The sequence below is a fragment of the Streptomyces sp. Y309 genome (genome assembly GCF_056712025.1).
The window spans coordinates 6,372,710-6,430,380 of record NZ_CM160048.1; the positions used below are offsets into that span (position 1 = coordinate 6,372,710).

General features: G+C 73.0%; 44 protein-coding genes (1 of these 44 cut by a window edge). 22 read left to right on the top strand and 22 right to left on the bottom strand.

All coding sequences use genetic code 11. The annotated features are described in order from the left end of the window. Positions 1–103: 103 nt before the first annotated feature. The 3 genes from AC0KTA_RS26255 to AC0KTA_RS26265 all read left to right on the top strand — a co-directional run bounded on the left by AC0KTA_RS26255 (position 104) and on the right by AC0KTA_RS26265 (position 1,429). Positions 104–514 (top strand): VOC family protein, encoded by a 411-nt coding sequence (locus tag AC0KTA_RS26255; protein ID WP_481050676.1) that lies wholly within the window; start codon positions 104–106, stop codon positions 512–514. Between the two features lie 277 nt (positions 515–791). Continuing rightward, positions 792–1,025 (top strand): type II toxin-antitoxin system VapB family antitoxin, encoded by a 234-nt coding sequence (locus tag AC0KTA_RS26260; RefSeq protein ID WP_189729597.1) that lies wholly within the window; start codon positions 792–794, stop codon positions 1,023–1,025. Further along, the gene (locus tag AC0KTA_RS26265; protein ID WP_481050677.1) at positions 1,022–1,429 is read left to right on the top strand and encodes a PIN domain-containing protein; all 408 of its coding nucleotides are present in this window, start codon (positions 1,022–1,024) and stop codon (positions 1,427–1,429) included. Before AC0KTA_RS26260 ends, AC0KTA_RS26265 begins: the two co-directional genes overlap by 4 nt. Here the strand turns inward: AC0KTA_RS26265 and AC0KTA_RS26270 are convergent. The 5 genes from AC0KTA_RS26270 to AC0KTA_RS26290 all read right to left on the bottom strand — a co-directional run bounded on the left by AC0KTA_RS26270 (position 1,339) and on the right by AC0KTA_RS26290 (position 7,961). Beyond that, positions 1,339–1,698, bottom strand: a complete 360-nt coding sequence (locus AC0KTA_RS26270) for a type I-E CRISPR-associated protein Cas7/Cse4/CasC (RefSeq protein ID WP_481050678.1) — start codon at positions 1,696–1,698, stop codon at positions 1,339–1,341. The genes AC0KTA_RS26265 and AC0KTA_RS26270 overlap by 91 nt on opposite strands. 1,530 nt (positions 1,699–3,228) lie before the next feature. Continuing rightward, positions 3,229–3,894, bottom strand: a complete 666-nt coding sequence (locus AC0KTA_RS26275; RefSeq protein WP_481050679.1) for an alpha/beta hydrolase — start codon at positions 3,892–3,894, stop codon at positions 3,229–3,231. A gap of 114 nt (positions 3,895–4,008) precedes the next feature. Continuing rightward, entirely contained in the window at positions 4,009–6,228 is a 2,220-nt protein-coding gene (locus AC0KTA_RS26280; RefSeq protein WP_481050680.1) for an FUSC family protein, read from the bottom strand. Between the two features lie 84 nt (positions 6,229–6,312). Next, the gene (locus tag AC0KTA_RS26285) at positions 6,313–6,942 is read right to left on the bottom strand and encodes a cysteine hydrolase family protein (RefSeq protein WP_481050681.1); all 630 of its coding nucleotides are present in this window, start codon (positions 6,940–6,942) and stop codon (positions 6,313–6,315) included. Between the two features lie 161 nt (positions 6,943–7,103). Then, on the bottom strand, positions 7,104–7,961 hold the full coding sequence (locus AC0KTA_RS26290; RefSeq protein ID WP_481050682.1) for a helix-turn-helix transcriptional regulator: 858 nt from the start codon (positions 7,959–7,961) through the stop codon (positions 7,104–7,106). A 277-nt stretch (positions 7,962–8,238) separates the two neighbouring features. On the opposite strand from AC0KTA_RS26290, the gene AC0KTA_RS26295 reads away from it, so the two are divergent. The 4 genes from AC0KTA_RS26295 (at position 8,239) to AC0KTA_RS26310 (ending at position 13,784) form a co-directional block, all read left to right on the top strand. Then, on the top strand, positions 8,239–9,564 hold the full coding sequence (locus AC0KTA_RS26295) for a phthiocerol/phthiodiolone dimycocerosyl transferase family protein (protein WP_481050683.1): 1,326 nt from the start codon (positions 8,239–8,241) through the stop codon (positions 9,562–9,564). Next, a complete protein-coding gene (locus AC0KTA_RS26300; protein WP_481050684.1) occupies positions 9,561–10,820 on the top strand; it encodes an MFS transporter in 1,260 nt (419 codons plus the stop codon). Before AC0KTA_RS26295 ends, AC0KTA_RS26300 begins: the two co-directional genes overlap by 4 nt. 95 nt (positions 10,821–10,915) lie before the next feature. Next, positions 10,916–12,154 (top strand): ATP-grasp domain-containing protein, encoded by a 1,239-nt coding sequence (locus tag AC0KTA_RS26305; RefSeq protein WP_481050685.1) that lies wholly within the window; start codon positions 10,916–10,918, stop codon positions 12,152–12,154. 55 nt (positions 12,155–12,209) lie between these two features. Then, positions 12,210–13,784, top strand: coding sequence for an AMP-binding protein (locus AC0KTA_RS26310; protein ID WP_481050686.1), 1,575 nt, complete (start codon positions 12,210–12,212; stop codon positions 13,782–13,784). Positions 13,785–13,844: 60 nt separating this feature from the next. On the opposite strand, the gene AC0KTA_RS26315 is transcribed toward AC0KTA_RS26310, so the two are convergent. Then, on the bottom strand, positions 13,845–14,540 hold the full coding sequence (locus AC0KTA_RS26315) for a TetR/AcrR family transcriptional regulator (RefSeq protein ID WP_481050687.1): 696 nt from the start codon (positions 14,538–14,540) through the stop codon (positions 13,845–13,847). 238 nt (positions 14,541–14,778) lie between these two features. On the opposite strand from AC0KTA_RS26315, the gene AC0KTA_RS26320 reads away from it, so the two are divergent. The 6 genes from AC0KTA_RS26320 to AC0KTA_RS26345 all read left to right on the top strand — a co-directional run bounded on the left by AC0KTA_RS26320 (position 14,779) and on the right by AC0KTA_RS26345 (position 22,922). Next, on the top strand, positions 14,779–15,618 hold the full coding sequence (locus AC0KTA_RS26320; RefSeq protein ID WP_481050688.1) for an alpha/beta fold hydrolase: 840 nt from the start codon (positions 14,779–14,781) through the stop codon (positions 15,616–15,618). A gap of 179 nt (positions 15,619–15,797) precedes the next feature. Continuing rightward, positions 15,798–17,255 carry a benzaldehyde dehydrogenase gene (locus AC0KTA_RS26325; RefSeq protein WP_481050689.1) on the top strand — a complete coding sequence of 486 codons (1,458 nt, stop codon included), beginning with the start codon at positions 15,798–15,800 and terminating at the stop codon, positions 17,253–17,255. 155 nt (positions 17,256–17,410) lie between these two features. Beyond that, positions 17,411–17,986 carry an NADPH-dependent FMN reductase gene (locus AC0KTA_RS26330; protein WP_481050690.1) on the top strand — a complete coding sequence of 192 codons (576 nt, stop codon included), beginning with the start codon at positions 17,411–17,413 and terminating at the stop codon, positions 17,984–17,986. A 371-nt stretch (positions 17,987–18,357) separates the two neighbouring features. Then, the gene (locus AC0KTA_RS26335; protein ID WP_481050691.1) at positions 18,358–19,185 is read left to right on the top strand and encodes a hypothetical protein; all 828 of its coding nucleotides are present in this window, start codon (positions 18,358–18,360) and stop codon (positions 19,183–19,185) included. 88 nt (positions 19,186–19,273) lie between these two features. Beyond that, entirely contained in the window at positions 19,274–21,934 is a 2,661-nt protein-coding gene (locus AC0KTA_RS26340) for a serine/threonine-protein kinase (protein WP_481050692.1), read from the top strand. Positions 21,935–22,070: 136 nt separating this feature from the next. Beyond that, entirely contained in the window at positions 22,071–22,922 is an 852-nt protein-coding gene (locus tag AC0KTA_RS26345; RefSeq protein ID WP_481050693.1) for an FHA domain-containing protein, read from the top strand. Here AC0KTA_RS26345 and AC0KTA_RS26350 read toward each other — a convergent pair. The 8 genes from AC0KTA_RS26350 to AC0KTA_RS26385 form a co-directional block, all read right to left on the bottom strand. Next, a complete protein-coding gene (locus AC0KTA_RS26350) occupies positions 22,919–23,824 on the bottom strand; it encodes an NsdA family TPR-like regulatory protein (RefSeq protein ID WP_481050694.1) in 906 nt (301 codons plus the stop codon). The two genes, AC0KTA_RS26345 and AC0KTA_RS26350, sit on opposite strands and share 4 nt — an antisense overlap. Before the next feature lie 248 nt (positions 23,825–24,072). Then, the gene (locus AC0KTA_RS26355; RefSeq protein ID WP_481050695.1) at positions 24,073–25,155 is read right to left on the bottom strand and encodes a pyridoxal-phosphate dependent enzyme; all 1,083 of its coding nucleotides are present in this window, start codon (positions 25,153–25,155) and stop codon (positions 24,073–24,075) included. Continuing rightward, entirely contained in the window at positions 25,076–26,140 is a 1,065-nt protein-coding gene (locus tag AC0KTA_RS26360) for a GHMP family kinase ATP-binding protein (protein WP_481050696.1), read from the bottom strand. The genes AC0KTA_RS26355 and AC0KTA_RS26360 overlap by 80 nt, the downstream gene beginning before the upstream one ends. Beyond that, positions 26,137–26,958 carry a Rossmann-like domain-containing protein gene (locus AC0KTA_RS26365; protein ID WP_481050697.1) on the bottom strand — a complete coding sequence of 274 codons (822 nt, stop codon included), beginning with the start codon at positions 26,956–26,958 and terminating at the stop codon, positions 26,137–26,139. The genes AC0KTA_RS26360 and AC0KTA_RS26365 overlap by 4 nt, the downstream gene beginning before the upstream one ends. Then, positions 26,955–27,698, bottom strand: a complete 744-nt coding sequence (locus AC0KTA_RS26370; protein ID WP_481050698.1) for a class I SAM-dependent methyltransferase — start codon at positions 27,696–27,698, stop codon at positions 26,955–26,957. The genes AC0KTA_RS26365 and AC0KTA_RS26370 overlap by 4 nt, the downstream gene beginning before the upstream one ends. Next, a complete protein-coding gene (locus AC0KTA_RS26375; protein WP_481050699.1) occupies positions 27,698–28,531 on the bottom strand; it encodes an ABC transporter ATP-binding protein in 834 nt (277 codons plus the stop codon). The genes AC0KTA_RS26370 and AC0KTA_RS26375 overlap by 1 nt, the downstream gene beginning before the upstream one ends. Beyond that, positions 28,528–29,622, bottom strand: a complete 1,095-nt coding sequence (locus tag AC0KTA_RS26380; RefSeq protein WP_481056564.1) for a FecCD family ABC transporter permease — start codon at positions 29,620–29,622, stop codon at positions 28,528–28,530. The genes AC0KTA_RS26375 and AC0KTA_RS26380 overlap by 4 nt, the downstream gene beginning before the upstream one ends. Positions 29,623–29,677: 55 nt before the next feature. Next, positions 29,678–30,715, bottom strand: a complete 1,038-nt coding sequence (locus AC0KTA_RS26385) for an ABC transporter substrate-binding protein (RefSeq protein ID WP_481050700.1) — start codon at positions 30,713–30,715, stop codon at positions 29,678–29,680. A gap of 451 nt (positions 30,716–31,166) precedes the next feature. Here AC0KTA_RS26385 and AC0KTA_RS26390 point away from each other — a divergent pair, with 451 nt between their 5' ends. The 5 genes from AC0KTA_RS26390 to AC0KTA_RS26410 all read left to right on the top strand — a co-directional run bounded on the left by AC0KTA_RS26390 (position 31,167) and on the right by AC0KTA_RS26410 (position 36,897). Beyond that, a complete protein-coding gene (locus AC0KTA_RS26390) occupies positions 31,167–32,456 on the top strand; it encodes an MFS transporter (protein ID WP_481050701.1) in 1,290 nt (429 codons plus the stop codon). 37 nt (positions 32,457–32,493) lie between these two features. After that, the gene (locus AC0KTA_RS26395; RefSeq protein WP_481050702.1) at positions 32,494–33,318 is read left to right on the top strand and encodes a TauD/TfdA family dioxygenase; all 825 of its coding nucleotides are present in this window, start codon (positions 32,494–32,496) and stop codon (positions 33,316–33,318) included. Between the two features lie 182 nt (positions 33,319–33,500). Beyond that, positions 33,501–33,905, top strand: coding sequence for a TOBE domain-containing protein (locus AC0KTA_RS26400; protein WP_481050703.1), 405 nt, complete (start codon positions 33,501–33,503; stop codon positions 33,903–33,905). Positions 33,906–33,941: 36 nt separating this feature from the next. Beyond that, complete coding sequence (modA, locus tag AC0KTA_RS26405) at positions 33,942–34,754, top strand: molybdate ABC transporter substrate-binding protein (RefSeq protein WP_481050704.1); 813 nt, start codon at positions 33,942–33,944, stop codon at positions 34,752–34,754. A 151-nt stretch (positions 34,755–34,905) separates the two neighbouring features. Then, positions 34,906–36,897, top strand: coding sequence for an ABC transporter permease (locus AC0KTA_RS26410; RefSeq protein WP_481050705.1), 1,992 nt, complete (start codon positions 34,906–34,908; stop codon positions 36,895–36,897). A 335-nt stretch (positions 36,898–37,232) separates the two neighbouring features. Here the strand turns inward: AC0KTA_RS26410 and AC0KTA_RS26415 are convergent, their stop codons facing one another. Both AC0KTA_RS26415 and mreB read right to left on the bottom strand, forming a co-directional pair. Continuing rightward, positions 37,233–38,804: a GAF domain-containing sensor histidine kinase gene (locus AC0KTA_RS26415; protein WP_481050706.1), complete on the bottom strand. Its 1,572-nt coding sequence runs from the start codon at positions 38,802–38,804 to the stop codon at positions 37,233–37,235. Between the two features lie 101 nt (positions 38,805–38,905). Next, a complete protein-coding gene (mreB, locus tag AC0KTA_RS26420) occupies positions 38,906–39,943 on the bottom strand; it encodes a rod shape-determining protein MreB (protein ID WP_481050707.1) in 1,038 nt (345 codons plus the stop codon). Positions 39,944–40,173: 230 nt separating this feature from the next. Between mreB and AC0KTA_RS26425 the strand changes: the two genes are divergently transcribed. Next, the gene (locus tag AC0KTA_RS26425; RefSeq protein ID WP_481050708.1) at positions 40,174–41,574 is read left to right on the top strand and encodes an MFS transporter; all 1,401 of its coding nucleotides are present in this window, start codon (positions 40,174–40,176) and stop codon (positions 41,572–41,574) included. Between the two features lie 7 nt (positions 41,575–41,581). Here the strand turns inward: AC0KTA_RS26425 and AC0KTA_RS26430 are convergent, their stop codons facing one another. Genes AC0KTA_RS26430 through AC0KTA_RS26445 form a run of 4 tightly spaced genes read right to left on the bottom strand, consistent with a single transcriptional unit; the run spans position 41,582 to position 49,035 of the window. Continuing rightward, positions 41,582–45,583 carry an SAV_2336 N-terminal domain-related protein gene (locus AC0KTA_RS26430; RefSeq protein ID WP_481050709.1) on the bottom strand — a complete coding sequence of 1,334 codons (4,002 nt, stop codon included), beginning with the start codon at positions 45,581–45,583 and terminating at the stop codon, positions 41,582–41,584. Further along, complete coding sequence (locus AC0KTA_RS26435; protein ID WP_481050710.1) at positions 45,570–46,604, bottom strand: AAA family ATPase; 1,035 nt, start codon at positions 46,602–46,604, stop codon at positions 45,570–45,572. The genes AC0KTA_RS26430 and AC0KTA_RS26435 overlap by 14 nt, the downstream gene beginning before the upstream one ends. Before the next feature lie 26 nt (positions 46,605–46,630). Beyond that, positions 46,631–48,541 (bottom strand): VMAP-C domain-containing protein, encoded by a 1,911-nt coding sequence (locus AC0KTA_RS26440; RefSeq protein WP_481050711.1) that lies wholly within the window; start codon positions 48,539–48,541, stop codon positions 46,631–46,633. Then, positions 48,538–49,035 carry a CU044_2847 family protein gene (locus AC0KTA_RS26445; RefSeq protein ID WP_481050712.1) on the bottom strand — a complete coding sequence of 166 codons (498 nt, stop codon included), beginning with the start codon at positions 49,033–49,035 and terminating at the stop codon, positions 48,538–48,540. The genes AC0KTA_RS26440 and AC0KTA_RS26445 overlap by 4 nt, the downstream gene beginning before the upstream one ends. A gap of 210 nt (positions 49,036–49,245) precedes the next feature. Between AC0KTA_RS26445 and AC0KTA_RS26450 the strand changes: the two genes are divergently transcribed. Next, the gene (locus AC0KTA_RS26450; protein ID WP_481056565.1) at positions 49,246–53,049 is read left to right on the top strand and encodes a S8 family serine peptidase; all 3,804 of its coding nucleotides are present in this window, start codon (positions 49,246–49,248) and stop codon (positions 53,047–53,049) included. A gap of 205 nt (positions 53,050–53,254) precedes the next feature. On the opposite strand, the gene AC0KTA_RS26455 is transcribed toward AC0KTA_RS26450, so the two are convergent. Continuing rightward, positions 53,255–54,766 carry an acyl-CoA synthetase gene (locus tag AC0KTA_RS26455; RefSeq protein ID WP_481050713.1) on the bottom strand — a complete coding sequence of 504 codons (1,512 nt, stop codon included), beginning with the start codon at positions 54,764–54,766 and terminating at the stop codon, positions 53,255–53,257. Positions 54,767–55,106: 340 nt separating this feature from the next. After that, the gene (locus AC0KTA_RS26460; protein WP_481050714.1) at positions 55,107–55,271 is read right to left on the bottom strand and encodes a hypothetical protein; all 165 of its coding nucleotides are present in this window, start codon (positions 55,269–55,271) and stop codon (positions 55,107–55,109) included. Between the two features lie 81 nt (positions 55,272–55,352). Here AC0KTA_RS26460 and AC0KTA_RS26465 point away from each other — a divergent pair, with 81 nt between their 5' ends. Together AC0KTA_RS26465 and AC0KTA_RS26470 are read left to right on the top strand one after the other, a co-directional pair. Beyond that, positions 55,353–57,485, top strand: coding sequence for a glycosyltransferase (locus tag AC0KTA_RS26465; protein WP_481056566.1), 2,133 nt, complete (start codon positions 55,353–55,355; stop codon positions 57,483–57,485). Continuing rightward, positions 57,482–57,671, top strand: partial view of an acyltransferase family protein gene (locus AC0KTA_RS26470; protein ID WP_481050715.1) — the 5' portion only. It continues 1,127 nt past the right edge of the window; only the first 190 of its 1,317 coding nucleotides appear in the window; the start codon lies at positions 57,482–57,484; its stop codon lies beyond the right edge, outside the window. The genes AC0KTA_RS26465 and AC0KTA_RS26470 overlap by 4 nt, the downstream gene beginning before the upstream one ends.

The window sequence follows — 57,671 nt, forward strand, 5'->3', positions numbered from 1 at the left end:
AAGACGGCGGCCGGGCCGCCGGGGCCCGTGGCTCCGCACCGACGAAGAATTCACGTCCGCACCGCGCGTGCGGCCGGACGTGCCTCACACAGCGGGAGAAATCATGATCACCGGAGTGAACACGGCCGTCGTCTGGGTCCTTGACCAGGACGCGGCCAAGAACTTCTTCACCGAGAAGCTCGGCCTTCAGGCACGCATGGACGTGCCGTTCGGCGAGGGCCTGCGCTGGGTCACCGTGGGCCCCGAGAACCAGCCGGAGCTGCAGCTCTCCCTGATGGTTCCGGGAGCACCGGTGCAGGACGCGGAGTCCGCCGGGCAGCTCACGTCGCTGCTGGCCAAGGGCGCCCTCGTCGGCTGCACGTTCACCGTCGACGACTGCCGGACGGCCGTCAAGGAACTGTCGGCGCGGGGAGTGGCCTTCCTCCAGGAGCCGCAGCCGAAGCCGTGGGGCATCTCCGCGACCTTCCGCGACGACTCCGGCACCGTGCACGAACTGCTGCAGCCGAACCACTAGCGCGACGCGCAGAGCAGGCCCCAGTGGCACGCAGCTCACCTCGGTGGCGACCGGGAGGGCCGGCAACGTCCTCACGGTCACCCGACCCGGCGGCGGTCGGCGTTGGCTTGCTCGTCAGGGACGGGGCCACAGGGAGCAGGTCTGGGGAACTGCCCGAGCACCCATGGGTAAGTGGGCCCCAACAGCGTCGGTCTCGTGCGCGATGGGCTGCCGTGAGGAATGTTGGTGATGTAGCTTGGTTATGTACATCACGGACTCGCGGTGAGGGGTGGCTGGTATGTCTGTTACCCAGATCGATCTCGATGATGAGGCGCTGGCCGAGGCGATGCGGCTGATGGGTGTCACGACGAAGAAGGAGACCGTCAACGCGGCTCTGCGGGACTATGTGGCGCGTATCAAGCGGCTGGAGGCTGCCGAGAAGCTGGCCGCGCGGGGTGAGCGGGGCGAGTTCGAGGCTGCGGCTGCTGCTCATGGCGCCGCTAAGCGTGCCCGGCGGGCAGCCTTCGAGTGATCACGTACCTTCTCGACACGTCAGCTCTGTGGCATCTGTTCCGTACGCCGGGGGCGTTGCGGCCCTGGGAAGGGCACATCGCCGCCGGCGTGTTCCATATCTGTGAGCCCACGAGGGTGGAGTTCCTCTACTCGGCGACCAGTCCGGCCCACCGCGATGAGCTGGCCGAAGAGCTGGATGCTCTCTGTCAGTTCTCGCCGGTGCCCAAGAACGCGTGGCGCTGGGTCGATACCGCGCAATACAAGCTCACCCAGCAAGGGCAGCACCGCGCCGCCGGAGCCATCGATCTCCTGGTGTGTGCGACAGCGGTCCATCACGGCCACACGGTGCTCCACGTGGACAACGACTTCGCCACGGTGGCGGCGGTCCTCAAGGAAGTGCAGCAACGAGACGCACGCGCCTGACCGGTGTAAAAACGGATCCCTGCCTGCTGCTCCATCGTCCAGCCGAACAGCGCGATGTCCACGGAGTGCTGCGCGTCCGCGGCTTGCTTGGCCTGTGCCTTGTTGTCCTTGTCCTTGAGATGGTCGGTGAGGGACTTCACGTCACCGCCGGGTGAGCTGCCTGCCACTGCCAGCTCAGCGAGTGCGTCCAGCTGTCGGCTGCTCAGGAACATCAGGTACGAGGACTCGGAGGAGCTGGACGAATCCTCGCCTTCCTTCGACCTGCGCACCGTGGAACCGATCTTGGAGCCTGTGGCCGTCTGGGGGCCCCTGCCCGCTCGCGAGCATCGAGTTGTGGCCAGGGGGCTCGGCCTTGTGTGGGTGCCAAGTCCCCTTATTCATCGGGCGAATTGGAGCGTACTCTTATGGTGCTCGTCGTGTCCTGGTTTCCCTTAGATGATCTATTTAGTAAAGCGCGCTTCCCAGTTCCGAGATTGGGAAGCTCTGCTGCGGACGTTGATTAGCTCCCAGCCGCTCCGTCGGTCCGTGCGACCTCATGAGCGTCCGCGAGACGCGGTAGGCGCCGCAGTGACTTCTCAGACATCTGGGCGAACCGCAGACCGCTTGCCGTGGGACGCGGCGGAGTACTCTGGCCTCGCCGGCAGAGTTGGGGTTGAACGCGGAAAGCGGAGTACGCCTGACGCGAGCCCGGCAGTTGCCTTTGGTGAAGGGCTCTTCGTAGCCCCGCATCCGCGGGGACCACGCATCGTTCGGGGGCGAACGGCCCCCCGGCGAGGGACCACCCCCGCAGGCGCAGGGACCACGGCATCAAGGGTGCGGGCGGTGCGGTCATGTAAACACCACCCCCCCGCAGGCGCGGGGACACGTGTACGGCTGCCGAGCGAGCTGCACGAGTTCGGGACCACCCCCGCAGGCGCGGGGACCACAGGCCGCGACCTGCGGCTTCAGACGGCTGTCAGCAGGTTCCTCCATACTTCGCTAGATACCGACATTCCGCCTCAATATTCATGAATGCCATTAAGTGCCCTGGCGGCACTCCGTAGTTGTACCCGCCGGACCCCAAGCCGTCGGCGTAACTCTATGTCTGCTGCCGATGCGGTCTCATGGCGAAGCCGTACCGGAGGCGCAGCTAATGAGGGCGCGTAAGTGCCTGCCCCTATTCGGGAGTCTTGGCCGTGCCAAGTCGGAGCCCTGCGTCTCGAACGGGCCTCGGTAGCCGGTGAGGCAATTGCCTCACCGCGCCGGATCGAGCGGGACTGACGAGGATCCGGCGTGATCGAATCGGGTAGAGATGTCCGGTTCCCCAGTAAAACTGCAGGTGAGATGGGTCACCCGTTTAGGTTCGAGTCCCACCCGCCCCACCACCCGGCGCAGGTGCAGAAACGATCTGACCTGGCCTTCTCCGACCCCGGACCGACCTTGTCGGCCGGGGTCGCGCACTGCCGGGACCGGCCGTCAGTCCGGCGTGCCGCCGGGACCGCCTCCTTGGTGTGAAAGTGCGGGGCGCACGTCCCGCGCCCCTGGCTCCGGGGCCCGCTCCGCCCCGAAGTCGTCTGCCCGTGTGCGATCTGGAGGGCCAGACCCGCGAGCAGCGGCAGCCCGACGATGACCGGGTGCGTGAGGGCGGCCTTCCAGAACCGGGGCGGGCGCGCCCTCCGGCTCACGTGACCGCCCCGGGGAGGTCCCCCGGCTCGCAGTCCGCGGCGTGCGCGCACGGCTGCCCTCTGCCCACCGCGCTGCCCCTCCAGGCCGGCGGTCGGCGACGTCACGGTTCGAAGGGTTCTTGCCTCGTACGGTGGTCACCCCTGGAGGTACCCCTCCAGCAAGTCCGCCAGCTCCTTCGGTCTGCTGAGCGCGACGCAGTGGCCGCCGCCGATCTCGTCGGGCACGATGCCCAGGCGCGCTCGTGCCAGGCCGCGGAAGAACTCGGGCGGGAAGAAGCGGTCGTCCTTGCACACGATGAACTTCGTGGGCGTGTCCGGCCAGGCTGTCAGCGGCCAGGGCTCGCTGCCGGCCCGGGAGGACTCCTCCCGCTCCCTGCGCATGGACTCCTCGGCCAGATTGCGCGGGACATCGTGGTAGAAGCTCTCGAAGGGGTCCTCGATGGCGGACAGGCCCGCGGCGTCCCTGGCCTGGTTGCAGCCGGTCGTCTCCCACCAGTCGTCCGGCCGCTCGCCCGCGGCGGGGATCATTCCGGCCAGCAGAACCAGTACGCCGACCGGGAGTCGGTCGGCCACCAGCGGCGCGGTGAAAGCACCGTAGGAGTGGCCGACGACCACGAGATTCCGCCGCTCGCCGACGGCCTCGACGACAGCATCGGCGTAATCGCTGAGCCCCGCGGAAGGCCGGTCCGACGGCAGGTCCGGGGCAACGGTCTCATGCCCTCGCGAGCGCAGCTCGGCTTCGAGGAGATGCCAGGCCCAGCTGCTGTCGCCGCCGCCGTGGATGAGCGCGAAGGTCGTCATTCCCCATGTATACCTTGGGAGTTGACCACCCCACCCGACGTTCGTGCGGCCGCCGGTGCCCCAACCACCTCGCGCAGTCCCGGACGCCGTGGTCGGCAACTGCCGGTGCCCGCGTCACGAGTCGTCGCGGACGGGCAGGTGAAGTGTCCGAGCCAGGCCCTGAATGCTCTCGTCCACACGTTGCAGGTGCCGCAGGGCCCGTCGCGTCGCGTTGATGTCCTCGGCAGGCTCCCCACTCTCGCTCGCTCCGAGCTGGGTGGGAATCCCTGGACCGCGCACGAGCGTGGTGCCGTCCTCGCCTCGGACGGCCACATGGCTGATCAGGGTCGCGAGGTTGCGGTCGATCCGGCAGGCCTCGTTCACGAGGCGCGGATCGGCGCCGATGTGGGGGCCGGCCGGCACCAGTTCGGCGGTGGCGGCCAGGCTGCGGGTGTGGAAGGCCGCCGTTTCCAGCAGCCCCAGCACGGAGAGCGCGGTGCGCCGCCGGGACCGCAACGGGCTGATCGGAGTGATCAGCGGCTGCACCGACAGGCGCAGGCTGTCCAGGGCCGAATCCAGCGCGCGGGCCGGATCAAGCAGGTCTCCTACGGATTCGCCGCCCAACTGGGCCAGCGATTGGGAGAGCGCCGCGCGCAGCCGCTCCAGCACGTCGCGCAGCAACTGGTTCGTGCGTTCCCGGGTACGCACCGGCAGCACGAGCAGAGCGGCGGTCAGCCCGCACGCGATCCCCAGCGCGGTCTCCTCGATCCGCACCACCAGGACGCCCGGCGTGAGGGTGTGGAGCAGCGTGTACAGCATGCCGATCATCGTGGTGACGAAGAAGGACATCAGCGTGTAGGACACCGCGACCGTGTAGTACATCCCGAACACGCTGAGGCCCGCCAAGGCGAAGGCCGGCCAGGGGGTGTCGCCTATCAGAGCGGCGAGGGCGAGCCCGGCGACGACACCCGTCACCGTGCCGATCAGGCGCCGGTATCCCCTTACCAGGATCTCGCCGGTGGAGGAGGTGCTGATGAACACCACCCAGCACGTGAACACTGCCCAGTACCAGCGTTCCGGCGACAGCAGTTCACCGCCGACGACGGCCAGCGCCGATCCGGTCGCGACCTGGAGCGCGGTCCTCGTGGTGGGGCGGACGCGGGGACCCAGCTGCTTCGGTATGGGGTCCTTCGCCAGGCCGGAGTCCTCCGCCTTGAGCTCCTCACGCGACCGTGCCGCCTCGGGGGTGTCCTGGACCGCTGGGGTCTGCCCGTCGACGGCCAGGCGCAGGCCGGACAGGGCGCGGGCCAAGTCCCCGGCAGAGCGGAAGATGTCCTGCATCGCCGGGGAGGCGTGGGATGCGTCGGACTCGTCGGGCAGATGCTCGCAACTGCGGTGGCCGAGCAGCCGATTGCGTACCTCGGCGGGATCGGCGCCCGCCGGCCGCAGCGAACCCGGACCGATCGCCACGCGCAGTGCGCGCAGTTCCGAGATCAGCACGGGCAGCGTCGCCGCGTCGCGGGCGTCGATGGCGGATCCGGCGGGGCGGACCTTCGTCAGGTGGCGGGTCAGGGTGTCGACGTCGGCGCCGGGCCACAGGACCCGCAGCACGAGGATGGCCAGCCGCTCCACGGCCGTCTCCGCTTCCGCCACGCGGCGCTGGACAGCGGTGGCGGTGCGCTCGTCGGGCGTGCCGGTTTCCAGCCGGGTCTGGATCATCAACGCGCCCGTGTGCAGGCGGGCCGTGGACCGGCGCAGGTCGCCGACCGCCCGCTCGGTGCGCCGCGCCTCCGGTCCGCCTTCGGCCACATCGATCAGTGCGTCGAGCACCCTCACCAGCCGCAGCTGGAAGGCCCGTTGCAATCGTGCGAGCATCCGCCCGGGCGGCGAGCGCAGGACGGCGAACCGGACCAGCGCCGAGCTGCCGAAGGCCACCAGCACGGCCAGGCCCAGCTGCGGCAACTGCTCCACGCGGGTCTCGACGAACTGGGTCACGAAGAAGAGCTGGAAGGCGAAGACGCCCAGCGTGGTCGCGCGTGGGCCCAGCCGCCGGATGTAGATCGCGGCGAAGATCAGCAGCACGAACACCACGTCCGCTACAACCCGGTACGGTGCCAGCGCGCTGCCGACCACCATGACCGCCAGGGCGACCGGCACCCCCATCGCGAGGGTCAACGCCTGGTCCCACGGCCGGGGTTCGGTGACCGCGGCCGTGCTGACCATCGCCGTGAGGGCACCCGTCACCAGGATCGGCACCGGGGCATCCAGCGCCGCGATGACGCCGAGCGTCAGCAGAACCGCGCAGACCGTGCTGAGCGCGGACAGCATCCGGATCAGTCCGGGATCGGACGCCAAGAACCGATCGTAGGCGTCCGCCAGCCGTGTTCGTGCCCGCTGCATGCCCCCGCTGCTTTCCTGGCCGGATCGGTGGTGAATGTGTTATGCCGCCGGCTCGTCGAGTGAGGCCAGGAAGTCGTCGACGCCGGTCACGCTGTGGGAGACCATGGTCAGGCCGCGCATCATCGCCTGGTACGTGACCAGGCCACCGGGAGCGGCTGTCGCGTCGGTGAATGCCGTGACGTGGTAGCCGCGTTCCATCGCGGTGCGGGCCGTCGACTCCACGGCCATGATCCCGGAGACCCCGGCTATCGCCAGGTAGTCGACGTTGCGCTGCCGCAGCTGGAATTCGAGATCGGTGTGGTGGAGAACGTCGAGGCCCTTGTGAGGGGCGAGGATCACGTCGCCCGGCCGGGGAGCGAGCTCCTCGTGGAACTCGGTGTTCCAGGTGCCGGACGCGAACATGCGGTTGTCGAACATCTGCCGATGGACCCCGGAGACGTGCCTCCACGTCGAGTAGTCCTCATCGGTGAAGGCGGTCGTCGAGTAAAAGACGGGAACGTCCTTGTGCCGCCGCACACCGGCGATGAGCTTCTTCAGGCTGTCGATCGTGCCCAGTCGTTCGTATTCCGGCGCGTAGATGGGATAGGCCTTGCCGTCCTTCGAGAAGTTCTCGTTGACGAGGTCGACGAGCAGCAGTCCCACTCGACCGCGTTCGTAGTCGCTTGCCATGGCTGTCCTCCGGCGTAGAAGTCGTCAGCGGCGGACCCGCCGCTCCGGCGAGTCAATCGTTACAGTCATTGACTGTAACGTAATTGGATCCCGTGCACGACCCCCCCGTGCACGACCCCCCCGTGCACGAACTCCCCGCGCCGGGGTTCGGCGGTGCTGTCTCAGTGGGTGTGGTCCAGCGAGGGGGTGTCGGGGCAGGACAGGAGCTGGTCCATGCGTCGGTGGCTGTCCTCGTCGACGGGGGTCCACACGGTGACGATGGTTTCGGCTGCGGCGGGCAGCTCCATGCGCGTCAGGGACAGCGACAGCTCACCGACTGCGGCGTGGTGGTAGGTCATGACCTGGGTCGGTGGTGCGGCGACGTCCTGGGTGGCCCACAGCCGTGTGAATTCCGGGCTGGCGGTGGCCAGTGCGCGGATCAGGCCGGTCCATGCCGGGTCGTCGAGGTGGTGGGCGAAGTCGGCGCGGAACGAGGCGACCATGTGGGGCAGGCCGATGTCGCGGTTGACGAATTGGCGGCAGCATTCGGGGGTGGTGAACATTTCCCACAAGACGTTGCGGGAGCTCTCGGGTGCGGTGAGCCGTGGCCACAGCGCGGCGGCCGCCGTGTTCCAACCCAGCAGGTCCCAGCGGGTGTTGATGGCCGCGGCGGGGAAGCCGGTGATGGCGTCGAGGATCGCCTGCAGGGTGGGGGTGATCGGGTCGGCGGTGGTGGCCACCGCGGGGATCGGCACCTCGGCCAGGCGGTAGAGGTGGGCGCGTTCGGCGGGGTCCAGGCGCAGGGTGGTGGCGATGGCGTCGAGGATCTGCGGGCCGACGTTGATGGGGCGTCCCTGTTCGAGCCACGTGTACCAGGTGATGGAAACTCCGGCCAGGTGGGCGACCTCTTCGCGGCGCAGTCCCGGGGTCCGGCGGCGCAGTCCTGGTGCTATGCCCGCGGCTGCGGGGGTGAGGCGGTCGCGACGGCTGCGCAGGAACGAGGCGAGTTCGGTGCGGCGGGGGGACGGGGCGGAGGTCACGCACCCATCATCAGCCACGCCCGCACCGGCTGCCAGGTGCTGCCGGCAACAGCGTCAGCGCTGTCTTGGTAACGGTGTCGCGGCGGCCGCAGGCTGACTCGGCAACACCCGATCCGACAAGTGCCTGGAGTCTGCGCTGTGCGTGCCGCGCCGTTCACGATGCGTTTTTCCGTCCGCAGTTACGAGCCCGACACCAGTTACGAGCCCGACACCCATCAACACGTGCTGACCCGACTGGACGGCACCCTCGTCGGCCCCCGGGTCCGCGGAGAGTGACATGAAATACCGTCTGGGACTGATCGACCACGGCTTCGTGCCGCGCAAGCTCACGGTCAGCTATGTGGCCATCTGTGCCGGTGCCGTCGATATCGCGGGGCTGCGCACCGCGTTCGGGCTGCTGTGCGACAAGTATCCGATGCTGCGCGGCACGCTGGAGGCGACCGGCGGGCAGTGCTGGTTGCACATTCCCGACGACGGCGCCGGCGCCGCGGCCACCGAGATCGTCGAGGGCACGATCTCCGACTGGCTCGAGGGCGGCCTCACGGTCCTGGATCCCGCGCGCGGCCTGGCGAAACTTACCGTCGTGGCCGAGGGCGAGCAGACCGCGGTCGCACTGCAGGTGTGTCACGCGATCAACGACGCCACGCTGGGATCGGCGCTGCTCGAGTACTTCTGGCGGACGGCCGCCGCCCTGGCCGGGAGCGCGACGTTCCCCGATCCGGCCCCGGTCCACCCGCGCAGCCTCGAACAGGCCTGTCACGCCCGCTCCATGGCCCTGCCCGACCGCTCCATGCCCCTGCCCGACCACGCCGTGGCGGCCGCGGGCCCGGTGCACAGCACCCCCGCGGCCGACACCGGTGGCGGCGCGGATTTCACTCCCGGACCAGCGCGGCGGATCACCCTGTCGCAAGGTGACACGGCCGCCCTGCTCGCTCACGCGCGGGCATCCGGGACGACCCTGCACGCCCTGCTGGCCGCGGCGATCATCCGCGCCGAACGCGCGACGCTCACCGAAGCAGCCGATGCCGCGGCCGAACTGCCGATGATCATGTTCCATCTCGTGGACCTGCGTCCCCACCTGCGCCCTGTGGCGCGCCCCGACGAGGTCACCAATGCCCTGGGGTTCGCGCCCACGGTCACCGCGTGCGGGCCCACTTCGGATCTGGGAGTCCTGGCCAAGGAGGCGAAGGCGCAGATCGTCGCCGGTATCGAGGGCGGGAGCGCGCTCGCGGTCATGCTGGCCGCGGCGTCGGCGGCCGCACAGGGCCGCGCGCGTACCGGCGTCGGAAACTTCATCACCAACTGGGGTCCGGTGCCCGAGCTCGCCGTACCGGCGGGGATCGAGATCGTCGACTTCCGTGGCTTCGCCACCTCCGAGGCGGTGTCCTGGGTCGGCTATTTCGTCTCCACCTTCAGCGGGCGGTGCGGCATCGAACTGGCCTACTCCCCGCGGTACCACCGGCCCGCGCAGATCGCGCGACTGCGCGAGCTCATCGTCGCGGGCCTCGCCGAACTGGCCCAACCGGCTCAGCACTTGCCTGCCGCGACCCCCAACGCGAGCAGCGGCGTGGCGTCCCCCGACAAGGCAGGTTCTCCGGCATGACGGTTACCGCACCCCGTCCTGCGGCCGCACCATCCCGCCATTCCGGCCCGTCCGCCCGCGTGGTCATCACCGCGCTCCTGGCAACGACCTTCCTGGTCAAAGCCTGCGGATTCGCCTACGACTTCCTCGGCTACTCCATCGGCGCCGCGCACGGCACGACAGCCGCCGGCGCCGCCCTGACGATCTTCGGAGTCGGCTGGTGTGTCGGACAGCTGGTCAGCGGGGCGATGACCGACCGGATCGGAGCCCGTACCGCGTGCACGGCGGGACTGCTGCTGGCCGCAGCGGTCTGCGCCGGGCTCGCCGTGGCCGACAGCCTGCACGCCCTGCTGCTGCTCGCCTTCTGCCTGGGCTGCACCATGGACGTCCACAGGCCGGCCGTCTCCGCGCAGATCAACGACCGCCTGACGAATGAGGGAGCACGCACCCGGGCCCAGGGCTGGGTCTACTGGGTTTCGAACGTGGGCCTCTCGCTGAGCTCCGGCGTCGGCGGCTTCGTGGCCCACGCCCACGGCTACCGGTTCCTGTTCGCCCTCAACGCCGTCGCCTGCGTGGCCGCAGCCCTTCTCGTACGCCGCATGCTGAGCGGCCGATCCGTCGCGCCCCGGACCGAACACGCCCACGTCACCTACGCACAGATCGTCTCCGACGCCCGGCTTCGGTGGATGGTCGCCGCGGCCATCGCGGCGACGACCTGTGCGTACGGCCTGATCAGCGTCCTGCCCCTGGTCATGAGCGCGGACCACCTCGCCCCGTCCGCGTACGGCACCGCCATGCTCGCCAACTCGGCCGCGGTCCTGCTGCTCAGCCCGCCTCTGACCCGCCTGCTGGTGGGCCCCGACGACCGCGTCCGATACCCCATCGGCCCGGTGTTCGCCGCGGGCAGTCTGATCCTCGGCGCCGCCATGGGGCTGGCGGCACTGCAGCACACCACCGTGGGCTATACCACCGCAGCAGTGATCATGGTGCCCGGTGAGATCTGCTACAGCGTCGCCGCCGGCGCCTTCGTCGCGACGGCCGCCCCGGCCGGTGCCATCGGCCGTTACCAGGCCGCCCTCAGCGTCGCGGGCGCGATCGCCTCGCTCACCCCGCTGGGAATCGCCGGCGCCCTCAACGCGGGCGGCCGCCCCCTGGTCGCCGGCCTCCTCGTGACAAGCGCCGCCCTGGGGGCCCTGGCCTGCGTGCCTCTCTCCCGCGCCCTGCGCCCATCAGACACATCAGCGCCGGCCGAGCAGCACCGCCACCTGCCGAACTGACCCCTCGTCAGCCAGCATCCCGGCGCCCACAGCATCCCAGCGCGCACAGCTCCACAGCTCCACAGCTCCACAGCACCACGAGAGGAACAGCACCAATGAAGGTAGCGATCGTCGACGGATACTCCACAGGGGCGACGCTGGCAAAGCGACTTGCCCGAGCGGGCGTCGACTGCATCCACGTGCGGAGCCGGCCGGACATCGGCGACTTCCTCCTGCGCTCGTTCAGCCCTGACGACTACGTCCTCGACCTGGGCTTCACCGGCGACCTCAAGAACCTCACGCGGGAGCTCGCCCGCCTGCGCGTCGCACGCGTTCTGGCCGGCACCGAATCCGGCGTCGTGCTGGCGGAGACCCTCGCGAGCGCACTGAGTCTGCCGACGAACGACCCCTCGCTGGTCGAGGCACGTCGCGACAAGTCACTCATGCAGCAGGCGGTCCAGGCCGCGGGCATTGCGACCCCGCACAGCACCGTCGCCCGCTCCGCCCGCGCCGCGGCGCACTGGTACGCCGTAGCGGGCCTGGACGAGGCGGTGGTCAAGCCCCTGGCCAGCGGGGGCACCGACGGCGTGACGTTCTGCGGCTCGGCCGATGAGGTCGCCCAGGCGGCCACCGCCGTCCTGGCCACTCCCAACATCTTCGGCGAGCCCAATGACGCCGTGCTCCTCCAGGAACGCCTGCACGGAACCGAGTACTGCATCAACACGGTCTCCTCGAGCGGTGAGCACCACGTCGCCGAGATCTGGCGCTACACCAAACGCGTCGGCCCGTCCGCCGCCCCCATCTATGACTTCCAGGAGCCCGTCGACCCCGACAGCACCGACGGGAAAGTGCTCATCGCCTACGTCCGGGACGTACTGGACGCGCTCGGCATCGCCGAGACGCCCGCCCACACCGAGGTCATGCTCACCGACAGGGGGCCGGTGCTCATCGAGACCGGCGCCCGCCTCGGCGGAGCCACCGGGCCCGATGTGGTGGACGCCTACCTCGGCCCCTCCCAGACCGCCCTGGCCGTCGCCGCCACGCTTGATCCCGCGTTGCTGCACACCCGCGACACCCCCGATACGGGCCAGGGGCCGGTGCTGCGGTGGGTCGACTTCATCAACCACCACCCCGGCCCCGCCGACCCCGACACCCTCGCCAAGATCGCGGAACTCCCCAGCGTCGTCGCCGTCTTCCCCAGCTTCGCCCCGGGCCAGTACCTCGCCGCCACCAGCGATCTGCTGACCTCTCCCGGGTTCGCCTACCTCGCGGCCCTCGACGGCCAAGAGCTGATCGAGGACTACGAGACATTGCGCGCCTGGGAGCACGAAGGCCTCTACACAAGCCGACGCTGATGCCGCCGCCAGGCCCACCCACCCTCAACCATGTGACAGAGCACGAAGAAGGATCATGAACAAGGTCACTGCCAACGCGAACCACACCGTCGCGAACTACACCGTCTCGGTGCTGCAACGGCTCTCGGCGAGAGGCGACCGCGACGCGATCGTCGAGGGAACACGACGGATCAGCGGCACCGAGGCCGTCCGTACGGTCCTGCGCTTCGCCGCGGCCCTGCGGAACAGAGGGCTGGCGGACGGAGACGGAGTGGCGCTGTTCGTGGCGAACTCTCCCGAGGCGCTCCTGCTGCAGCTGGCTGTCCATTTCGCAGGGGGTCGCATGGTGTTCGTGCCGCCTGAGCCCGGCAACAGTGAACTCGAAGCACTGATCCGGCGCGCTGACGTCAAGGTGCTCCTGTTCGACCCGGTCTTCGAAGACCGGGCCGGCCGGATCGCCGATCACGTGGACATTCCGCATGTCTTCAGCATCGGCGCGTCGTCGGTCGCGGCCGACTTCCTGGCAGCGGCGTCCGGCAGTGCCGGTCTCTCGCTCCACGAGGCTGCCGACGGCCACCACATCGCGACACTTCTCTACACCGGTGGTACCACCGGCCTGCCCAAGCTGGTCGTTCACCGCAGCGACTACTACGACGGCTACGTGCGGATGTCCGACGCGTACGCCGACGGCGCGTCGCCCGACCCAGCGATGCTGATATGCACGCTGGTGACGCACACCAGCGGCCACGCCGCCTTCCTGGTAGGCGCTCTGAGCGGCCACACCATCGTCCTGCTGCGGACCTTCGACGCCGGCACGGCCCTGTCCGTCATGGACAGCGAGCGCGTCAGCAGAATGATCGTGGTGACGCCCATGCTGTACGAGCTGCTCGACCATCCGGACTGCCTCCCCGGCCGTTTCCCCGCGTTGACGACTCTCCTCTACGGAGGAGCAGCCGCTGCCCCCGCACGTCTCAGGCAAGCAATCGAACGCTTCGGTCCGGTACTGCACCAGATCTACGCGGCGTCCGAGAACGGGCTCGTCACTCAACTCACCCCCCTGGAACACGACTTGCAGCGGCCCGAGTCTCTGACCAGCTGCGGGCGCCCGGGGCCCGGAGTCGAAGTGGAGCTGCGGGACGAGGACGGCAAGCCCGTGCCCGTCGGACAACTCGGCGAGCTGTACGTTCGCAGTCGTACGGTCATGGAGGGCTACTGGAACGACCCGGAACGTACCGCCGAAGTACTCGACGACGAAGGCTGGTTCCGCAGCGGAGACATCGCCCGCCAGGACGCGAACGGCTATCTGTACCTGGTGGACCGCGCGCGGGACATCATCGTGACGGGCCGCACAGCCGACAATGTCTACTCCCGCCTTCTCGACGACTTCCTCACCGCACACCCCGCCGTCAAGGACGCCGCCACCATCGGCCTGCCCGGCGACGACGACAAGGAGACCGTGCACGTGGTCCTGGTGCCCCAAGCCCCTGCCGGCGCCCCCGACCTTGAGCGGCTGACCCACGCGATCGTCGACGCACTCGGAGACCTCTACACGCCGGCCTCCTACTCGATCGCCGGCTCCCTGCCGCGGACAACCGTCGGCAAGACCGACAAGAAAGCCCTGCGCGCAAGCCTGCTGACGGCCCGCGCGTAGGACCACCCGACGGCCCCGCCAGGCGGACGGAACCGCATGGGGAACCCGGCCGGCCGGAGGCTACCCGTGCTCGTCCGCCCGGATGGTGGGCCACAGCACGGCCACGACACGGTCCGCGTGATCGGCCGGGGCGCCCGCTCCGGTCTGCAGGTAGTCGCCGAAGTAGCTGCCGAAGCAGAGGGTGACCACCGTTTCGAGATCGGCGTCCTCACGCACCGCGCCTGTGTCCTGCAGCAGTTGCAGGGTCCGCATCAGCTCCGCGCAGCGCGGCTTGTTGCCGTGCTCGCGCATCTGCTCGAACAGTGTCGGCTCGTGCTCGGCCTCGCCCATGAAGTTGCCGTGCAGCGCCATCGCCCGCTCGTTGTGGTAGCGGGGGTCCAGGCGCCGGACGGCCTCGGTGAACGCCTGCACGGGCGTCATCCCGGCCACGTCCAGGGGTGGGTAGGCCTCGCGCTGCTTCTGCAGGCCGTAGTGGAGCGCGTCCACCACGAGCTCGTGCTTGTTCGGCCAGCGCCGGTACAAGGTGGGGCGCGTCACCCCGGCGTCCGCCACCACGTCGCCGATCGTCATCCGCGTGTACCCGTCGGTGGCCAGGCGTGCGCGCGTGGCCTGCAGGATCGCCTCCTCGATCGCCGGGTCCCGCGGCCTGCCGCCGGGATGCGGTGTGCGCTCCTGCTCAGGCGCGCGCGTCTCCGTCCCGGCCTTGCGCCGCGGTCGGCCCGCGCGGCCGACGCCTGTCTGGTCCTTGCTGCTCACAGCGTGTTATCCCTCCGTGTTTGGCATCCACACTAGCCAGCTCCGGGCCTCTCCCTGACTAGTTAAGTTCCATTAATTGACTGTAACGAAACTTGTGGTGCATGGTTGTCCCGCCGGACAGCGCGCCACTCGGGCAGCGGTCCTCGGCCGTCGCCCACGCCCTCCCATGCCGGAGCGGGACAGCCGCACCCGGTGATCCATTCGCGGCACCTGCCGCACGAAATCCGCAAGGAATCCCATGAGCACTGAAAACCACTCGGGTCGCGCTGCCACCGCTGTCGGTACGGCCACAGCGGCGCTCCTCGCCTCCGTCACCTCGCTGACGCCCGCGTCCGCCGTGGCGCAGGACCAGGGGACGGCGGCGGTCAAGCCCACCGTGGTGCTGGTCCACGGGGCGTTCGCCGACGCCTCCGGCTGGACGGAGACCGCCGCCCGGCTGCGCCACCAGGGCTTCAAGGTCCGGGCGGTGGCCAACCCGCTGCGCGGCCTGGACTACGACACGGCGTACCTGGAGGGCATGCTCAAGGGCGTCAAGGGTCCGAAGATCCTCGTCGGCCACTCCTACGGCGGCGCCGTGATCACCAACGCGGCCGCCGACATCCCCGACGTCAAGGCGCTCGTCTACGTCGCCGCCTTCGCTCCGGACAAGGGCGAGACGCTCGGCGGACTCCTTGAGCAGCACCCGGACCCGAGCGTCCCGCCGCTGCCGCAGCAGGCCCTGCAGTTCACCCGGCCCGACGGGAGCACCGGCACCGAGGTCATGCTCGATCCGGCCAGGTTCGCCGACGCGTTCGCCGCCGACGTGCCCGCCAAGACCGCGGCCCTGATGGCCGCCTCCCAGCGACCCGTCGCGGCGGAGGCTTTCGGCCAGCCGGCCAAGCGGGCCGCCTGGAAGACCATCCCGTCCTGGGCGCTGGTGGCCAAGAAGGACCACGCCATCGCCCCGAGCCTGGAGCGCTTCATGGCCGAGCGCGCCGACGCCCACATCACCGAGGTCAACAGCTCCCACGCAATCATGGTCAGCCACCCCCACGTCGTCGGCGATGTGATCAACAGGGCGTACCGCGCCACCCGTTGACCCCCAGGCTCCGCGCGGTGGCATCCCCCGCTGCCGCGTGGACGGCGCCCGCCCGGTGGCATCAACCCCTGGCCACCGGGCGGGCGGCCCCTCGACCGGCCCATCCGAAGTTGCACGCGTCCGCCCTGAAGTTGCATGCGTCCGCCCTGCGGCGGCGGAGCAAGAAATCCGAGGAACCCATGTCTCTGTTCGACCCTGCTCTGTGGTCCGGAAAGATCAACATCGACGGCTGGCAGGACGCCTCCGGCGGCAAGTCGGCCGTCATCAACCCGTCGACCGGCGAACCCCTGGCGTACACAGGATCCGCCGGCGCGAGCGACATCGCCCGCGCCGCGTCCCGCGCCGCCGAGGTCCAGCGCGCGTGGGCCGCCACCCCGCACACCGAGCGCGCCGCCATACTGCGGCGGGCCGGTGAACTGTTCGCCGCCCACGCACCGGAGATCCAGGACTGGCTGATCCGCGAGAGCGGCAGCACGCGGGCCCGGGCCGTCTTCGAGACGGACCAGGCCGAGCAGGAGTGTTACGAGGCGGCCGTGTTGTGCTCACACCCGATCGGGCAGGTCATGCCCTCCGCCGAGCCGCGGCTGAGCATGACCCGCCGGGTGCCCGCCGGAGTCGTCGGCGTCATCTCGCCGTTCAACGTGCCGCTGATCCTGGCGATCCGGTCCGTCGCTCCGGCCCTGGCGCTCGGCAACACCGTGGTCCTCAAGCCGGACCCGCGCACCGCGGTGAGCGGCGGCGTCACCATCATGCGGATCTTCGAGGAAGCGGGCCTGCCGCCGGGCGTGCTCACCCTGGTCCCCGGCGGCGGCGAAGCCGGTGCCGCGCTGGTCGATGACCCGCACGTGCGCGTCATCTCCTTCACCGGATCCACCGGGGCCGGCCGCAAGGTCGGCGAGGCGGCGGCCCGCGGCGTCAAGCGCGCCCACCTCGAACTGGGCGGCAACAACCCGATGATCGTGCTCCCCGACGCCGACCTGGACCGCGCCGTGTCCACGGTCGCCTGGGGCTCCTTCTTCAACCAGGGCCAGGTCTGCATGGCCACCGGACGCATCCTGGTCCACGCCGACATCGCCGAGGAGTTCACCGCGCGTCTGGCCGCGAAGGCCGAGCAGCTCACCGTCGGCGACCCCGCCACCTCCGACGTCGACCTCGGCCCCGTCATCAACACCCGTCAGCGTGACACCATCCACGCCCAGGTCACCGCCAGCATCGCCGCCGGCGCCCGGCTGCTGGCCGGCGGCACCTACGACGACCTCTTCTACCGCCCCACCGTCCTCGTCGATGTCCCCGACGACGCGCCTGCCTACGCGGAGGAGGTCTTCGGCCCCGTCGTGCCCGTCCGTACGTTCGCCACCCTGGACGAGGCCGCGCGGCTGGCCGCCGACGACGCGTACGGCCTCTCGCTCGGCATCCTCACGCGCGATGTCATGGCCGGCCTGGAGCTGGCCGAGCGCATCCCGAGCGGTCTGGTGCACATCAACGACCAGACCATCAACGATGACGCCCTCATCCCCTTCGGCGGCGTCGGCTGGTCCGGCACCGGCGCCCGCTTCGGCGGCGAGGCCAACATCGACGCCTTCACCGAGACCCGCTGGATCACCGTCCGCGGTTCCCAGCCGGTCTACCCGATCTGACACAGCCCACGTCGGCCCGAGCGCGTCACCCGCTGCCCCGCGGGCGTACGCCGCCATGGCCGCCGTGCCCCGGCCGGCCCGGCACCGCACCTGGTGCCGGGCCGGCCCGCCCGCTCTCCAGCCCCGACCCCGCATCTCCCGAAGGGCCATCCGCGATGTCCGACCTGACCTTCCTCGCCCTCTCCGGCAGCCTGCGCAGCTCCTCCCACAACACCGGCCTGCTGCGCGCCGTGCAGAAGCTCGCCCCGCACGGCGTCACCATCGATCTCTACGAGGGGCTGGGAAGGCTTCCCTTCTTCAATGAGGACCTCGAGGACGGCCCCGAACCCGCCGCCGTCGCCGACCTTCGCCGACGCGTGCGGGAGGCCGACGGCGTCATCATCGCCACCCCCGAGTACAACTCCGCCGTCCCCGGCGTGCTGATGAACGCCCTCGACTGGCTCTCGCGCCCCACCGGCCGGCACGCCCTGCGCCACAAGCCCGTCGCCGTCCTCGGCGCCTCACCCTCCCAATTCGGCACCGCCCGCGGCCAGTTGGTCCTGCGGCAGATCCTGCACCGCATCCAGGTCCCGGTCGTGGCCCACCCGGAGGTCACCGTCTTCCACTCCCACCGGCGCTTCGACGCCGACGGCGCCTTCAGCGGTGACAGCATCACCGAGGGCCTGCTGCACGACCTGCTGGCCGAACTGGCCGCCCTGGCCGAGCTCCACTCCCCGGCCCATGCCGTCTGACACCGCCCTGCCGACGGCTCGCCCCGGCCGGGGCCGTTGACCTTCTTGATGCGGTCGCGGTGGTCGTAGGTGCAGGTCACCTTCGTGCCGCGACCGGCGGTGGTGTGGATGCGCCCGGCCTTGTCGTAGGTATAGGAGGTGGCGCCCATCGGTTTGGCTCGACGTGAGGAACACGCAGTGCCGCGACAGGACTCTGTGGCCCGGGGCAGCCTTTTTGGTGTGAAACTGCTGGGCGCGCACGTCCCGCGCCCTGGTTCTGCCGTGGCCTCTCCGCCCTTCCGGGACCCCTCCCGTGCCGCTCCCCCTAACTTGCCGTCCGCGAGTGAGTGGTTCGAGGCGAGGGGCGAGGGCGAGGTCGGCAGGTGGGAGCCATGGTGGACGACGGGCGTATCGGGGACGGGTTTGCCGATGACGGGCGGGGTGCGGGGGATGAGGCGCCGGGGGGCGGGGTCGGTGTGCGCTATCCCGAGTATCGGGCCGAGGCGGGGGCGCGGGGGCTTGGGCTGCCGGGGCTCGGGCTGGTGGGGATCGCTGCCGGGCTTGCGCAGTTGGCGCGGGCCGGGGCGCCGCTGTGGGTGCTCCTGGGGGTGCCGGTGCTGCTCGTGGTGCTGTACGCACTGATGCGGGTCGCCTTCCGGCGCACTGCCACCCTCACCGGGCCGGACGGCATCGAGGCGCGGGGGGCGTTCGGCGGGCGCACCGTCGCGTGGCGGGACGTGCAGGCCATCGAGGTCGAGGCCAACCCGGCCGCCATCGCCGACGCCGGCGTCGTGCCGGAGTTCGTCTTCCTCTACGACCGCCACGGCCGCCGCACCCTCCTGCCGCACCTCAACAGCCGCAACCTCTTCGCGCTGCACGAGGACGTACGCGAGCTGCGCGCCCTGTGGGAGCGGCGGCGGGGTGCCGAGTGGGCGGCGCTGCCGGAGACCGCCGCTCGGATCGCGCGGGCGCGGCGCTCCACCGACCGGCACAGCGCCTGGATGCGGGGCATCCTGGCCGGGATGGGCGCCATGGTCGTCACCGTTGTTGCCTTTGTTGCGCTCTTGCTCAGCGGTGCGCTCGACGACCTCGACGGGCCCGCCGAAGCCCTCCTGTCGCCCGTGCTGATCATGGTGGTGCCGGGGGTGGTCTGCGCCGCCGTCGTCGCCGTGGCCGAGGTGCGTCGCCGGAGAGGGGGGCGGGGCGCGAACATCCCGTGAAGGACCTGTGGCGCGCCCGGCGCACCCAGTAGGTTCGGATCCGCTCGGCAGGCAGCGGGTTCCGGACCATGGGTGAGGGGGAGTCGGCGTGCGCCTGGGCACTACCGTCGGTGGGCGCTACCGGTTGGTGCGAGGTCCCCTGCGCGGGGGCATGGGCGAGGTGTGGCTGGCCCGCGATCTGCGGTTGCCGCGCGATGTCGTACTCAAGCGGATGCACACCGCCGACGAGCGCGGCGCCGCCGTCGGCCGCCTCGAGTCCGAGGCCCGCGCGCTCGCCCGATTCAGCCATCCGCACGTCGTCACCCTGCACGACGTTCTGACGGTGACGGCGGCTGCCGGTGCCGCTGGTGTCGACGGCGCTGCTGGTGCCGTCGGGGCCGCGCGGCCGGCGTTCTGGCTCGTCATGGAGTACGTCTCCGGGGGCAGCCTCGACCGGCGGCCGCCCCTGAGCCCGGCGCGCGCCGCCCGCGTCGGCACCCAGATCGCCGACGCCCTGGCCGCCCTGCACGCCCAAGGCATCGTGCACGGCGACGTGAAGCCCGCCAACGTCGTCGTCACGCCCGAAGGCCTCGCCAAGCTCGCGGACTTCGGCGCCGCGTACCGCTACGGCGGCCGGCAGACCATCACCCCGCCCGGCATGGTCGGCTACACCCCCGACTACGCCGCCCCCGAAGTCGTCCGCGGCCACCCCGAACCCGCGTCGGACGTCTTCTCCCTCGCCGCCCTGCTGTACGACGTCGTCACCGGCCGCCCGCCGCGCCCGCACGCCGGGCGGGGCATCGACCCGTACGTCGCGGAACGCCAGGCCGCACGCGGCGAGGTCGCCCTCGACGGCGACGTCGGTCCGCTCACGGAGATCCTGCCCGCCATGCTCGACCCCGTCCCGGCCAACCGTCCGGACGCGGCGGAGGCGCGGCTGCTCCTGGCAGAGTGCGCCGGGAGCCAGGAACCGTTGCCCGCGCGGGAGTTCGGGGTCGGGGCGCTTGAGTTCGGGGCGGGGGTCGGCGAGGGGCCGGAGGCTGTTCGGGGTGGGGCGGAGAACCCGGTGGGTCCGGTGGGTTCGGCGGGTCCGGTCGCCGGTGACGAGCTCGCCACCACGCAGGAAATGGTCGCGTCCACACGGGAGTTACCCGAGGCCGAGTGGGATGGTCGGGGCGGTGGGGCGGGTGTCGGTCCGGATGCGGGCCCGGATGCTGGTGTGGGAGAAGGTAGCGGTGGTCGTGGCGCGGGTGTTGGCAGCGCCAGCGGCGGCCGTGGCAGTAGGGACGGCAACGACGTACGCGCGGGCGGACATGCAGGCGCGGGGATCGGCGGCGGTGGCGGCAGCCCTGATGCGGGCGCAGACGCGGGTGCGGGTGCGGGCACCGGCCGCGGCAGCGGTCGCCCTGCGGCCGGGACTCGTGCAGCCGCAGGCGGTGGCGCGGGTGCAGACACGGGAGTGGCTGCGGGCAGCGGTCGCCCAGCGGCCGGGGCTCCCCCAGCCGCAGGCGGCGCCCCGGGCGAACGCGCAGGCGGCGCCTCGGGCGAATGCGCAGGTGGCGACCCCGGCGAACGCGCAGGCGGCGACCCCGGCGTACGCGCAGGCGCTGACTCAGGCGTACGCGCAGGCGGCGCCCCGGGCGAACGCGCAGACGGCGACCCCGGCGTACGCGCAAGCGGCGACCCCGGCGCACGCGCAAGCGGCGACCCAGCCATACGCGTCGGCGGCGACGCAGGCACCCACGCGCTCGGCCGCCGCGTAGGCCGGATTCTCCAACGCCGGGCCCGCCTCGCGGCCGTGGTCGCAGGAGCCGCCGTCCTCGTACTCGCCGCCGCCCTCCTCGTCCCCCGGCTCGCCTCGGACGACGAAGGCGACGGGAAGCCGGACCACGGCAAGGTGGGCGGGACCGCCGCGTCGGGTGGGGGCGCCCGGTCCGTCGTCGGCGACCACCGCACCGCCGAGCCCTGCGCCCTCGCCGACCCCGCCGCGCTCAAGCGCTTCGGTGAGGCCGAACTCGACCGGGACTACGGCAACTTCGACCGGTGCGACGTCCTCGTGGACACCGGCGACGACGAACCCGTCGACGTCGAGGTGCACTTCGACACCGGCGGCGGCTCCGACCTGCCCGTGCCGCAGCGCACCGAGGGCATCGTCCGCGTGGTCGAGGAGGCCGAGGACAGCGACGCCTGCGTGCGGACGCTGCTGCCCGCCGGGGACCCGGACGTGAACATCTCCGTCGTCGCGAAGCAGGACGAGGGCACCGCGCCGCTCTGCCCGATGGCCGACGCCGCCGCGGTCAAGGCCGTCGACGTACTCAACGAGGGCCGCATCGCCCGCCGTTCACCCGCGCCCGACGCATCCCTCGTGCACGAGGACGCCTGCGGACTCCTCGGACCGAAGGACCTCGAAGCCGTGCCCGGCGTCGACGCCGACGACCCCGACGTGGCCTTCGGCGGCTGGGACTGCAAGTGGGCCAGCACCACCGGCGACCTGTGGCTGGAGGTCCGCTTCGACCGCGGGCAGCCGCCGACCGCCGACGACGGCACCCTCACCCGCGTCGGCGGCCGCCGCGCCGTCGTGCAGCCGGACGCGGAGGGCCCGCGGACCTGCCTCGTCCGCGTCGTCCACCGCACGTACACCGACCTCGGCGGCCACGACGCCGTCGAGACGGTGAACGTCACCGTCGGCGGCGACCCGTCCGAGAACCGGCTGCGCCGCCTCGCCACCGCCTTCGCGGGCGCGGCGGTGGCTGAACTCCGCGCCGACTAGCCCCTGTCGGCCGACGGCCGACGGTCGTCGGGAGGGGTCCCGGACCGGCGGCGCACACTGGCGGGGAGGGTGCGGGGACGGCGGGGGAGCGCACGCACCCTGGGCACCAAGAGCGCGGCCGACGAGGAGACCGACCATGAACAGCCAGGCCAGCAACAGCCAGGCACGGCAGGCCAGTCTCGCGCGCGGTGTCGCGCCCGCCCGGCCCGGCACCTTGCATGCCCGTTCGGTGACCGGTGCCGTCAAAGTGCCCCCGCGCCCGGGCCGTACCGTACGGTTCGGGCGCGGGGACACGCCTGAGGTCGACCTGGGTGTCGGCGAGCACGACCTGATGGTGAGCCGGCAGCACGGCGAACTGACGTACCGCGAGCGGCAGTGGTGGCTGCGCAACACCGGCCGGCAGCTCGTCCGGCTGCCGCGCGGCCGGATGATGCACGCGAGCACCGAGCCGGTGCCGCTCGCCACCGGCTACACCCCGCTGTTCGTCCGCGGCTCCGGCTACCGGGAGCACCTCGTCGAGCTGTACGTCACCGGCCACGACGACCAGGGCCTCGTGTCCCGCCGCGGCGCGGACACCGTGCCGCCGAAACGGTGGTCGCTCGACGACGACGAACGGCTGCTGCTCGTCGTCCTCGGCCAGGAGTACCTGCTGTACGAGGAGGGGCCGCGCCCCCTGACGTACAGCAGGGCCGCGCAGCAGCTCGCCTATCTGCGGCCCGACGGGAACTGGAGCGAGCGCCGGATCGAGTATCGCGTCGAGGCCGTGCGGCACCGGCTGCACGACAGCGGCTTCCCGCACCCGCTGCTGCACGACAAGTCCGTCGGCCGTCCCTCCGACAACAGCCTCCTGCACAACCTGCTGCGGGGCCTGGTGGAGTCGACGACGCTCGTCCCGCCGGACCTGTGCCTGATGGACGACGACTTGGACGAAGACGGTACGGGGGAGGATGAGGTCCCGGCCCAGGTCTCGGCCCAGGGTTCGATCTAGGGGTCCGACCCAGGGGCCGGTGCCAGTGAGCCCAGTGAGTCCAGTGACTCCAGGAGGAACATCGCCGCGTCCCGTACGGACGCCGGGGCGGCGCGGCCGGGTCCGTGCAGCAGCCGGAGCGCGGTGTCCCGCAGGCTCTCGGTGGTACGCGCCGAGCCGATGTCCGCGGTGCGCGGGGCGAGGCCCGCGATGAGCTGCTCCGCGTCGGCCCACGCCCCGGCACCGGTCAGGGCGGCCAGGAGGTGGGCCGTGAACAGGTGGCGGTAGGACGGGCCGTGGGCCGTGGTGGCGCGGCGCAGCAGCGGGACGGCGCGGTCGAAGTCCCGCAGGCGGGCGGCGACCCAGCCCCGGTGGCCCACCAGTTCCCGCTCGTCGATCCACCAGGCCCACGCCGGGTCGCGCCGTGAGACGCCGTCCAGGAACAGGCTCCCGGCGCGGGCCATGAGGTCCGCCGGCTCGCGCCGGGCCCCCAGCATCGCCGTCGCGTGGGCCTCGCGGATCAGTACGAGGGCCGCCACGCGCGGCGGCAGCGGGCGGGGGCCCCGCGCGCGGGCGGCGGCAGCGAGGGCTGCTCGGGGGCGGCCGGTGTGGGCCAGGAGCATGCTGTCGTTGAGCAGCGTGAGACGGGCCGTCCAGCGGTCGCCGCAGAGCTCGGCGAGGGCGAGCGCGCGGGCGTTCATCCGGTGGGCGGCCCCGTGGAACCCCGCGTCGAAGAGCACCCACCCGATCACCTCGCACAACTCCGCGAGCGCGGCGAGCCGGTCGCTGCCCGCGTCCGCGAGGGAGGCGGGGTCGGCCGTGACCTCCGGGACCTGACGTACGACCGCCCGCGCGAGAGGGACGGCGGCGGCCCCGCCGTCGGCGGAGTCCAGGGAGACGAGACGCCGCGTGAGCCCGAGCACGAAGCCAATCCCGACACACTCACGCCACGCCCCACCCACGCCCGCCTCCCCACCTCGTCCCCACAAACCATGACCCGGCCGACCCTAAGCAGGCCGGGCGAAGCCGCTGCGGTTCGGCAGCGCCCTGAAGGGGCGCGGGGAACTGCGCGACCAGCCACGACGGGCCCGCAGACGGTCGACGGCCCATCGCGGCCCCGCGGCGGAGCCGCACATTGAGCACAGCCAGCGGAGAGCTTAGGCCGCGCCCCTCAGGCAGCCCGATCCCGGCCGGGCTCCGGCGTCCGTGGCGTCTCCGCCTGGGCGGGCGCCTCCGCCCCGCCCCACTCCATCCGCGCCCACGGCAACGCCAGTTCCTCCACGGACGACACCGTGCGGGGTGCGAGGTCGGCCAGGTCGGCGGCCTCCGTGTGGCGGGCGAAGACCGTGTCGACGTACCGGTGGCCGGTGTCGGCGGCGATGAACACCGTGGTGCCGCCGGGGGCCTTGGCGTGTTCCCAGCGGGCCGCCGCGTAGCTCGCGCCCGTGGACAGGCCCGCGAAGACGGCGTGCCGGCGCAGCAGGTCGACGCTCCCGGCGAGGGCGGTGTCGAAGGACAGCCAGTGCACGGCGTCGTACGCGGTGTGCGACACGTTGGCGAACGGGATCGAGCTGCCGATCCCGGCGATGATGATCTCCGGGTCGGCCACGTGCTCGCTGCCGAACGTGACGCTGCCGAAGGGCTGCACGCCGACGAGCCGCACCGGCCCCGCCCCGCCCGCGCCATCCCCGGCGCCCCCGCCGTCCTCGCGGAGATAGCGCGCCAGGGCGCCCGTCGACGCGCCCGAGCCCACCCCGCCGACCAGCGTGAGCGGCGAGCCGTCGGCGGGGACCGTCGCGCGGACGCGCTCGGCGATCGCGCGGTAGCCGAGGTAGTGGACGTCGTCGTGGTACTGCCGCATCCAGTGGTATTCGGGGTGCGCGCGCAGGATCTCGTGCACGCGGGCGACCCGCCGCTTCTGGTCCAGCTTCAGGTCGGCGCTCGGCGGCATCTGTTCCAAATGGGCGCCCAGGACGGCGAGTTGGGTGCGCAGGGTGTGGTCGACGGTGGTGGAGCCGATGATGTGGCAGCGCATGCCGTAGCGGTGGCAGGCCAGCGCGAGGGCGTAGGCGTAGATGCCGCTTGAGCTGTCCAGGAGGGTGTCGCCGCGCCGGACCTTGCCGGTGTCGAGCAGATGGCGGACCGCCGCGAGCGCCGAGACCACCTTCATGGTCTCAAAGCGCAGGCAGATGAGCCGGTCGTCGACGCGTATCAGGTCGGGGCGGCCGATCGCTTCCGCGATGTGCTCGTCCATGCAGGGGCTCCTCGCTGGTGGGTGAACTGGTGCTGGGGGAGGGCGGATGGGGTCGGTCGGGCGGGCCGGCGCCGTGCGGGTTCGTCGCGAAGGTGTACGTGACGGGGATGCCGGCCGCCGTCAGCGCCTGGGAGCAGCGGCGCAGCCGCCCGCGCAGGTCCGGCGCCGCAGGGTCGAACAACAGCCCCGCCACATTGCCGCTGTGCGCGACCTGCACCCCCACCGCGCCGACCCGGCCCGCGATGGCCGTGAGCTCCCCGAACTCCTCGTGCGGCAGCACGCGTTGGCTGCGCCGGGCGCTCTCGGTCGCGACGTGGCCGAGCAGCACCGGGTCGGCGGTGGCGACGGCGCTCCGCAGCACGTCCCGCAGCCGCTCGTAGGCGCGTACGTCCTCGTCGTCGTACCCGTGGGCCGGGAGGGCCAGCGTGTCGACGGGCCGCCCGCCGCCGAGCGCGCAGCCGACGACGACCGCGGGCGGCAGCGCGGCCCCGAGCTCCTCCAGGACCCGGCCCTCGCGCTGGGCGAAGAGGAGCGGGCGGCCGTCCAGCATCAGCGGGTCCGACGCCCGCTCGGCGCGCACCGCGAGCCGCGCGACGGCCTCGGGCGCCAGGCGCACGCCGAACGCGTCGGCGACGGCCCGCACCGCCGCGATCACGTCGCTGCTCGACGAGCCCATGCCGAGGCCCACCGGGATGTCGCCGGTCAGCCTCAACTCGCCGCCGCACAAAGGTTCCTGGCAGCGCATGGCGCACTCGGCCATCGCGTACGTGGCGGCGCGCAGCGCCTTGGTGCGGTCGGCGGGGACCACCGTGACGTCCTCGGCGCCCGGGCGGCGTACGAACTCCGCCCGGGTGCCGAGTCCGGCGAGCGGCAGCGTGACCAGGCCCGCGCGGCGCCGCCCGCGTTCGTCGAGGAAGACGCCCTGGAGGATCTCGCCGTGGTGGCACGCCGCGTGCCCGGTGCCGGTGGCCTCCTCGGCGCTCACGCCCCGCCCTTCGTGTCCGGCGCCCCCCGGTACCGGTACAGGGCCGTCGGCTCGGCGCTGAACTGCGAGAACGGGAACGGCTCCGCGGACAGCGCGGTCACCCCCGCGCCCAGGAACGCCCGCGCCACCGCGCTGCCGGACTGGGCGTACACGATCAGCGGCACCCCGCGCTCGCGGCAGCGGGCGAGGATCGTGTCGAAGGTGCCGTTGCTGAGCGTCATGCCGGTGGCGACGACGGCGTCGGCGGCGTCGAGCACCTCGTGCATGTCGGTGCTGACGGGGTCGCCCCACTGGGTCGTGCGCAGGTTGAAGTCGCAGGGCAGCGGGTCGCCGCCGCGCTCGCGGATGGCGGCGACGAGCGGGTTGACGACGCCGATCAGCGCGACCTTGGCGCCGCGCTCGATGTCGAGGAGGCCCGCGATCGCCGCGTCCCGCGCCACCGCGCGCACTTCCGGCGGTCCCGCGGGCAGCGTCACGGCCTCGGCGTCCGCCGCCTCGCGGTGCGGCCGCACGGCCGCCAAGTAGGCGTCCAGGGCAGCCATCTGGAGCGGCCGGGGGGCCTCGCGCAGCAGGGTGGCGAGGGGGCTGCCGGACGCGTCCTTGCATATCGCGGGGTCGATCTCGCCCGCCTCGAAGGCGCAGCCGCCGAAGGAGCCGCCGACGCGGGTGAGGACGTACTGGTTGAGGTAGGTGACGTCGCCGCCCGCGAGACGGGTGCCGTGGTGGATCCAGAACACGCTGGTGGCCGTCAACTCGGACGGGTCCGGCCCGAGTTCACCGGAGAGGGCGGCGGTCAGAAGTTCGTCGACGTTCTTCACGAAAGGTCTCCACGGGTGAGCTGGAACTTGAAGAGGAAGGTGAGCACGCCGTCGCGCCAGTCGCGGACGTACTCGACGCTCGGCGTGAAGCCCCGGTCCTGCGCGTCCTGCACGATCGTGCGCAGGTCCGCGGTGTTCGAGACGATCACGTACACCGCGCCGTCGAGCGCGAGCAGCTCCCGCTCGGCGAGCTGCGCGAAGAACCGCGCGAGCAGCGGCGCGCCGACGCAGGTGTTGCGTACGACGTCGGGGTCGTCGCTCACGGTCTGGCTGACCGCGGGCGGGTTGAAGGTGACGACGTCGAGCCGCGTCCCGTCGGGCACCCCGGCGAAGAGGTCGCCGGCGGCGGGCAGGAACGCGGTGCCGTCGCGCTCGCCGACGAGCCGGGCGTAGTGCCGGGCGGCGGTGGCGACGCTCTCGGCGTGCACGTCCATCGCGTAGATCTCGCGGGCGCCGCGCGCCCCGGCGGCGACGGCTTCGACGCCGAGCCCGGCGCCCATCGCGCCGTAGCGCAGCCCGCGGGTCTCGATGCGGCCGTCGAGCAGCCGCTCGTGGATCAGCCGGCTGGTCCAGCCGGGCAGGAAGACGCCGGGCGGCACGTCGAAGGTCCAGCCGTTCCACTCGTACGTACGCGTGGTGTGCAGGTCGGCCTTCGGCTGGTTGAGGGCGATGATGCGGTCGGCGGGCAGCGGCGGCGGCAGTTGCCGCAGCAGGTCGGGGCCGGTGGCCGTGGTGTCCATCAAGTGTCCTTCTCTGTACGGGGACGGTCTGTACGGGGCCGGTCGGTACCGGGACGCGGGGGTGCGGGAGCGGCGACGCCGCGGTAGGTGACCGTGAGGTTGCCGAGGGCGTCCGGGCCCGTCTCCGCGTCCACCTCGAAGACCTCGGCGAGCAGCGGGGGCGTCAGGACGTCCTTGGGCGCGCCGTCGGCGACGAGGCGGCCGCCGTGCATCAGGAGCAGCCGGTCGCAGTAGCGGGCGGCGAGCGACAGGTCGTGCAGCGCCACCAGGACGGTCTGGTCGGTGCCCGCGAGCAGGCCTAGGAGCTCCAACTGGTGCTTCACGTCGAGGTGGTTGGTCGGCTCGTCGAGCAGGATCGCGTACGGCTGCTGGGCCAGGGCCCGCGCGATGTGGGCGCGCTGGCGCTCACCGCCCGACAGCGCCTTCCAGGGGCGTTCGCGCAGTTCGGTGAGGCCGAGCCGGACAAGGGCAGTGTCCACGACGGCCCGGTCGTCCGCGCCGAGGCCGCGCCACCGGTCGCCGAACGGCGTCCGGCCGAGCCCCACCACGTCGGCGACCCGCAGATCGCTGTCGGTGTCGGCGGCCTGCTCCACGAACGCGATGTGCCGGGCGACACGGCGCCTGCTCCACTGCCGGATCGGCTCCCGGTCGTACGCGACGGCGCCCGTCGTCGGCGCCCGCAGCCCCGCGAGGCAGCGCAGCAGCGAGGACTTGCCGGAGCCGTTGGGGCCGATGAGGCCCACGGTCTCGCCCGGCGCGACGTCCAGGTTCACGTCGGCGACGATGCGCTTGCCCGCGACGGACCAGCCGAGCCCTTCGGCGGTGATTCTCACAGCTCACCCCGCTTGCGAAGCACCAGCAGGAACAGCGGCACACCGAGCAGCGCGGTGAACACCCCGACGGGCACCTCCTGCGGCGCGAACGCGACCCGCGCGAGCGCGTCCGTCCACACCAGGAACACCGCGCCGGCAAGGGCCGACAGCGGAAGCAGCAGCCGGTGCAGCGGCCCGACGAGGAACCGCACGCCGTGCGGCACGATCAGGCCGACGAACCCGATGGCGCCCACGGACGCCACCGCCACCGCCGTCATCAGCGACGTCACCACCAGCAGCACCCACCGCGTCGTACGGACATCCACACCGAGCGACGACGCCGTGTCCGCGCCGAACGAGAACCCGTCCAGGGCAGCCGAGTTGAGCCACAGCACGAGCAGGCCCGCCGCCGTCACCGCGGCCGTCACCGCCGTCGTGTCCCAGCGCGCCGGGGCCATCGACCCGAGCAGCCACTGCGTGATCGCCCGGATCGCCTCCGAGTCGCCGGACGCCATCAGGACGAGCGAGGTCAGCGCCGTGAAGAGCTGCGAGACGACCACGCCGGTCAGCACCACCCGGACCGAGTCCAGGCCGCCCTTCCTGAGCAGCAGCATCAGCAGCCCGAACGACACCATCGCGCCCACGAACGCGCCGCCCGTCACCCCGAGCGAGGCCGACCCGACGCCGAGCACGACGACCGTGACCGCGCCCGTCGACGCCCCCGAGGAGATCCCGAGCAGATAGGGATCCGCCAGCGCGTTCCTCGTGATCGCCTGAAGTGCCGCGCCGCACACCGCGAGCGAGGCACCCACAAGGGCAGCCATCAGCACGCGCGGCACCCGCAGCTCCCAGATCAGCGAGTCCACGAGCCGCGGCAACGGCTCGACGTCCAGGCCGAGATGGAAACCGGCGGTGCGCGCCACGTCGGCGTACGAGACATCGGTGGTGCCGATGCGTACGGACGCGGCGACGGACAGCACGAGAGCGACACCGCCGAGCAGGAAGAGCCCGGCCGTCGAGAGCCGGGAGCGGCGCCCCGCGGCCGGGACGGCGCCGGACACCGCCTTCCCGGCCGAAACGCTGCCCCGGGCAGACGGATGCAGCAGATCCACCTCGCCGTGCGGGGCCCGGACCCCTGACTTCACCGGAACGCCGACGGCGTCCGGGCTAGCGGACATACCCGAGGTCCTTCATCCCCGCCGTGAGCCGGGGCAGGGCGCTGACCGTGCGCACCGAGGGATCCATCTCCGTGCCCGGGATCTCGATGAACCGCTTCTTCTCCACGGCCGCGAGCTTCGACATCACCGGGTTCGCGCGGATCGCCTTCAGCTTGTCGGCGGCGCTGTCGCCCGGCTTGCCGCGCTCGGACAGATCGCCGATCACGATGAAGTCCGGGTCGCGCTTGGCGATCTGCTCCCAGGTGACGGCCGGCCAGTCCTCGTCGAGGTCGTCGAAGGCGTTCTTCGCGCCGACGGTCCGGCTCATCTCGCTGGGGATCGCGCTCTTGCCCGCGACGTACGGGGTGTCGCCGTAGACGGAGTACAGCCAGACGACGCTGGGCTCGCCCTCGACCCGGTCCGCGGTCTTCGTCGCCTTGGTGAGCGTCGCCCGCTGGTCCTTGACCAGCTTCGCGGCGCGCTTCTCGACGCCGAAGATCCGTCCGAGGTCCTCGTAGTCCTGGAACAGCAGGTCGAAGGGCGACTTGGCCTTCTTGCCCGCACCGGCGGCGTTCTGCTTGGGGCAGTCCACGGCGCTCACGAACGTCGGCAGGTCGAGGTCCGCGAGCTCCTCGCGGGTGCCGACGCGGTCCTTGGTGAAGTAGTCCGTGAAGCCGCCGAGCGTGAAGTCCGGGGTCGCGGCGCGCAGTTGCTCACCGGTGAGGATCTTCGGGCTGAGCACGTCGACCTTGTCGTACGCCTTCTTGTACTCCGGCGCGATCTTCGTCTTCAGGTTGGACGTGCCGGCCATGCGGTCTTCGAGGCCGAGTTCGAGCAGGACCTCGGTCGAGGACTGGTCGAGGGCCACGGTGCGCTCGGGCGGCCCGTCGAAGCTCAGCTTCCGGCCGCAGCTCGTGACGTTCGTCTCGCGGCCGGACGCCTTGTCGTCCGACGCGGAGCCGCCGCCGTCGGAGGACGAACAGCCGACGGCCGTCAGGGTGAGGACGAGGGCGGCTGTGCCGAAGCGGGCGGTGTGGCGGTGGCGCATGGGACCTCCGGTCTGGGGTGGGACGCGATAAGGGTACTGTAATGGCAATCATTTTCATTAACGGGTCTCGGGGTGCGCTTCGCCGAACGGCGGCGGCGCACCGGGCGCCGCCAACAGCCGCCATGCGCAGGTCTGTTGGGCGACGCGACGAGGCCGCATAACGATTTCGAGATCCGTACGGGGCCTGCGCGAGGCCCGTGCGGGCGACTGGAGAGGAGTGCGTGACGTGGCGACTACGCCGATACGGACGGGGGAGGCCGAGGGGGGCTCGGGCACCCGGGGAGACTCGCGGGGGCCGGAGGGCACGAGGGACGGTGGTGCTGCGGAAGGTGCTCTTGGCGCCGCCGAGGAGGGTGCCGGGGGCGGCTCCGAGGGGAGTGTCCGGGACGCTGCCGAGGAGAGTGCTGACGGAGGCGGCGCCGGGGGCGAGGGTGGCGTTCGGGGGCGCGGCGTGCTGCGGGACGTCGCGTTTCTGCGGTTGTGGTCCGGGACCACCGCGTCCGGGCTCGCGACCTGGGCGCTGCCCTTCGTGCTCGGGCTCGCTGTGCTCGACCGGACCATCGGCGCGGCGACCCTCGGCCTGCTGCTCGCCGCCCGCACCGCGGGCTTCCTTGTCGCCGTCGCCGTCGGCGGCGTCCTCGCCGACCGTTACTCGCGGCGCGGCGTCGTCCTCTGGGCGGGCCTCGCCGCCGCGGCCGCGACCCCGCTTCTGGCCGTCGGCCTCGGCCGGTCCCTGCCGCTGATGCTGGCCGCCGCCGTGGTCGCGGGCGGGGGCCAGGGCGCGTGCCGCCCCGCCTTCCAGGCGCTGACCGCCGAGGTCGTCGACGCGGACCGGCGCCAGTCCGCGAACGCCGCGATGACCCTGTCCGTACGGGCCACCACGCTCGCCGGGCCCTCGCTCACCGCGCTGCTCGCCGTGGTCCTGGACGTCTGGGTGCTGCTGCTCGGCATCGGGGTGCTGTGGCTGGTGGCGGCGCTGGTGCCGGGTCCGGGCACGCGGCGCCCGGGGGCGGCGGGCGCGAAGGCCGACGGCGCGGAAGGTGACGACGCGCAGGCCAGCGACGGTGCCCGTGCGGGTGACGCCGACGGCGCGGACGGTGGCGTACCCCGCCGACGCCCGTCGTTCTTCGCGGAGTTCGCCGAAGGGCTGCGTGAGGCGCGGCGCCATCCCTGGTTCCTCGCCGGGCTCGGCGCGCTGACCATTGTCATCTCCACCGGCTACTCGGCCACCGGCGTCGCGCTGCCGCTGGTCAGCCGCGACAAGTACGACACCGGGGTGGTCCTCGCGGCGGCCATGACCGCGTACACGCTGGGCGCGCTCGGCGGCGCCGTCGTCGTCGCGCGCTGGCGCCCGCGCGCGCAGGGCTGGGCCGCCCTCGCGGGCCTCGGCCTCTACGGCTTCGCGCCGCTCAGCCTGCTGCTGCCGGTGCACTGGGTGGTCGTCGTGGCCGCGTACGCGGTGGCGGGGATCGGCATCGAGCTGTTCAACGTGCCCTGGTTCACGGCCACTCAGCGGGAGGTCGAGCCCGACAAGCTGGCCCGGGTGTCGTCCCTCGACTTCATGCTGTCCTACGGCCTCGCGCCCCTCGGCCTCGCCCTGATCGCCCCGGCCATCGAGCACTTCGGGGCCCGACCGGTGCTCGCGGTGTGCGCGCTGCTGTGCTTCGCGGCACCCGCGGCGGCGGCGCTGGTGCCGAGCGCCCGCGGGTTCGCACGGCGAGGCAACGTACAGAACGACTGACCGCACGTACAGAACGACTGACTGCGAGAGTCACGGCATGACTGATCAACTCCCGGGCGGCACGCCCGGACCCGGCCCCGCTCCCGCGGCCGGCGACGGCTCCGCGCCCGCGCTCGCGTACGGCGTCGAGCCACCCCGTGTCGCGGGCGAGGAGCTGGACAAGGCGCCCGCGCTGCTCGCCGAGCACGGCGCGGTCGTGCTGTCCGCGTACGGCACCGGCGGCGACGGGCTCGCCGTCGCCGCCGCGCGGGTGCTCGGCGCCCGGCTGCGCGAGCTGTACCCGCAGCGGCTGCGTACGTCGCGGGACGGCGGGCCCGTCCACCTGCACGCCGACAGCTTCGACGTGCGGGTGGACATCGGCGGCGTACCCAGCAGGCGCCGCCACCCGGACGAGGACTACGTGTTCGTGCAGTGCGTGCGCCCCGCGCCGTCCGGCGGGCACTCCTTCGCGCTGGACGCGGGCCGGTTCGTGGACGGGCTCGCGACGGCCGACCCGGAGCTGCGGTCCTTCCTGACCGGCTTCGACGTCGATCTGTACGGGGCGTGGGCGGGCCTGCGCGGGTTGCCTGCGGCGCCCAGCGTGGGGCGGCACGTGGAGTGGACGCGGACCGGGCGCCGCGTCTTCCGCCGCACGGACGGCGCGGCTCCGTTGCACCGTGACCCCGACGGGGTGTACGTGGCCGCCATGCTGGAGCGGTTCACTCGGGCCGTGCATGGGCTCGAAGCCGGGCTGCCGCGCTTCCGCCTGGCGGCGGGGGACGTTCTCGTACTCGACAACTACCGCTGTTGGCACGGGCGGGATGGGCATGTGGGGGAGCGGAGCGTGCGGATTCTTACGGTGCGTAGCGCTGACGCGCGTTAGCGCTTCGCTGGATTTGCGGTTTTTATCCTGCGGGCCCGGTGGGGGCTGGGCGCGCAGTTCCCCGCGCCCCTACGGGGCCCGGTTGGGGCTTTGCCCAGGAGGTGTGGCCCTAGGTCGCATCTGCCATGTATGTTCCGCTGAAGTTTTACAGATGCCAGGCAAACGGGCTTATCGTGCTGCACATGCAGTCCTACACCATCGGGCAGGCCGCCCGGCTTCTCGGCGTCAGTCCTGACACCGCGCGGCGCTGGGCCGACGCCGGGCGCGTCGCCACGCATCGGGACGACGCCGGGCGCCGCCTCATCGAGGGGCGCGACCTGGCCGCGTTCTCCGTGGAACTGGCCCAGAACGGCGCGGGCGGCACCGGCGAGGACGAGGGCTCGTACACGTCCGCGCGCAACGCCTTCCCCGGCATCGTCACCGCCGTGAAGCTCGGTGACGTGGCCGCGCAGGTCGAGATCCAGGCGGGCCCGCACCGCCTGGTCTCGCTGCTCACCCGCGAGGCGGTGGAGGAGCTCGGTCTGGAGGTCGGGATGGAGGCCACCGCCCGCGTGAAGTCCACCAGCGTGCACATCGACCGCGTCTGAACGCCCCGAACGAACGCCTCGCGAGGAGTCCCGCTCATGTCCCCCGTTCCCCCTGCCCGTACCGCCCGCGCCGCCGCTGCGGTGGCCGCCGCCGTGCTCCTGCTGCCGCTCGCCGCCTGCGGTAACGACGACGGCGACAGCAAGAAGGACAAGGGCAGCGGCGGCACGGCCGGGGCCGCGCCCGACGCCGACCTGACCGTGCTCGCGGCCGCGTCGCTCACCGATGTGTTCAAGAAGGTGGAGACGGCGTACGAGAAGAAGCACCCGGGCACGAAGCTCACCTTCTCCTTCGCCGGGTCACAGGAACTCGCCGCGCAGGTCAAGCAGGGCTCGCCCGCCGACGCCCTGGTGACCGCCGACACCAAGACCATGGACGGGCTGAAGTCCGACACCGGCACGCCGACCGTCATCGCCAAGAACCGGCTCGTCATCGCCACCCGCGAGGGCAACCCCAAGAAGATCAAGAGCCTGAAGGGCCTCACCGACAGCGGCCTGAAGGTCGTGCTCGCCGCGCCCGAGGTGCCCGTCGGGCGGTACGGCCAGCAGGTGCTCGACGCGCAGAAGCTCAAGGTGAAGCCGGTCTCGCAGGAGACGAGCGTGCGCGGTGTGCTCAGCAAGGTCGAGCTCGGCGAGGCCGACGCGGGCATCGTCTACAAGACCGACGCCGCGGTGGCCGCCGACAAGGTCGACGCACTTTCCATCCCCGACGCCCAGAACGCCGTGGCGTCTTATCCGGCTGCCACGCTTGCGCAGTCCGGGCACAAGGAGGCGTCCGATGCCTTCGTCAAGTGGCTTGGCTCGGCGGAGGCGCAGAAGATTCTGCGGGAAGCGGGCTTCCAGAAGCCGTAGCTGTTTCTCCGGGGGCGGCTGGTCTCTTTTCCGCCTGCGGCTCCGTGGGGGCTGGGCGCGCCCCGCGGCGGAGCCGCATATCGACACAGCCCCGCGCCCCTACGGGGCGCGTCCCGTATTGCTGATTCGCTTCGTACGTCAGGATCCGCCGATGAACAACCGCTTCCGCAGGTCGCGCCCCGCCGCCGGGGGCCGCGTGCGTGCGCCGGTGCTGCTTGCGGGGCCCGCGTTGCTCGGCGTCGCGTTTCTGTTGATGCCGCTCGTCGGGGTGCTGGCCCGTACGGAGTGGGGGGAGCTCGGGGAGCATCTGACGAGCCCGGGGGTGACCGAGGCCCTTCGGCTTTCGCTCGTCGTGTCCTTCTGGGCGCTCGGCCTCTCGCTGCTGCTCGGCGTGCCGCTGGCCTGGCTGCTCGCGCGGGTGCCGTTCCCCGGCAAGGCGCTCGTACGCTCGCTCGTGCTGCTGCCCATGGTGCTGCCGCCGACCGTCGGCGGCGTCGCGCTGCTGCTCGGCTTCGGGCGGCGCGGGCTGCTCGGGCCCTGGCTGGAGGGCACCTTCGGCGTCGTCCTGCCCTTCCACACCTCCGGCGCGGTCGTCGCGGCGACGTTCGTCTCGATGCCGTTCCTGGTGATCAGCCTGGAGGGGGCGATCGCGGGACTGCGGCCCAGCTACGAGGAGACGGCCGCGTCCCTCGGGGCCTCCCCGGTGCGGGTGTTCTTCACCGTCACGTTGCCGATGGTCGCGCCGGGCCTCGTCGCCGGGGCCGCGCTCACCTGGGCGCGGGCGCTCGGCGAGTTCGGCGCGACGATCACGTTCGCGGGGAATCTGCCCGGTACGACACAGACGCTGCCGCTCCAGGTGTACCTGCTCCTCCAGGACTCGCCGGAGGCCGCCACCTCGGTGTCCCTGCTGCTGCTCGCCATCGCGATGGCCGTGCTGGTGGCGTTGCGGGGGCGGTGGACCGGGGGCGGGTCGGCGGGGTCGGCGTCGCGGGGGCGGGGTGTTCCCGAGGCGCCGGGTGAAGCTGCTCCCGAGTCGCCGCCGGGCGGAGCTGCTCCCGAGGCCCCGCCGGGTGCGGAGGTGTTCAAGTCTCCGGAGGGCAGGGGTAGTTGGAGTCTGCACGCCGACGTCACCGGCTTCACCGAGCTCACCCTCGACGCCGACCCCGGCACCACCATCGCCGTCGTCGGCCCCAACGGCGCCGGCAAAACCACGCTCCTGCGGGCCCTCCTCGGCCTGACCCCCCGCGCGCACGCGGCCCTGCGCCTCGGCGACACCGACGTCACGGCGCTCGCGCCGCACCGGCGCAAGGTGGCCTGGGTGCCGCAGGACGGCGCGCTGTTCCCGCACCTGAACGCCCTCGGCAACACGGCGTACGGGCTGCGGGCACAGGGCGTACCGCGCGGTGCGGCTAGGCGTGCGGCGCAGGAGTGGCTGGACCGGCTCGGGATCGGGCACCTCGCGCACCGCAGGCCCGCGCAGTTGTCCGGCGGGCAGGCGGGGCGGGTGGCCCTGGCCCGGGCCCTCGCGGCGCGCCCGCGGCTGCTGCTCCTGGACGAACCCCTGGCCGCGCTCGACCAGACGACGAGGGCCCACGTGCGGCACACCCTGCGCGGGCACCTCGACGGCTTCGGCGGCGTCTGCCTGATCGTCACCCACGACCCCGTGGAGGCGGTGTCCCTGGCCGACCGGGTCCTCGTACTCGACGAGGGCCGTACGCTCCAGGACGCGCCGCCCGCCGAGGTGACCCGGCATCCGCGGTCGCCCTGGGTGGCCCGCATGCTGGGCCGCAACGCCTGGCCGGGCACCGCGGGCCCCGACGGGACGCTCGCCCTCGCGGGCGCGGGACGCCTTGTCGTCGCGGACCCTCTCGACGCGGGGGTCCGCGCCCTGGCCGTCATCGCCCCCGAGGCGGTGTCGGTGCACCGGGAGAAGCCGGCGGGCAGCCCGCGCAACGTCTGGCCCGGCACGGTCCGCGAGATCACGGCGGCCGGCAGCCGCCTGCGGGTCCTCATCACGTCCCCGGACGCCCCCGACCTCGTCGCCGAGATCACGCCGGCCGCGGCGGCCGAACTCGCCCTCGCGGACGGAGCGGAGGTATGGACGAGCGTGAAGGCCACGGAGGTTTCGGTGGTGGAGCTGTAGGCCCTGCCGGGGGCCTCCCCAAGCCCGCCCCTTCCCGTAACCAGGGGGCTGCCGCCCCCTGGCCCCCCGCTGTCGCCGCTCCGCGGCTCGTCCTCAATCGCCGGACGGGCTGGGAGGGGTAGGGGTCGCGGGTGGGTGGGACAGACCTCCGCCGATCGCCGCTTCGCGGCTCGTCCTCACGTGCCGGGCGGGCTGAAATTCCGCCGCGCGGGCTGAAACCTCACCGGCTGTTCCGGCGGGTAGTAAGGGCGGGTGGGTGGGGGATATAGCCCCTCCGGCGTTTGAGGAGCGGGGGTTCGGGGGCGGAGCCCCCGTGGCGGTGCCCACGGCGCGGCTCACAGCGGCGCCTGCCACGTCACCGTGGTGCCCGCACTGGAATCCTCCGTGGCCCCGTCGTCGAAGACGACAAGCCGCACACCCGCCCGCCCGTCGGGCAAGCCCACCCCCGCGTCGATCGTCACGTCGACCCGCGTGACGTCGACCCGCCGCGACGCCGCGGCCAGCGCGCGGCGCAGGGCGGCGAGGAGGTGACCGGCGGCCGGGTCCGCGACCCGCGTGTCCACGGCGCCGGTGAAGTGCACGGACGGCTGCACACCGAGCAGCGCCGCCGCCCCCGCCGTCTCCTTGAGCACCTTCCCCCGGAAGGTGGTCGGCGCGTCGGCGGGCGGCTGCTGCAGCGCGAAGATGGCCGTCCGCACCTCCTGGATCGTGGACTCCAGCTCGTCCACGGCCTGGTCGAGCGCCGACCCCTCCGGCGCCGAACCGGCCCTGCGCCGCGTCGACTCCAGCATCATGCCGGTCGCGAACAGGCGCTGTACGACGAGGTCGTGCAGGTCGCGCGCGATGCGGTCGCGGTCCTCGAAGACCGCGAGCCGCTGCCGGGACTGCTGCGCGTCGGCAAGGACGAGGGCGAGCGCCGCCTGCGAGGCGAACTGCGTGGCGAGCAGCCGCTCCACGGCCGTGTACGCGCGCTCGCCGCGGCGGCGCGGCAGCGCGAGCGTGCCGATGAGGCGGCCGCCCGCCTGCAGCGGCAGCATCATGCTCGGCCCGAACCGGGAGCGTACGTGGGTCGTCATGCGGGGGTCGGTCGCCGAGTCCTCGATGAACACCGGCTCGCCGCCGAGCAGTTGCTCCAGGACGGCGCTGCCGGGCTCGATGGTGGTGCCGATCATGTCGTTCTGCGCGGCCGCCGCGGGATGGCTGCGGCGCTCGGGCGGGAGGGTGCCGCCGACCGCGTCCGTCGCCGCGGCCACGATCGTCATGCCGCCCTCCGGCGTGGGCTGGAGGACCACGCCCGCCGCCGCGTCCGCGAGCCGCCGCGCCTGCTGGGCCACCGTCATCAGCGCGTCGGCCGCGGCCTCACCGGTGAGCAGCGCGGTGGTGACCGCCGCCGCGCCCTCGATCCAGCGTTCGCGCTGCCGGGCCGTCTCGTACAGCCGCGCGTTCCCGACCGCGATCCCCGCCTGCCCCGCGAGCACCCGCAGAAGCCCGACATCGGCGCCGGAGAAGCCGCCGCCCGCCCCGGCCGTGAGATGCAGGGTCCCGAACTCCTCGTCGTGCACGAGGATGGGGATGCTGAGGGAGGCCGGAAGTCTGTCCGGGGTGGGCACGTCGTCCCGCGTTGGTGCATCATCGTCCGGCGTGGACGCATCGTCCGGCGCGGGCGCCTCACCGGGCACGGGCGCCTCATCGGGCAGGCGCGCCTCCCCTGACGTCGACGTGAACACGTCCGGCGGGCCGCCCTCCGCCGCGGCCGTCACCCTCAGGACGCCGTGCGCGGCCCCGGTCAGCCGGGTCGCGCTGTCCACGATGTGCTGGAGCGTGGACCGCAGCTCGAGTTCGGTGCCGACGCTCAGGACCGCGTCCAGGAGCAGCGGCAGCGGCGGTTCGCTGACGTCGTCGGTCATGTCGTCGGCGTACTCCCCATCGGTCTGCGGCCCGTCCCGCAGCCGGACTCGAAGCGGCCCGCAAGGCGGAGCGGAAGCGCCCCGCGGGGCGGAACGCCCGCTCAGCCCGCCAGCGGGTCCAGGACCAGCGGTTGGATCTTGCCCTCAAGCATCGCACCGAGTCCGAGCACCGCGCACACGTCCGGCCGCTCCGCGATGTGGACGGGCATGCCGGTGGCGTTCACGAGCATCTGGTCGAGGCCGGGAAGCAGCGCGCTGCCGCCGACCATCATGATCCCGCGGTCCGCGAGGTCGGCGACCAGGTCCGGCGGGCAGTCCCGCAGGACCTTGCCGATGCCGTCGAGGACGGCGGTCAGCGGCGTGTGGATCGCGTCCCGGACGGCGGCCGTGTCCACCTGCACCGAGCGCGCGAGACCCGTCGCCACGTCCCGCCCGTGGATCTCCGTCGACTCCGGGCCCTGCGGGGTCAGGCCGTTGCCGCTCAGCGCGAGCTGGAGGGGACGTACCGACTGGGACGGCAGCATCAACTCGTGCTGGTGGCGCAGGTGCTGCACGATCGCGGCGTCGATGGCCTCGCCGCCCACCGGAATCCGCTCGGCCGTCACGATCGAGCCGAGGGAGAGGACCGCGACCTGCGTCGTGGCGGCCCCGCACACCAGGATCATCGTCGCCTCGGGCCGCTCGACGGGCAGCCCGCAGCCGACCGCGGCCGCGATGAGCGTGTCCACCAGCTCCACGCGGCGCGCGCCGAGCCCGACCATCGTCTCCACCGCCGCCCGCTGCGCCAGCGGATCCGCGTCGTGCGGGGTGCACGCGGCGGCCCGCATCCGCGGCTTGCGGCGCAGGGTGCGGCGCAGCTTCTCGCCGAGCAGATGACGCAGCATCCGCTGGCACATCTCGATGTCGACGACGGTGCCGCCGGACACGGGCCGTACGACACGGATGTATCCGGGCGTCCGTCCCGTCATCTGCTCCGCGAACTGCCCCACCGCGATCAGCGCGCCGGTCCGCGTGTTCACGGCGGCGACGCTCGGCTCGTCGACGACGAGTCCCGCGCCCTTCACGAACACCCGCGTGCGCGCGGCCCCCATGTCGACGGCGATATGGCAGCGGCGCAAGTTCTCCAGGCTGACGGTCATGGCAGATCCTCCCGAGAGCGCAGACCGTGCGGACCGCCGGACGACGGCCCGAGTCAGGGACCGCCGGAACGGCGGTCCCTGACTCGCATCGTGCGGCGGCCGGGAGCGGGCCGCGCGCTGGGATGCGCCGGCCGGGGTGCCGCCGCGCGGGTGATCTTCGGCGGCGCCCCGGCCCGCGGGGGTGCGGATAATCTCTGGGGCGCCCCGCCCGCGGCCGGTTAGCATCCCGTGTGACACGAGCATCCACGGAAAACGCGCCTGACGAGCAGTCAGGGCAGGGCGGGCAGGGCGAACCCCCCATATCGGTCGACGTCGCCGACCCCGCCCCGAAGCGCCGCATACTCGCCGACCTGACCCCGCTGCGCACCTCCGCCGACTACCGGCGCCTCTGGGTCGGCAACACCATCTCCTGGGTCGGCCAGGCGATGACCGCGCTCGCGGTGTCGCTCCAGGTGTACGACATCACGCGCTCCAGCTTCTCCGTCGGACTGGTCGGTCTCTTCTCCCTCGTCCCGCTGGTCGTCTTCGGCCTGTACGGCGGCGCGATCGCCGACACCGTGGACCGCCGCAAGCTCGGCCTGTACTCGGCGGCGGGCCTGTGCGCCCTGTCCTTCGCCCTCGCGGGCGCGGCGCTCATCGGCTATCACCACGTGTGGTTCCTGTACGGCGTGGTCGCGCTGCAGGCGACGTGCGGCGCGCTGAACTCCCCGGCGCGCACGTCGATGATCCCGCGCCTGCTGCCGCCCGAGCAGCTCCCCGCCGCGAACGCCCTGAACTCCATCACGACGACGTCCGGCGCGATGCTCGGCCCGATGCTCGGCGGCCTGCTGGTGGGGCTGTGGGGCTATCAGGCGGCGTACGTCATCGACGCGGTGGCGTTCACGGCGGCGCTGTACGCGATGTGGCGACTGCCGTCGATGCGGCCCCTGGCCGACGGCCCGGAGGCGAAGGGGGCGTCGGGGGCGGCGGGAGCCAAGGGGGCGACGGCAGGGGCGATGAGTCCCGGCGGCAAGCGGCCACGCGCCTCCGTCGTCGACGGCCTCCGCTTCCTCGCCACCCGCCCCAACATCCGCATGACCTTCTTCACCGACCTGTGCGCGATGGTCCTCGCGCACCCGCGGGCGCTGTTCCCGGCGATCGCCGTGGTCTGGTACGGCGGCGACGCGAAGACGGCGGGCCTGCTCGCGGCGGCGCCCGCGGTGGGCGCGCTGCTCGGCGGCGTGTTCTCCGGCTGGCTGGGCCGCGTCCACCGGCACGGGCTCGCCATCGCGCTGTCGGTGGCGGCCTGGGGCACGGCAGTCGCGGTCTTCGGCCTCACCCGCAACCTCTGGCTCGGCCTGGTCTTCCTCGCCCTCGCCGGGTGCGCGGACACCATCTCGATGGTCTTCCGCAGCACGATGCTCCAGGCGGCCACGCCGGACGCGATGCGCGGGCGCCTCCAGGGCGTGTTCATCGTGGTCGTCGCGGGCGGGCCGCGCGCCGGCGACTTCCTCGCCGGAACCGTCGGCGACCTCACCTCGCCCCGCGTGGCGATCACCGGCGGCGGCCTCGCCTGCGTGCTGGCGGTGGGTCTCCTGGTCACTCGCTGGCGGTCGTTCCTGCACTACGACGCCCGCGACCCGCAGGCCTGACGGCGCCTCAGGACTGCCGTACGACGTCGGCGACCTGGGCCAGCGAGCTCACCGTGTGCCGGGCTCCGGCGGCCAGCAGGCGTTCGCGGGAACGGTCGTCGGAGGCGTACCCGATGAAGGGGAGTCCGAGGGTGCGGGCGGCGGTGGCCTCCGCCACGGTCGAGCCGATCATGACGCAACGCTCGGCGGGGACGTCGAGCTGCCGCAGCGCCCGCCGCAGACAGTCCGGGTCGGGCAGCAGCCGCGTCAGGTCGGGCGTACGGCAGTGGATCGCCTCCGCGGGCACGTCGAGGTCCTGTGTCGTCATGTACGTCGCGACGGCCGCCGACGCGGTGTCGGTGGCGACGGCCAGCCGGAGGGGACGGGCCTTCAGAAGCCGTACGAGGGCGGAGGCGCCCGGCGCGGGCCGCGCGCTGTAAACGGCCTGGCGCTCGACGCGGTCCAGCTGGTCGTGCAGGTCACGGGCGAGGGAGCCCTCGCGGGCGAAGGCGCGGAGTACGTCCATCGGGTGGACGTACTCGGCCGTGCCCCCGGCCCGCGACACCGGCCGTCCGCCCAGGGCTTCCTCGGGGTCGCGCTCCTGGACCACCAGCGACAGCAGCCGCAGCGCGGCGTCGCGGGCCTTGCCGGGGGCGTAGAGGCGGGTGAGGGTGCCGTCGAAGCCGAGGACGACGGCGTCGGCGGCGGCGAGGGTGGTGGACAGCGGGTCGGTGGAGGGCGCCGCGGGGAGCTGGCAGTACCAGGTGTCCGTGCCGGGGAGGGGCTGGAAGCGGGGATCGTTCAGCGCGTAGTGCACGGCGCGGTGGATGACGACCGTGGCGTGGTCGTCGGGCAGGGGCGTGGCGGAGGGCGGCTCCACGTCCACGGCGACGACCAAGCCGAGACGGTTGAATCTCCGTATCAGAGAGGGCAGTTCCCGCAGGATCGCGTCCAGCAGCACCCCCGCGGGCACATCGGTTCTGACGGCTGCATCCCAGCCGCGCTCGCGCGGCAGCAGCTCGAACTGGTCGGGCCCGACGCCCCCGTGGGCAAGCAGCTCGGACACCGCCCGGCTCAGCTTCGTCAGGGTGTCGGCCTGCCAGCCGGGGCGGGTCGCGAAGGCGAAGGCGATGGTCGTCGGGGCGGCGGACACCCTCCTGAGCAGGGCCTGGTGCAGGGCGTGGAGTTCCTCGCGGAGCGCGTGGGCGGCGGGGCCCGGCACACCGTACAAGGGTTCGCCGCGCCACAAGGTGAGGGCGGCCGCGGCGAGTTCGTGCCCGCGCTCCAAGTCCCCCTCTTCGTGAGCCCGCTCGACCTGGGCGACCAGGTCCCGGAAGCGGAAGACGTCGATGTCGGCGGGGCCGTGGACGGGGTCGAGCGGCAGGGCGTAGCCGTCCTTGTGCCGCACCACCGAGCCCGGGCCGAGCGCGCTGCGAAGGCGGGAGACGTACGCGTGGATGCTGTCACGGGCGGCGCGGGGCGCGGGGGTGCCCCAGATGCCGTCGATCAGGTCGTCGACGGTGACGAGGCCGCCCTCGCGGAGCAGCAGCATGCAGAGCAGGGCCTGTTCGCGGCGGGAGCCGGTGGCGACGGGGCGGTCCCCCTGGGAGACGTGGACGGGGCCGAGGAGCGCGTACTCGCGGCGGGGGTGTTCCGGCCGGGACCGGGGCAGGGACAGGAGCCGGGTGAGGCCGCGCTGCTGGTCGTGCGTGTCGTGGGACGCCAGGTCGGCGACGGCCGCCGCGAGCTCTTCCCGGAGCCAGTCGGGCAGGCCCAAGTCCCCCAAGGGCAGCGGGGGCTGGTGGGCCCCCGATGGTTGCTCCCCCATGTACATCGCGGTGGCGAGGTCCCCGAGGGCGCGCAGGTCCACCGAGCGGGCGGCCGCGTTGAACTGCTCGGCCTCGATGCCGGTCAGGACGGGGCCGTCCGGTGTGACGATCACGTTCCACGAGTGCAGGGCGCCGTGCGAGGCCCCGTGGTCGTGCAGCGCGGCCAGGGCCTCGGCGATGCGCGGGAGCAGGGCGGTCAGCTGGACGGCGGGCAGGCCGTGCGGTGATCTGCGCAGCAACGCCGGCAGGCTGCGTCCGTCGACGAACTCCCGTACCAGGTAAGGGGCGTCGTCCTCGACGCCGTAGTCCGTGACCGCTGCCAGTCCCGGGTGGCCGATCAGAGCGAGTCGCCGCGCGATCCCGCGGAAGTTCACCCGCAGCCACGGCGTCGTGCCCGGATAGCTCCGGACCACCACGGTCTCGTCCTCGTTCCGGATGTCCTCCGCCAGCCACTCGTTCGCGCCGCCCGTCTGCCGCAGCAACCGGTACCGTCCGGCGAACAGCCCGCCCGCACCGAGCCGCCGTACGCTCTCCTCGCTCACTTCCGCGAACGGCTCCGCGGCCACCCCCTCCGGTCCCGCACTCCTCCCCGCGCCCGCCCCCGGCGCGACGGCCCGCAGCACCCCCGGCGCAGCGCCCGCCCGCTCATCGATCAACCCGCCCACCTGCGCGAGCAGTTGCCGCGTCCGCCCCCGCGCGGAGCGCGGCAACGTCCCCAGGAGCACCTCCCGCACCCCCTCCCGGAAGGCGTACGCCCCGGGCTCAGCGCCCGGCACCTCGCTCAGCATTCCGCTGAGTACGACCTCCGCCAGGTGCTGCGGGCGTGGTTGGCGTGACACGGCCGCGTGGACGAGCCGCATGACCGGCAGGTGGGGCTCGCCCACGGCCAGGTGGCCGGCGAGGCGGAAGGCCTCGGGCGAGGCGGACGAACGGAAGCGGAGGACCAGCTCCTCGGGCGACAGGAGCGTGAGGTCCGCACGCGGCAGCTCGCCCTCGGCTCCGGTGGGCGCCGGGCCCAGCCAGGCGACCGTGCCCGGCACCGGCCGTCCCCCCGCGTCCGCGACCAGCGTCGCCCAGTGCGACAGCCACGCCGGGGCGACCTCGAGAACGGGCACAGGCACCGCTCCGGAAGGCGGCGCGGAACCGTCGTACGGGGCGAAGCCCAGGGCCGCCGAAGGGGCCGCCGCGTGCGGGGCGGTGAGGCGCCCCGGCGTCGCGGGCAACGCCGTCGTGGGCCAGAGGCGTTCGGGCAGCGGCTGCAGGACGGCCAGCGGCATGTGGTCGGCCCAGCGGCGCAGTGTACGGAACCAGCGGCGGCCCGCCGGGCCCGTGCGCCACTGCGGGCCCATGCAGTCGCTGACGACGAGCGTGACGGTGCGGCCGGTCGGGGGCACCTCGGCGGCGCGCGGCGGCACCGTCCCGTCGGCCGCCGCGCGGTGCAGCTCCACCGTGCGGAACAGGCCCGACTGCGCGAGCGCCGTGTGCAGTTCGCGCACCAGCGGCCGCCACACGGGCATCGTGGGCCCGTCGTCGTACACGAGCGAGAGCCGCAGCCAGCGCTCGTCCGCGGGCCGGAGCACCGGCAGCCAGGCGCGCGGATGCGCGCCGAGCGCGGCGATGCGGTGCGCGGTGGCGGCCTCGTCGAGGACGTGCCGGTCGGGCGCGGGCACGCGGCGGCCGAGGGGGCGCAGAGCGCGCTGGAGGGCGAGGGGGTGGGGGATCATCGGCGGGACGGGGACGCGGAGCGCCCTCCCGCCGGATCCGGGGAGTCCGCCGGGCCCGGCGGCGGTTCGCTCTTGGGCGCCCGAGGGCGACGGCGTGGGCAGGTGCAGCGGGACCCGGCCCGGTTCCGGCGGGTCGGGGGGCCGCGTTCGTGCGGGGTCGGCGGGGGGTTCGGCACGCGGTGCCGGAGGCGGTGGTGGTACGTCGCCGGGGGCGCCCTCGTCCGGCGCCTCGTCCCGTGTGCCGGTCGACGGCGCCGGCTGCCCGGCCGGGCCCATATGCCGTGCGAGCCACAGGAGTTCGGCCAGCTCGTCGGGGGACGGACCCGGTCCCGTCGAGGCGCCGCCCGCCCGGCCGCCCGCCGCGGCGAGCACGGCGGCGAGCCGGTCGACGGGGAGGCGCGGGAACCCGCCGGGCCGGTCGTCCGCCGGGGTGGCGCCGGGCCCGCCGTCCGATGCGGAGGCGTCAGAAGGCGGCATCGGGCCCCTGGTCCGCCGCCGTGCGGCGCGCGTCCTCGCTCAGGTACGGCATGAGCAGCCGCGCGAGGTCGTCACGGGACGACGCCTCGACACCGGCCGCGCCCGTGAGGTAGACGGCGTTGAGCAGCTGGTCGGTGGCGAGCTCGCCGCCGCTGCCGCGCTCCAGGAATCGGTCGATCAACTCACGTGCGTACGCGTCCGGTTCGCCCAGGTGGGCCCGGACGATCTCCTCCAGGTGGTCGCCGTGCGGCTGGCGCAGGCGCAGCGTGACGCAGCGGCGGAGGAAGGCGGGCGGGAACTCGCGCTCGCCGTTGCTGGTGAGCACCACGAAGGGGAACGCGCGGCAGCGCACCCGGCCCCTCACGACGGTGACCAGGTCGTCCGAGCCGTCCGCGAGCAGCGACGCCGTGGGCGTGTGCCGGGCGACGCGCACCAGCTCCGGGATCTCGTACTGGCCTTCCTCCAGGACGTTCAGGAGGTCGTTCGGCAGGTCCAGGTCGCTCTTGTCGATCTCGTCGACGAGGAGGGCGCGGGGGCGGGCATAGGGCAGGAGGGCGGTGCCGAGCGGGCCGAGGCGCAGATGGTCCTCGACGCCCGCGCGGTCGTCCGGCACCTCGGTGGCGTGGGTGCGCCCGGCCGCGTACAGGCGAGACAGCGGGTCGTACTGGTAGAGCCCGTCGTGCAGGGTGCTGCGGCTCGTGATGTTCCAGCGGAGGACCGGGCCGAGCCCGAGCTCGCGCGCGACGGCGTACGCGAGGCTGGACTTGCCGCTGCCGGGCGGGCCCGTGACGAGCAGCGGGCGGCGCAAGTACAGGGCGGCGTTGACGAGTTGCACGCACTCGTCGGTGGCGCGGTAGGTGCGGGCGCGGTGCGCGCGGTCCGGGGACGCCGCGGACTCGTCCGCGCCGGGGGCGTCCAGGACGGGGCCGCCGTCGAAGGCGCGCCACGGCGGCGGCGGGGGCAGCCGCGTGATGCCGTCGTGCGGCTCGTTCGTGCCGGTGTAGACGGGCCACAGGGACATGCGGACTCTTTCGTCGTGTCGGGCGGTCAGGCGACGGGGGAGCGCAGTGGGGCGGACGCGGTGTCCGGGAAGCAGCGCGGGTCGTCCCACAGGAGCTGTATGTCCCGCGCCCAGTGCCGGTCGGGCTCGTCGGCGGCGTCCGCGCTCTCCCGCAACGCCAGGACGTGGAGCGGGAGTTCGGAGGGCGGCAGCCGGGAGAGGTGGGCGGCGAGCTGGTCGAGGAAGGCGGAGCCGGGGCAGCGCGCCGGGGGGTTCGCGTGGGCGTCGGCGTCCTCGTGCCCGCACTCCGCGCGCGGCCACAGCAGCACCGGGGCCGGAGCGTTCAGGGACACGTCGAAGTGCGGCCGCAGCCGCGGGGACTTCGGGGACGCCGCGAACCCGGCCAGGTCCGCCTCGTCGCGGCGCAGCAGGAAGCGGAGCTGGTTCGGCTTCTCGCCGGTGCCGCACTCGACGCGGTGCACCGTCGTGGTGCCCTTGCCGCCGAGCCGCTCCCACTTGCGGGCGAGCTGGTGCCGCAGACCGCCCGCCCGGCGCGCCCGGTCGGTGACGACCAGGGGGTACGAACAGCCGAGCGGCGTCGGGTCGTCGGCGCTGCGCGCCCAGCGGGCCACGGGCTCATTGAGCCACTCGCGGGGCAGTACGAAGGCGATCAACTCCGCTGCGTCCGGGGCGAGTTGTCCGAAGGCCTCGTCGATGCGCTCCTGGACGTACGCCCGCACCTGGGCCCTGGGGAGCGTGCGAGAACCCACCGGGTGCCGGTGCCCGTCGCGGCAGGCGGACACCTCGACGAGCACCTGGTCGTCACCGGCACCGCTGCGGGCGAGTTCGACGAGGATGGGGGACCAGGGGGAGGGGGCGCGCTCGGCGCGCGCGTCCGCTGTGTGCTCTGTGGCTTCTGCGTCCTCTGTGGCTTTCGGCGCCGTTGAGGCTTCCGCTGCTTCCGCTGCTGCTGCGTCTGTCGCGTCCGGAGCGTCTCGTAAGTCGTCGGGTACGGCGAGCGCTTCAGGTACGGCGAGTGCGTCGCGTACGCCGCGTGCTTCGGGTACGCCGAGCGCCTCGGGCACGCAGACGGCGTCGGGCGCGCCGACCAACCCGGCCAGGCGCTCCGCGAACCGCTCCGCCGCCCCGGCCGCGTCCACCTCCCACAGCACGTACCAGGCCGCCGACCACAGCGAGGCGAATCCGCCGGGCGGCACCGGCGGGCCCAACGGCCCGACCGCGTCGAGGTACAGCCGCTCCGGCGCCCACGCCGGGGCCTTGCCCGCCGGGCCCGCCCGCTCGGCCTCCGCCACGAGCGCGCACAGCCGCCGCCGGGCCGCCCGCTCCCGCGCGGGACCGGGGATCAGTTCGGCGAGGCCCCGCCAGTAGCGGCCCATGACCGGTGTGGGCAGCATCCGCCCGTTGCGCACCCCGGCTGCCCGGGCCGTCGCCGAGACCATGCCGACGACGAGCCCGCTGTCGGCGAGAGCCACGGCGGCGCCGCTGAAGCCGGGCTCGAGCGGCTGCCCCTGCGCGCTCCAGGACTCCAGCTGCACCCACTCGTCGGCGATCAACTGGGCGGCGGTGGCGCGGTACTCGGCGATGGTGCCCTCGTCGTACCCGCGCGGGAAGCCGTACACGACCAGGCGCGGCCGCGGCTCCGCGTACGCGTCGTCGGGTGCCGCGAAGCCGGCCGGCGGGATGGTCACCGCCCGGTCGAGTTCGAGGACGGCGAGGTCCCCGGGGTCGTCGGCGCGGCCGTTCCAGCCGCCGTGCTCGCCGACGACGGCGGGCACCGGGCCGAGACCCCTGTGGTGCGGGAAGGAGACGGCGACGCCGGACCTGTCGCTGCCCCGCACGACGTGCGCGCAGGTCAGCACGTGCCGCTCCGACACGAGGAACCCCGCACCGGTCTCGGGCCCGCACTCCACGCGGGCGTGCCAGGACGCGCTGCTCATGAGGTGGGGGCGGGCTCCGTGGCGGCGGGGACGGGCCGTGCGGGCGCGGCGGGTGCGGGGAGCCCCGCCGGGGTGGGGTGCCCGTTGGAAGCCGCGTCCACCGCCGCGTCCGCCGCCGTGCCCACCGCAGCGTCCGCCGCCGTGTCCGCCCCGGCACTGTGCTCCGGCTGTCCCGGCTGCTCCGGTGACCACGAGAGCCGTACCAGCAGGTGCCCCTCCGCGGAGCCCTTCACCAGGACCGCTCCGGCCTCCGCCGTCATCCGTACCCCGAACTCGATCTCCACGGTGTCCGGCCGGAGGCTGCCGTCGCGGAACACGCGGAGCGCCGACTCCGCGGCCGCCCGCGCGCCGTCCAGGGACGCCTCGAAGGTGCGGGCGGCCTGCGCGGGCCCGTCGCCGCGCGAGACGAGCCGCGCTCCCGACGCGTCGACGTCGACGTCGGCGACGACCACCCGCGCGCCGTCGTCCGTCGTGAACTGCACCAGACCGTCCATAGCGCCCCCGTCGAAGCCGCGTCCTCTTGGCCGCCCATTGGCTGCCCATTGGCCGCCCACATTCTTGCCGAGACCCGGAGCTGGCGGGAAGCCGCCCTGGCAGCTTCCCGCCAGTACCGCGCAACTCCCTTGCAACACCGGCAGATCGACACTGCTCGCAGCACTCGGAAATCACCCGTACGTGGAGCCGACGAAGAGAGGCCGCCCTTGATCCCGAGACCCGTACGAGCCCGTAGACCCCGGCGAGCCGGACGCGGGCTCCTGCCCGCCGGACTCGCCCTGGCCCTGCTCCCGGCAGGACTGACCGCGACCGCAGCCACGACGACAGCCACCGCAGCCACGACGACAGCCACCGCAGCCACGACGACAGCCACCGCCGCCACGACGACCGCCGCCACCTCCTCCACCACCGCCCGCGAGGCCCAACCCGCCCCGGCCGCGGGGAAGTCCACCACCGTCACCCTCGTCACCGGCGACGAAGTCACCGTCACCCCGCTCGGCCGCGGCAAGCGCACCGTCACCGTGGAACGCCCGCAGGGCGCGAGCGGCGCCGTGCGGACCTCCGTCGCCGGCGGCCGCGTCACCGTCGTACCGGACGAGGCGCGCCCGTATCTGCGCGCGGGCGTCCTGGACGAGCGGCTGTTCGACGTGACGGAGTTGCTGCGGCAGGGCGCGGGACGCGGGGACCGGGCGAGTACGCCGCTGATCGTGACGTACGACAAGACCCGCGCCGGGCAGGACGCCCGCACCCCGCGCGGCACGGACAGGGTCCGCTCGCTGCCGAGCGTGCGCGGCGCCGCGCTCAAGGCGGAGAAGGGCACAGCCTTCTGGCGGGACATCACCGCACCCAAAGGCGCGCGCCTCGCGGACGGCATCGCGAAGGTCTGGCTCGACGGGCGCGTCGAGGCGGACATGGCCGAGAGCAACGCCCAGATCGGCACCCCCAAGGCCTGGGAGGCCGGGCTGACCGGCAAGGGCGTGAAGGTCGCCGTCCTCGACACCGGCGCCGACCTCACCCACCCCGACCTCAAGGACCGGACAGGGGAGACGAAGAGCTTCATACCGGGGCAGGAGGTCGCCGACCGCGACGGCCACGGCACGCATGTCGCCTCCACCGTCGGCGGCAGCGGTGCCGCGTCCGACGGCAAGGAGAAGGGGGTCGCGCCGGGCGCAGAGCTGGCCGTCGGCAAGGTGCTCAGCGACGAGGGCTTCGGCAGCGAGTCGCAGATCATCGCGGGCATGGAGTGGGCCGCGAAGGACGTGGACGCCGAGATCGTGTCCATGAGCCTTGGTTCGCAGGAGCCGAGCGACGGCACCGATCCGATGGCCGCCGCCGTGAACTCGCTCTCCAAGGAGACGGGAGCGCTCTTCGTCGTCGCGGCGGGCAACACCGGGGCACCCTCGTCGATCGGTTCGCCGGGCGCCGCCGACGCCGCGCTCACCGTGGGTGCCGTCGACTCCGCCGACAAGGCCGCGTACTTCACCAGCAAGGGCCCCCGCTTCGGCGACAACGCCCTCAAGCCCGACCTGTCCGCCCCCGGCGTCGACATCCTCGCCGCCCGCTCCCAACTCGCCTCCGGGCAGGGCCACTACACCTCCATGAGCGGTACGTCGATGGCGACCCCGCACATCGCGGGCGTCGCCGCGCTGCTCGCCGAGCAACACCCCGACTGGAGCGGGCAGCAGCTCAAGGACGCCCTGATGTCCAGCTCCCACCCGCTGGACGCGTCCGCGTACGAGCTCGGCGCCGGGCGCGTGGACGTGCCGTCCGCGATCGACGCGCGGGTCACCGCGACGGGCGGTGCCGACTTCGGCTTCTACCGCTGGCCGTACGGCGACAACAAGCCGGTGACGAGGACGGTGACGTACACCAACACCTCTCCCGAACCAGTGGAGTTGACTCTGGAGGCACACGGTGCGGCCGACGGCGTGGTCGCCCTCGCCGACACCAAGCTCACCATCCCCGCGCACGGCACCGCGTCGACCACCGTCACCGGCGACGGCGCGAAGGCGCCCGTCGGCGCCACCAGCGGCGCGATCGTGGCGAGCGCGGACGGCAAGGAGGTCGCGCGGACGACGTTCGGCCTGGTCAAGGAGGAGGAGCGGTACACGCTCACCGTCAAGGTCAAGGACCGCGACGGCGCCGCGAGCCCCGCAGACCTGGTAGTGCAGCCGCTGACCAAGAACACGGACGCCTATCCCGCCGCGGTCGGCCCCTCCGGCGAGCTGAAGCTGCGCCTGGCGCCCGGCTCGTACGCCCTGTCGTCCTTCCTCGACGTGCGCGGCAGCCATGGCAAGGACTCGCTCGGCCTCGGCTTCCTCGCCGCGCCGGAGGTCACGCTCGACCGCGACCGCGAAGTCACCTTGGACGCCCGCACGTTGAGGGAAGTCACGGCCGAGGTCCCGCGCAGTGCCGAGACCCGCCAGCTGGTCATGGAGTTCGACCGGACCGCGAACGGCTCCGCCTACCAGGGGGCCGTGCAGGTGCCGGTGAAGTACGACAGCGTGTTCGCGGCGCCGACGCCCGAGGTGCGTGACGGCCGCTTCGAGTACCGCACCGTGTGGCGGCTCGGCAAGCCGGTCCTGGACGTCAAGGGCGTCGGCGAGGCCGTCGCGCAGCCCGGCGGCACGATCGGCGAGGGGCGGTCCAGGCTGAAGCTGGTGGACGCGGGCGACGGTTCCCCGGCCGCGTACGAAGGGAAGGACGTCAAGGGCAAGGCGGTCGTCGTGCGCCGCACCGGCGCGGCGGGACAGCCGACGCCCGGCCAACTCGCGGACGCCGCGCAGGACGCGGGCGCGAAGGCGCTGTTCGTCACGGACGACGTGCCGGGCCGCCTGAACGCGTGGTTCGGCACGGACGACAACGCGGGTCGGCCGCTGCGGATCGCGACGGTGAACGCGGCGGACGGGGCGCGGCTGCGGGAGGACGCGCGGCGGGGCCGCTCCGTGGAGACGGTCGCGACGCCCCACACGCCGTACGTGTACGACCTGGAGGACGGGCACGCGGGCGCGATCCCGGCGCGCGACCTGACGTACGCGCCGAGCAAGCGTGAACTGGCCGTCGTCGACACGAAGTTCCACGCGCCGACGGGCCGCCGGACGGAACCGGGCGGGGAGTTCCGCTACTCCCTCACCGGCACCTTCACCATCGGCCTCGGCTTCCCGGAGCGGATCTCCTACCCGGCGCGGCGGACCGACTACGTCGCCGCGGGCAAGGGCCGCCACTGGCACGAGTCGGTGCGCTTCGGCCCCGACTCGCTGGAGCAGCGCAGCGGCCTCGTCGACTACCGCGCGGGCAAACGCACCCTGCTCGACTGGTTCCGGCCCGTCTGGCACCCCTGGCTCGGCACCGGCCTCGGCTGGGGGCAGCAGCGCAGCGGCGACAACCTGGACTTCAACGTGCCCGGCTGGGGCGACTCCGGGCCCGACCACACCGGCTTCGGCGACGTGTGGTCCGACGCGTCCATGACCCAGGTGACGTCCGTGTACGCCGACGGGGAGCTGGTCGACCGGCGCTCCGGCTCCGGCGCGTACGTCACGGGGGCCGACCCCGAGGAGCGCACCTACAAGGTCACCACCGACACCACCCTCGACCCCGGCCGCTGGCGCCTCGCCACCGAGGCCCACTCCGAGTGGACCGTCCGCTCGGCCCGCACCCCCGAGGACCGCAAGACGTTCCTGCCCATGCTGAACCTGGGCTTCGACGTCCCGACCGACCTCTCCGGGGACGTCCGTGCGGGGCAGCGTGTTTCGGTGGGGCTCTTCGCCGAGTACGTCAAGGGTGCGAGCGGCACCGGCACGATCGGCTCCGCCCGGCTTGAGGTGTCGTACGACGACGGCGCGTCGTGGTCGTCGGTCCCGCTGACGCGGGGGGCCGGTGAAGCTGCCTCCTGGCGGGGGGAGTTGCGGGTGCCGCCGCGGGGTGCGGGGGCGGTTTCGCTGCGGGCGTCGGTGGTGGACGACCGGGGCGGGTCGGTGCGGCAGGAGGTTGTGCGGGGGGTGGGGGTGCGGTAGCCCTCGCGGGGGGCGCCCCAACCGGGGGCTCTGCCCCCGGACCCCCGCTCCTCAAACGCCGGAGGGGCTGAATACTTCGCCGGTGCGGCAGGGTTTTAGCCCGTCCGGCGTTTGAGGACGAGGCCGTTCAGGCCGATACGGGGGTCCAGGGGGCGGAGCCCCCTGGTTACGGGAAGGGGCGGGACTGGGGCGCCCCCGCGAGGCCCTACGGCCTGAGTGCCCGCTTCAGGACCTTGCCCATGTCATTGCGCGGCAGCGCGTCCACGAGGTGGAGCACGCGGGGGCGCTTGTGCGGGGCGAGGCGGCTCGCGACGTGGGCGGCGAGGGTGTCGAGGGTCGGGGGAAGGGCGGCGTCGGCGGGGGTGACCCAGGCGACGACGCGTTCACCGAGGTCGGGATCCGGCTCACCCGTGACCGCGGCCTCGCGCACAGCCGGATGCTCCAGAAGAGCGTTCTCGATCTCACCGGCGCCGATCTTGTAGCCGCCGCTCTTGATGAGGTCGGTCGCCTTGCGGCCGACGATGCGTACGTAGCCGTCGGCGTCCCGCACCGCCATGTCGCCGGTGCGGAACCAGCCGCCGTCGGCGAGGGCCGCCTCCGTCGCGTCGGGGCGGTTGAGGTAGGAGGTGAAGAGGTTCGGGCCGCGTACCTGGATCTCGCCGACCGCCTCCGGGCCCGCGTCCGCCGCGATCTCGGCCTCCGCCTCGTCGACCAGGCGGAGTTCGACCCCGGGCAGCGGCACCCCGACCGTGCCCGCGCGCGGTTCGCCGTCCGCGCGGACGCTGGTGTTTATCAGGGTCTCCGTCATGCCGTACCGCTCGACGACCCGTCGTCCCGTCGCGGACGAGATCCGCTCGTGGTCGTGCACGGGCAGCGCCGCCGAGCCGGACACCAGCAGGCGCGCGCCCGCCAGCGCCTTCACCAGATCCGGCTCGTCGGGCAGCGCCTCCGCGATCCGGTGGTACATCGTCGGCACCCCGAACAGCATCGTCCCGCCCGCGGCCAGCTCGCGAGCCACGCCGTGGGTGCTGAACCTGCCCAGGTGCCGCACCGCGCCGCCGCGCCGCAGCGGGCCCAGGATACCGAGGATCAGACCGTGGACGTGGAACAGAGGGAGCGCGTGGACCAGGACGTCGTCCTCGGTCCACTGCCAGGCGTCCGCGAGGGCGTCCAGGTTCGATGCGATCGCCCGGCGGGACAGGACGGCGCCCTTGGGCGGGCCGGTGGTGCCGGAGGTGTATACGACAAGGGCGGGGGAGGAGGGGGCGAGGGGAGTGCGGGCGGGGAGCCCAGCGGCCGGGCTCACGGCACCCGTCGAGGCTCCGCCGTCCGCCGCGGCCACCGCGTCCGCCGCGGTCACCTCCACATCCACCCGCCCCACCCCCTCCAACACCCCGGGCAACCGCTCCCCGGCCCCCGCCAGCACCAGCGACGGCTCGCTGTCCGCCACGATGTGCCCCAGCTCACCCTCCCCCGACTTCGGGTTGAGCGGCACCGCGGGCACGCCGGCGACCAGCGCGGCCACCACGCCCACCGCCGTCTCCAGCGTCGGCGTCGCCCAGACGGCCACGCGGGTCGCGCCCGCCGCGGTGAGGCGGGACGCCAGCGCGCCCGCCGTCGCGGCCAGTTCCGCGTACGTGACGACGCGGTCGCCGAATCGCAGGGCGGGGGCGGGCCCGGGCTCGGTCAGGGCGGGGAAGAGGGGCTCGGAATCCACGGGTCGTACTCCTCTGTGTGTGCACGGCGACTTAATGAAAGCGTTACGCCGCTGAAGGTGCGGTGTCACAGTGATCGTTGAGGCTGAGGTGGCCGTTTGTCCCTGATTTCAGGAGTTGTTCGGTGATCAACAAGTCAACAGCCAGTAACCGACAGTCAGTAGGCCGACAGGCAGTAACAGACAGCCAGCCACAGAACAGCCAGCAACCGAACGGCCAGTAGCCAGACAGACCGTCACTGGCCGAGTCAGTTCATCCGGTCCTCCCCCCACAGTCCGAACAGGATGGGACCAACACTTGCTCACTTCGCACCTTTCACCCTCATCATCAGCTTCGCCATCCTCATCCATAGGCCGCGTCCTCGCCATAGGCGCCCCGGGCCCCGACCGCGAACAGCTCACCAGAGCCCTCGAATCCACGGGGTACGAAGTCGACCACGCCGTCCCCGGTGACATACACCCCCACATCCGCCAGGCCCCGCCGGACGCCATCGTCGCGCTCGATCACGGGCCCGGCGGGCGTCGCTGCGGGGGCGACGTCATCAGCGAGGTGCGGTCCGAACCGGCGGGGCAGGCGCTGCCGCTCGTGATGGTCGGCACCGCGGCCCGCGAGCCCGCCGCCGTCGCCGACCTGTTGCGCCGCGGCGCCGACGACTGCCTGCCCAGCGGCTGCGCGCCCGTCGAACTGTCGGCGCGCATCGCGGCCAAGCTGCACCGCGTCCCCGTACCGGTGGAGCAACTCCTCCGCGACCCCCGCACCGGGCTCTACTCCGGGCCCCATTTCATGGACGAGCTCGACCGCGAGCTGCGCCGGCCCCCGGCCGCGCGGCGCGGCGGCGTCCTCGCCGTGGTCGGGGTCGCCGAGATGCCCGCCCTGGAGAAGCGGCTCGGGCCGCGCGTGCACCGGGAGGTCGCGGAGCGGCTCGCCCAGGTCGCCGAGCGTCTTGGCAGCGTGTGCGACCGGCTCGGGTGGGACGACGACGGGCATCTGCTCGTGCTGATGCCCGGCGTCGACGAAGAGACCGCGACCCGCGGCCTCGCCTCGTTCGCCGCGTCCGTCGCGGGCACCCGCTTCGTCGTCGCGGACGAGAACGTACGCCTCACGCCCGCGATCGGCTTCACCCCGCTCGACGCGTACGAGAGTTCCGCGACGCAGGCGCAGGCGCAGATGCAGGCGCCGACCCGGACGCAGGCGCCGACGCGGGCACCCGCCCCCGGCCACGAGGAAGCCGCCCGCCGTGCCCGCGAGGCCACCGACGAGGCGCTGCGCCACCGCGATCTGCGCCCGGTGCGCTGGGAACCGTGGATGCGGGCCAGGTCGGCCGAAGGGCCCCGGCACGCCCGCGCCCGCGTCGGCCTGCACACCCTGCGGACCGCGCTCACCCCGCTCCTGTCGCCCGTGCTCATGCTGCTCCTCGGCGTGGGCGTGCCGTTCCTGCTGTACCAGCAGGCGTACGACCGGCTCGACTGGGACGTGGCCGCGTACGCCTACTGGGTCGTGGTCGCCGGGCTCGTGGCGTCGGCGCTGCTCATCGTCCTGGAGTGCTTCTTCTCGCTCGACGCCGAGCCACGTCCTGCGGCCGCCGCACAGCCGTACCCGCCCGCGAGCGCGGTCATCGCGGCCTACCTGCCGAACGAGGCGGCGACGATCGTCGACACCGTCGAGTCCTTCCTGCGCCTGGAGTACCCGGGCGAGCTGGAGATCGTCCTCGCGTACAACACCCCGCACCCGCTGCCCGTGGAGGACACCCTGCGCGAGGTGGCGCGGCGCGACCCGCGCCTGGTGCTGCTGCCCGTCGCGGGCTCCACGTCCAAGGCGCAGAACCTGAACGCCGCCGTGACGCGGGTGCGCGGCGAGTTCGTGGGCGTCTTCGACGCCGACCACCACCCGGCGCCGGACGCGTTCCGGCACGCCTGGGACTGGCTGTCCAACGGATACGACGTCGTCCAGGGGCACTGCGTGGTGCGCAACGGCGACAGCTCCTGGGTGGCGCGGATGGTCGCCGTCGAGTTCGAGGCCATCTACGCGGTCAGCCACCCGGGTCGGACCCGGCTGTACGGCTTCGGGGTGTTCGGCGGGTCCAACGGCTTCTGGCGCACGGACGTCCTCGCCCGCACCCGGATGCACGGCTCGATGCTGACCGAGGACATCGACTCCACGATGCGGGCCCTCGGCGAGGGCGCGCGCATCGCCATGGACCGCACCCTCATCTCGCGCGAGCTGGCCCCGACGATGCTGCGGCCGCTGTGGAACCAGCGCTCGCGCTGGGCGCAGGGCTGGCTCCAGGTCTCGCTGCGGCACCTGCGCACGGCCCTGCGGTCGGAGAAGTTCACGCGCCGTCAGAAGACGGGCCTGTTCGTGCTGTTGGGCTGGCGCGAGGTGCAGCCCTGGCTCACGCTGCAGATCCTGCCGGTGCTGCTGCACGCCGCGTGGCGCGCGGGCGGCGCGGACAAGCTGGACTGGGCGGTGCCGGTGTGCCTGATGGCCGCGGCGGTGACGATGTCCGCCGGGGTGGTGCAGGCCGCCTTCGCGTGGCGGCTAGCGGTGCCCGAACTGCGGCGCAAGAAAGCCTGGTTCTGGCGCTATCTCCTGGTGACCACGGTCTTCTACACGCACTTCAAGAACCTCGTGGCCCGGCAGGCGCATCTCAAGGAGGCGCTGGGCGAGCGGCAGTGGCGGGTCACCCCGCGCGCCGCCGCGGCGGACGCGGAGGCCTCATGAGTACGGCCACCGAACCCACGAACACCGAACCCACGAAGGGAACCACGCCCACCAAGGACGCCCCGCTCCCCGCGGAGCCGGTCCCCGGGCCCCGTACGCACAAGCCCGCCCGCGCCCACGCCGTCGAACTCCAGGGCTTCCGCGGCCTCGCCGCCCTCAGCACCGTCGTCTTCCACGTGTGGCAGC

Coding starts and splice junctions, on each gene's coding strand:
- AC0KTA_RS26325 (WP_481050689.1), top strand. CDS start 15,798: ATGTCTCTGTTCGACCCTGCTCTGTGGTCCGGAAAGATCAACATCGAC.
- AC0KTA_RS26355 (WP_481050695.1), bottom strand. CDS start 25,155: ATGGACGAGCACATCGCGGAAGCGATCGGCCGCCCCGACCTGATACGC.
- AC0KTA_RS26440 (WP_481050711.1), bottom strand. CDS start 48,541: ATGAGCAGCGCGTCCTGGCACGCCCGCGTGGAGTGCGGGCCCGAGACC.
- AC0KTA_RS26275 (WP_481050679.1), bottom strand. CDS start 3,894: ATGACGACCTTCGCGCTCATCCACGGCGGCGGCGACAGCAGCTGGGCC.
- AC0KTA_RS26320 (WP_481050688.1), top strand. CDS start 14,779: ATGAGCACTGAAAACCACTCGGGTCGCGCTGCCACCGCTGTCGGTACG.
- AC0KTA_RS26330 (WP_481050690.1), top strand. CDS start 17,411: ATGTCCGACCTGACCTTCCTCGCCCTCTCCGGCAGCCTGCGCAGCTCC.
- AC0KTA_RS26285 (WP_481050681.1), bottom strand. CDS start 6,942: ATGGCAAGCGACTACGAACGCGGTCGAGTGGGACTGCTGCTCGTCGAC.
- AC0KTA_RS26385 (WP_481050700.1), bottom strand. CDS start 30,715: ATGCGCCACCGCCACACCGCCCGCTTCGGCACAGCCGCCCTCGTCCTC.
- AC0KTA_RS26255 (WP_481050676.1), top strand. CDS start 104: ATGATCACCGGAGTGAACACGGCCGTCGTCTGGGTCCTTGACCAGGAC.
- AC0KTA_RS26295 (WP_481050683.1), top strand. CDS start 8,239: ATGAAATACCGTCTGGGACTGATCGACCACGGCTTCGTGCCGCGCAAG.
- AC0KTA_RS26310 (WP_481050686.1), top strand. CDS start 12,210: ATGAACAAGGTCACTGCCAACGCGAACCACACCGTCGCGAACTACACC.
- AC0KTA_RS26445 (WP_481050712.1), bottom strand. CDS start 49,035: ATGGACGGTCTGGTGCAGTTCACGACGGACGACGGCGCGCGGGTGGTC.
- mreB (WP_481050707.1), bottom strand. CDS start 39,943: ATGACCGTCAGCCTGGAGAACTTGCGCCGCTGCCATATCGCCGTCGAC.
- AC0KTA_RS26335 (WP_481050691.1), top strand. CDS start 18,358: ATGGTGGACGACGGGCGTATCGGGGACGGGTTTGCCGATGACGGGCGG.
- AC0KTA_RS26435 (WP_481050710.1), bottom strand. CDS start 46,604: ATGTCCCTGTGGCCCGTCTACACCGGCACGAACGAGCCGCACGACGGC.
- AC0KTA_RS26415 (WP_481050706.1), bottom strand. CDS start 38,804: ATGACCGACGACGTCAGCGAACCGCCGCTGCCGCTGCTCCTGGACGCG.
- AC0KTA_RS26430 (WP_481050709.1), bottom strand. CDS start 45,583: ATGCCGCCTTCTGACGCCTCCGCATCGGACGGCGGGCCCGGCGCCACC.
- AC0KTA_RS26410 (WP_481050705.1), top strand. CDS start 34,906: ATGAACAACCGCTTCCGCAGGTCGCGCCCCGCCGCCGGGGGCCGCGTG.
- AC0KTA_RS26395 (WP_481050702.1), top strand. CDS start 32,494: ATGACTGATCAACTCCCGGGCGGCACGCCCGGACCCGGCCCCGCTCCC.
- AC0KTA_RS26345 (WP_481050693.1), top strand. CDS start 22,071: ATGAACAGCCAGGCCAGCAACAGCCAGGCACGGCAGGCCAGTCTCGCG.
- AC0KTA_RS26465 (WP_481056566.1), top strand. CDS start 55,353: ATGGTCGGCACCGCGGCCCGCGAGCCCGCCGCCGTCGCCGACCTGTTG.
- modA (WP_481050704.1), top strand. CDS start 33,942: ATGTCCCCCGTTCCCCCTGCCCGTACCGCCCGCGCCGCCGCTGCGGTG.
- AC0KTA_RS26305 (WP_481050685.1), top strand. CDS start 10,916: ATGAAGGTAGCGATCGTCGACGGATACTCCACAGGGGCGACGCTGGCA.
- AC0KTA_RS26400 (WP_481050703.1), top strand. CDS start 33,501: ATGCAGTCCTACACCATCGGGCAGGCCGCCCGGCTTCTCGGCGTCAGT.
- AC0KTA_RS26370 (WP_481050698.1), bottom strand. CDS start 27,698: ATGGACACCACGGCCACCGGCCCCGACCTGCTGCGGCAACTGCCGCCG.
- AC0KTA_RS26300 (WP_481050684.1), top strand. CDS start 9,561: ATGACGGTTACCGCACCCCGTCCTGCGGCCGCACCATCCCGCCATTCC.
- AC0KTA_RS26260 (WP_189729597.1), top strand. CDS start 792: ATGTCTGTTACCCAGATCGATCTCGATGATGAGGCGCTGGCCGAGGCG.